49 protein-coding genes and 1 tRNA gene are annotated in these 56,493 nt (G+C 73.4%); 20 read left to right on the forward strand and 30 right to left on the reverse strand.

Annotation, left to right across the window (positions count from 1 at the left end):
- The first annotated feature begins 202 nt into the window (after positions 1 to 202).
- Complete coding sequence (locus tag ACFWXO_RS12660; protein WP_380523620.1) at positions 203 to 700, forward strand: DUF3592 domain-containing protein; 498 nt, start codon at positions 203 to 205, stop codon at positions 698 to 700.
- A gap of 435 nt (positions 701 to 1,135) precedes the next feature.
- Complete coding sequence (locus ACFWXO_RS12665; RefSeq protein ID WP_380523622.1) at positions 1,136 to 1,813, forward strand: hypothetical protein; 678 nt, start codon at positions 1,136 to 1,138, stop codon at positions 1,811 to 1,813.
- Positions 1,814 to 1,829: 16 nt separating this feature from the next.
- On the opposite strand, the gene ACFWXO_RS12670 is transcribed toward ACFWXO_RS12665, so the two are convergent.
- From ACFWXO_RS12670 to ACFWXO_RS12770, 21 genes are all read right to left on the reverse strand, one after another.
- Positions 1,830 to 3,503 carry a DUF885 domain-containing protein gene (locus ACFWXO_RS12670; RefSeq protein WP_380523624.1) on the reverse strand — a complete coding sequence of 558 codons (1,674 nt, stop codon included), beginning with the start codon at positions 3,501 to 3,503 and terminating at the stop codon, positions 1,830 to 1,832.
- An 86-nt stretch (positions 3,504 to 3,589) separates the two neighbouring features.
- Positions 3,590 to 5,272 (reverse strand): phospholipase, encoded by a 1,683-nt coding sequence (locus ACFWXO_RS12675; RefSeq protein WP_380523626.1) that lies wholly within the window; start codon positions 5,270 to 5,272, stop codon positions 3,590 to 3,592.
- Positions 5,273 to 5,490: 218 nt separating this feature from the next.
- Positions 5,491 to 5,907 (reverse strand): peptidase inhibitor family I36 protein, encoded by a 417-nt coding sequence (locus ACFWXO_RS12680; protein WP_380397735.1) that lies wholly within the window; start codon positions 5,905 to 5,907, stop codon positions 5,491 to 5,493.
- Positions 5,908 to 6,123: 216 nt separating this feature from the next.
- Positions 6,124 to 6,197 (reverse strand) — tRNA-Met (locus ACFWXO_RS12685).
- Between the two features lie 102 nt (positions 6,198 to 6,299).
- Positions 6,300 to 7,382, reverse strand: coding sequence for a hydrogenase expression/formation protein HypE (gene hypE, locus ACFWXO_RS12690; RefSeq protein WP_380523760.1), 1,083 nt, complete (start codon positions 7,380 to 7,382; stop codon positions 6,300 to 6,302).
- A gap of 13 nt (positions 7,383 to 7,395) precedes the next feature.
- Positions 7,396 to 8,538 (reverse strand): hydrogenase formation protein HypD, encoded by a 1,143-nt coding sequence (hypD, locus tag ACFWXO_RS12695; protein WP_380523629.1) that lies wholly within the window; start codon positions 8,536 to 8,538, stop codon positions 7,396 to 7,398.
- Positions 8,535 to 8,828 (reverse strand): HypC/HybG/HupF family hydrogenase formation chaperone, encoded by a 294-nt coding sequence (locus tag ACFWXO_RS12700; protein WP_380523632.1) that lies wholly within the window; start codon positions 8,826 to 8,828, stop codon positions 8,535 to 8,537. Before ACFWXO_RS12700 ends, hypD begins: the two co-directional genes overlap by 4 nt.
- 6 nt (positions 8,829 to 8,834) lie before the next feature.
- Positions 8,835 to 11,156: a carbamoyltransferase HypF gene (gene hypF, locus ACFWXO_RS12705; protein WP_380523634.1), complete on the reverse strand. Its 2,322-nt coding sequence runs from the start codon at positions 11,154 to 11,156 to the stop codon at positions 8,835 to 8,837.
- Positions 11,153 to 11,977 (reverse strand): hydrogenase nickel incorporation protein HypB, encoded by an 825-nt coding sequence (gene hypB / locus ACFWXO_RS12710; protein WP_380523636.1) that lies wholly within the window; start codon positions 11,975 to 11,977, stop codon positions 11,153 to 11,155. Before hypB ends, hypF begins: the two co-directional genes overlap by 4 nt.
- A 5-nt stretch (positions 11,978 to 11,982) precedes the next feature.
- A complete protein-coding gene (gene hypA / locus ACFWXO_RS12715; protein ID WP_380523639.1) occupies positions 11,983 to 12,363 on the reverse strand; it encodes a hydrogenase maturation nickel metallochaperone HypA in 381 nt (126 codons plus the stop codon).
- Between the two features lie 116 nt (positions 12,364 to 12,479).
- Positions 12,480 to 12,584, reverse strand: a complete 105-nt coding sequence (locus ACFWXO_RS12720; protein ID WP_380397724.1) for a DUF6893 family small protein — start codon at positions 12,582 to 12,584, stop codon at positions 12,480 to 12,482.
- Positions 12,578 to 13,120 (reverse strand): hydrogenase maturation protease, encoded by a 543-nt coding sequence (locus ACFWXO_RS12725; protein ID WP_380523641.1) that lies wholly within the window; start codon positions 13,118 to 13,120, stop codon positions 12,578 to 12,580. Before ACFWXO_RS12725 ends, ACFWXO_RS12720 begins: the two co-directional genes overlap by 7 nt.
- Positions 13,117 to 14,499 (reverse strand): hypothetical protein, encoded by a 1,383-nt coding sequence (locus ACFWXO_RS12730; protein ID WP_380523643.1) that lies wholly within the window; start codon positions 14,497 to 14,499, stop codon positions 13,117 to 13,119. Before ACFWXO_RS12730 ends, ACFWXO_RS12725 begins: the two co-directional genes overlap by 4 nt.
- A complete protein-coding gene (locus ACFWXO_RS12735) occupies positions 14,496 to 15,140 on the reverse strand; it encodes a DUF6084 family protein (protein WP_380523645.1) in 645 nt (214 codons plus the stop codon). The genes ACFWXO_RS12730 and ACFWXO_RS12735 overlap by 4 nt, the downstream gene beginning before the upstream one ends.
- Positions 15,137 to 15,784, reverse strand: a complete 648-nt coding sequence (locus ACFWXO_RS12740) for a DUF5947 family protein (RefSeq protein WP_380523647.1) — start codon at positions 15,782 to 15,784, stop codon at positions 15,137 to 15,139. Before ACFWXO_RS12740 ends, ACFWXO_RS12735 begins: the two co-directional genes overlap by 4 nt.
- Positions 15,781 to 16,248 carry a thioredoxin gene (locus ACFWXO_RS12745; protein ID WP_380523649.1) on the reverse strand — a complete coding sequence of 156 codons (468 nt, stop codon included), beginning with the start codon at positions 16,246 to 16,248 and terminating at the stop codon, positions 15,781 to 15,783. The genes ACFWXO_RS12740 and ACFWXO_RS12745 overlap by 4 nt, the downstream gene beginning before the upstream one ends.
- Positions 16,245 to 18,032, reverse strand: coding sequence for a nickel-dependent hydrogenase large subunit (locus tag ACFWXO_RS12750; RefSeq protein WP_380523651.1), 1,788 nt, complete (start codon positions 18,030 to 18,032; stop codon positions 16,245 to 16,247). The genes ACFWXO_RS12745 and ACFWXO_RS12750 overlap by 4 nt, the downstream gene beginning before the upstream one ends.
- A 116-nt stretch (positions 18,033 to 18,148) precedes the next feature.
- Entirely contained in the window at positions 18,149 to 19,195 is a 1,047-nt protein-coding gene (locus ACFWXO_RS12755; RefSeq protein WP_380523653.1) for a hydrogenase expression protein HypE, read from the reverse strand.
- A 134-nt stretch (positions 19,196 to 19,329) separates the two neighbouring features.
- Positions 19,330 to 21,021, reverse strand: coding sequence for an enoyl-CoA hydratase-related protein (locus ACFWXO_RS12760; protein WP_380523655.1), 1,692 nt, complete (start codon positions 21,019 to 21,021; stop codon positions 19,330 to 19,332).
- 137 nt (positions 21,022 to 21,158) lie between these two features.
- The gene (locus ACFWXO_RS12765; protein WP_380523657.1) at positions 21,159 to 21,608 is read right to left on the reverse strand and encodes a hypothetical protein; all 450 of its coding nucleotides are present in this window, start codon (positions 21,606 to 21,608) and stop codon (positions 21,159 to 21,161) included.
- 6 nt (positions 21,609 to 21,614) lie between these two features.
- Positions 21,615 to 22,091, reverse strand: coding sequence for a cupredoxin domain-containing protein (locus tag ACFWXO_RS12770; RefSeq protein ID WP_380523659.1), 477 nt, complete (start codon positions 22,089 to 22,091; stop codon positions 21,615 to 21,617).
- 282 nt (positions 22,092 to 22,373) lie between these two features.
- Between ACFWXO_RS12770 and ACFWXO_RS12775 the strand changes: the two genes are divergently transcribed.
- Both ACFWXO_RS12775 and ACFWXO_RS12780 read left to right on the forward strand, forming a co-directional pair.
- A complete protein-coding gene (locus ACFWXO_RS12775; protein WP_380523661.1) occupies positions 22,374 to 22,820 on the forward strand; it encodes an SsgA family sporulation/cell division regulator in 447 nt (148 codons plus the stop codon).
- Positions 22,821 to 22,868: 48 nt separating this feature from the next.
- Complete coding sequence (locus ACFWXO_RS12780; RefSeq protein WP_380523663.1) at positions 22,869 to 23,243, forward strand: cupin domain-containing protein; 375 nt, start codon at positions 22,869 to 22,871, stop codon at positions 23,241 to 23,243.
- A gap of 34 nt (positions 23,244 to 23,277) precedes the next feature.
- On the opposite strand, the gene ACFWXO_RS12785 is transcribed toward ACFWXO_RS12780, so the two are convergent.
- Positions 23,278 to 25,509, reverse strand: coding sequence for a germacradienol/geosmin synthase (locus ACFWXO_RS12785; RefSeq protein WP_380523665.1), 2,232 nt, complete (start codon positions 25,507 to 25,509; stop codon positions 23,278 to 23,280).
- Positions 25,510 to 25,743: 234 nt separating this feature from the next.
- Between ACFWXO_RS12785 and ACFWXO_RS12790 the strand changes: the two genes are divergently transcribed.
- Positions 25,744 to 26,511 (forward strand): maleylpyruvate isomerase family mycothiol-dependent enzyme, encoded by a 768-nt coding sequence (locus ACFWXO_RS12790; RefSeq protein ID WP_380523667.1) that lies wholly within the window; start codon positions 25,744 to 25,746, stop codon positions 26,509 to 26,511.
- 82 nt (positions 26,512 to 26,593) lie between these two features.
- Here ACFWXO_RS12790 and ACFWXO_RS12795 read toward each other — a convergent pair whose 3' ends face one another.
- Entirely contained in the window at positions 26,594 to 27,793 is a 1,200-nt protein-coding gene (locus ACFWXO_RS12795; protein ID WP_380523669.1) for a TIGR03364 family FAD-dependent oxidoreductase, read from the reverse strand.
- A 163-nt stretch (positions 27,794 to 27,956) separates the two neighbouring features.
- Between ACFWXO_RS12795 and ACFWXO_RS12800 the strand changes: the two genes are divergently transcribed.
- From ACFWXO_RS12800 to ACFWXO_RS12830, 7 genes are all read left to right on the forward strand, one after another.
- A complete protein-coding gene (locus tag ACFWXO_RS12800) occupies positions 27,957 to 28,718 on the forward strand; it encodes a GntR family transcriptional regulator (RefSeq protein ID WP_380523671.1) in 762 nt (253 codons plus the stop codon).
- A 5-nt stretch (positions 28,719 to 28,723) separates the two neighbouring features.
- Complete coding sequence (locus ACFWXO_RS12805) at positions 28,724 to 29,413, forward strand: phosphonatase-like hydrolase (protein ID WP_380397693.1); 690 nt, start codon at positions 28,724 to 28,726, stop codon at positions 29,411 to 29,413.
- 170 nt (positions 29,414 to 29,583) lie between these two features.
- A complete protein-coding gene (gene dnaE / locus ACFWXO_RS12810; protein WP_380523674.1) occupies positions 29,584 to 33,174 on the forward strand; it encodes a DNA polymerase III subunit alpha in 3,591 nt (1,196 codons plus the stop codon).
- 226 nt (positions 33,175 to 33,400) lie between these two features.
- The gene (locus ACFWXO_RS12815) at positions 33,401 to 34,186 is read left to right on the forward strand and encodes a class I SAM-dependent methyltransferase (protein ID WP_380523676.1); all 786 of its coding nucleotides are present in this window, start codon (positions 33,401 to 33,403) and stop codon (positions 34,184 to 34,186) included.
- A 208-nt stretch (positions 34,187 to 34,394) separates the two neighbouring features.
- On the forward strand, positions 34,395 to 35,900 hold the full coding sequence (locus ACFWXO_RS12820; protein WP_380523678.1) for a Y4yA family PLP-dependent enzyme: 1,506 nt from the start codon (positions 34,395 to 34,397) through the stop codon (positions 35,898 to 35,900).
- On the forward strand, positions 35,897 to 37,225 hold the full coding sequence (locus ACFWXO_RS12825) for a pyridoxal-phosphate dependent enzyme (protein ID WP_380523682.1): 1,329 nt from the start codon (positions 35,897 to 35,899) through the stop codon (positions 37,223 to 37,225). The genes ACFWXO_RS12820 and ACFWXO_RS12825 overlap by 4 nt, the downstream gene beginning before the upstream one ends.
- A gap of 13 nt (positions 37,226 to 37,238) precedes the next feature.
- Positions 37,239 to 38,426 (forward strand): aminotransferase class V-fold PLP-dependent enzyme, encoded by a 1,188-nt coding sequence (locus tag ACFWXO_RS12830; protein ID WP_380523684.1) that lies wholly within the window; start codon positions 37,239 to 37,241, stop codon positions 38,424 to 38,426.
- Between the two features lie 77 nt (positions 38,427 to 38,503).
- On the opposite strand, the gene ACFWXO_RS12835 is transcribed toward ACFWXO_RS12830, so the two are convergent.
- Positions 38,504 to 39,562, reverse strand: coding sequence for a hypothetical protein (locus ACFWXO_RS12835; RefSeq protein ID WP_380523686.1), 1,059 nt, complete (start codon positions 39,560 to 39,562; stop codon positions 38,504 to 38,506).
- A 175-nt stretch (positions 39,563 to 39,737) separates the two neighbouring features.
- Here ACFWXO_RS12835 and ACFWXO_RS12840 point away from each other — a divergent pair, with 175 nt between their 5' ends.
- Positions 39,738 to 40,205 carry a rhodanese-like domain-containing protein gene (locus tag ACFWXO_RS12840; protein WP_380523688.1) on the forward strand — a complete coding sequence of 156 codons (468 nt, stop codon included), beginning with the start codon at positions 39,738 to 39,740 and terminating at the stop codon, positions 40,203 to 40,205.
- Positions 40,199 to 40,705, forward strand: coding sequence for a GNAT family N-acetyltransferase (locus ACFWXO_RS12845; RefSeq protein WP_380523690.1), 507 nt, complete (start codon positions 40,199 to 40,201; stop codon positions 40,703 to 40,705). Before ACFWXO_RS12840 ends, ACFWXO_RS12845 begins: the two co-directional genes overlap by 7 nt.
- A gap of 68 nt (positions 40,706 to 40,773) precedes the next feature.
- Here the strand turns inward: ACFWXO_RS12845 and ACFWXO_RS12850 are convergent, their stop codons facing one another.
- Positions 40,774 to 43,224 (reverse strand): helicase C-terminal domain-containing protein, encoded by a 2,451-nt coding sequence (locus tag ACFWXO_RS12850; protein WP_380523692.1) that lies wholly within the window; start codon positions 43,222 to 43,224, stop codon positions 40,774 to 40,776.
- Positions 43,225 to 43,436: 212 nt separating this feature from the next.
- On the opposite strand from ACFWXO_RS12850, the gene ACFWXO_RS12855 reads away from it, so the two are divergent.
- Positions 43,437 to 44,432 (forward strand): hypothetical protein, encoded by a 996-nt coding sequence (locus tag ACFWXO_RS12855; RefSeq protein ID WP_380523694.1) that lies wholly within the window; start codon positions 43,437 to 43,439, stop codon positions 44,430 to 44,432.
- 100 nt (positions 44,433 to 44,532) lie between these two features.
- On the opposite strand, the gene ACFWXO_RS12860 is transcribed toward ACFWXO_RS12855, so the two are convergent.
- On the reverse strand, positions 44,533 to 45,189 hold the full coding sequence (locus ACFWXO_RS12860) for a TetR/AcrR family transcriptional regulator (RefSeq protein WP_380523696.1): 657 nt from the start codon (positions 45,187 to 45,189) through the stop codon (positions 44,533 to 44,535).
- Between the two features lie 80 nt (positions 45,190 to 45,269).
- Between ACFWXO_RS12860 and ACFWXO_RS12865 the strand changes: the two genes are divergently transcribed.
- Positions 45,270 to 46,163, forward strand: a complete 894-nt coding sequence (locus ACFWXO_RS12865; protein WP_380523763.1) for an NADP-dependent oxidoreductase — start codon at positions 45,270 to 45,272, stop codon at positions 46,161 to 46,163.
- Positions 46,164 to 46,230: 67 nt separating this feature from the next.
- On the opposite strand, the gene ACFWXO_RS12870 is transcribed toward ACFWXO_RS12865, so the two are convergent.
- The 3 genes from ACFWXO_RS12870 to ACFWXO_RS12880 form a co-directional block, all read right to left on the reverse strand.
- Positions 46,231 to 48,978: an alkaline phosphatase family protein gene (locus tag ACFWXO_RS12870; RefSeq protein WP_380523698.1), complete on the reverse strand. Its 2,748-nt coding sequence runs from the start codon at positions 48,976 to 48,978 to the stop codon at positions 46,231 to 46,233.
- Between the two features lie 118 nt (positions 48,979 to 49,096).
- Positions 49,097 to 50,473, reverse strand: a complete 1,377-nt coding sequence (locus tag ACFWXO_RS12875; protein WP_380523700.1) for an ABC transporter permease — start codon at positions 50,471 to 50,473, stop codon at positions 49,097 to 49,099.
- Positions 50,470 to 51,417: an ABC transporter ATP-binding protein gene (locus tag ACFWXO_RS12880; protein ID WP_380523702.1), complete on the reverse strand. Its 948-nt coding sequence runs from the start codon at positions 51,415 to 51,417 to the stop codon at positions 50,470 to 50,472. Before ACFWXO_RS12880 ends, ACFWXO_RS12875 begins: the two co-directional genes overlap by 4 nt.
- Positions 51,418 to 51,535: 118 nt before the next feature.
- Between ACFWXO_RS12880 and ACFWXO_RS12885 the strand changes: the two genes are divergently transcribed.
- Positions 51,536 to 52,057, forward strand: a complete 522-nt coding sequence (locus ACFWXO_RS12885) for a DUF5662 family protein (protein WP_380523704.1) — start codon at positions 51,536 to 51,538, stop codon at positions 52,055 to 52,057.
- Positions 52,058 to 52,199: 142 nt separating this feature from the next.
- Complete coding sequence (locus ACFWXO_RS12890) at positions 52,200 to 52,631, forward strand: Ohr family peroxiredoxin (protein WP_380523706.1); 432 nt, start codon at positions 52,200 to 52,202, stop codon at positions 52,629 to 52,631.
- Between the two features lie 116 nt (positions 52,632 to 52,747).
- On the opposite strand, the gene ACFWXO_RS12895 is transcribed toward ACFWXO_RS12890, so the two are convergent.
- Positions 52,748 to 53,299, reverse strand: coding sequence for a CGNR zinc finger domain-containing protein (locus ACFWXO_RS12895; protein WP_380523708.1), 552 nt, complete (start codon positions 53,297 to 53,299; stop codon positions 52,748 to 52,750).
- A 186-nt stretch (positions 53,300 to 53,485) separates the two neighbouring features.
- Between ACFWXO_RS12895 and ACFWXO_RS12900 the strand changes: the two genes are divergently transcribed.
- On the forward strand, positions 53,486 to 54,562 hold the full coding sequence (locus tag ACFWXO_RS12900; RefSeq protein ID WP_380523710.1) for an alpha/beta fold hydrolase: 1,077 nt from the start codon (positions 53,486 to 53,488) through the stop codon (positions 54,560 to 54,562).
- Between the two features lie 257 nt (positions 54,563 to 54,819).
- Positions 54,820 to 56,472 carry an ABC-F family ATP-binding cassette domain-containing protein gene (locus tag ACFWXO_RS12905; protein WP_380523712.1) on the forward strand — a complete coding sequence of 551 codons (1,653 nt, stop codon included), beginning with the start codon at positions 54,820 to 54,822 and terminating at the stop codon, positions 56,470 to 56,472.
- Positions 56,473 to 56,493 lie beyond the last annotated feature (21 nt).

The raw sequence follows: 56,493 nt of genomic DNA on the forward strand, positions 1-56,493 counted from the left end.
GCCGACCCCCCGCCCGCCCCCCCCCGCCCGCCCGCCGGCGCCCCCCCCCCCGCCCCACCCCCCCCGGCAGCACCACGACCCACCGCCCATGCCGGGCACACCACATGAGGGGCGACGAGCCGAAGCTCGCCGCGCCTCTCTGTCGGCGGGTGCGGCTAGCGTGAGCGCGTGTGGACAGTCGAGCCGAAATCCAGGGGGATCGATGGAGAACGAGCGGGACCACGGCCGGACCGTGCGGAACGCTTCGCTCGCGATGATCGGCCTGGGGGTCCTGCTGTTCGTCCTCAGTCTGGCCTATCTGATACCGCACGACATGGGTGTGACCTCGGATCTCCGCAGTCGAGGCCTCCACACCCTGGCGGTCGTCACCGAATGCGCCGAAGTGAGCAACCCCCAGGACAACCCGGCGGGCAACTCCCACTGCAGGGTACGGTTCACGACTCCCCAGGGGACATCCGTCGAGACCCAACTGGCCTACGTCACCGGCACCGTCAAGCCCAGTGACACCGTGACGGTGGTGTACGACCCTCAGCACACCGACGTCGCCGCCCTCGCGTCGAGCATCGGCTTCTGGAACTCACTGACCCGGAACGCGGTCGACGTGGTCGCACTGGTCGCCTCGGTCGTCATGACCCTCCTGGGCCTCGCGGTCCATCTCGCCTACCGCCGGGTGACCCGACCGTCGTCCAGCCCCAGGTGACCACCGCTCCCACCCGGGCCGAATTGATGCGTACCCGAACCGGGAATAGCCTGGAACCACCGCGAGTTGGCGGGCCGGACCTCCGCCCCGCCGACCGGCACACCGCATCCCTGCGCTGCGTCCATCCGCTGCGTCCATCCGCTGGGGGCGCCCGATGCCCACCCACCCGGCACGGGCCCTGGCCGTCTGTTCGCCAGGGCACGGCAGACTCCACCTCTGCGTCGGCGCGGACGACGGCACCGTACGGCACCGGGCCTTCGACGGCGGCTGGCACCCCTGGCGCACTATTTCCGGGCCGGCCTGAACCAGAACTCCCCGAAGTTCTACAACGACCCCCGGGACCGCCACGACCCGACGACCGGCAGCACGTACCCCTTCGGCTGGGACTACCAGTTCCACGGCCTGCTCAAGTACCTCCAGTACATCAACGACCCCTTGCTCACCAATCCGTCCGCCAAGGGCCTCGGCCTCCAGCTCGCGGCCTCGGGGCGGAACGTCGTGCTGGTCCTCCCGCTGATGCGGGCCGACGGCAACCCCTGCAACGAGATCGGCTCCTTCGCCGACGCAGCCTTCCTCCAGGAGTACCTGCCGGAGATCCAGGCCTTCATGTTCCGGCGCAGGGGCAACTTCCAGTTCGGAGCGATCGGCCGGCTCGGCATGGCCTCCTTCAGCAGCGGCCACGCGGCCCTGACCTGCTTCCTCGGCAACGCCGCCAACCAGGCCCACCCCCTCTACCTGGACACCCTCCAGGAGGCCTACCTCTTCGACCCGCACGCCGACCTGGTGTCCGCGACCCTCCCGCCGCTGACCCAGGTGGCCGCCTGGGCCGCGCGCGGCAGCTCCGGCACCAAGGTCGCCCGCCTCTACACCCAGAACGACCCCGCCCAACTCGCCCCGCTGCTCGCCCAGCTCGGTGTCACCGCCCCCGGCCCCGCCCCCTTCGACGCCGCCACCCCGGACGACCGCAACTCCCTCACCTCCCTCCCCCTCACCTCCTGGAAGGACCTGGCCACGAAGCAGGGCGGCAGCGTCCCGTACACCGTCTCCGAACAGGCGCACCACGTGATCTCGGCCCTCATGCTCACCGACGCCCTGCGCCGCAGCCAGTTCTGAGGCAGGGGCCGGCCCCCTACGCCTCGGCGAGGCGGGCCGCCAGGGCGTCCAGGCCGAGCGAGCCCTGGGCGAGGACGGTGCCGTGCCAGGCCCGGAGGTCGAAGGCGGCGCCCTGGCGGCGGCGGGCCTCCTCGCGGCCCCGCAGCCAGACGCGTTCGCCCAGCTTGTAGCCGATGGCCTGGCCGGGCCAGCCCAGGTAGCGGTCGATCTCGCTGCTGCGGCGCGGGAGTTCGCTGCCGTGGTGGGCGGCCATGAACGCGGTGGCGAGTTCCGGGGTCCAGCGTTCGCCGGGGTGGAAGCCGCTGTCGGCGGGGACGGCGAGTTCCAGGTGCATGCCCAGGTCCACGATCACGCGGATGATCCGGAGCATCTGCTTGTCCAGGTAGCCGAGCCGCCGGGCGGGGTCGGTGAGGAAGCCCAGTTCGTCCATCAGGCGCTCGGCGTACAGCGCCCAGCCCTCCTTGTCGGCGCTGACCGCGCCGAGGGTGATCTGGTAGCTGCTGAGCCGGTCGGCGCAGGCGGTCCAGCGGGCGGTCTGGAGGTGGTGGCCGGGGACGCCCTCGTGGTACCAGGTGCTGACGAGCTGCCAGGTCGGGAAGGTCCGCCGGCCGAGGGTGGGCAGGTAGGTGCGGCCGGGGCGGCGGAAGTCCAGGCTGGGGCCGTTGTAGTAGGGCGCGCCCGAGCTGCCGGGCGGCGCGATCCTGGTCTCGACCCGGCGCAGCGGGCCGGAGATGTCGAAGTGGGTGCCGTCGAGAGCGTCGATCGCCTCGTCGACGACCTGCTGGAGCCAGGCGCGGACGTTCTCCTCGCCCTCGACGGTGTGGCCGTGCCGGTTGAGGTGGTCCATGGCGGCCCGGGGGCCGGCTCCGGGGAGGATGCGGTCCGCCTCGGTGCGCATCTCGGCGACCGTGCGGTGGAACTCCTCCCAGGCCCAGGCGTACGCCTCGGCCGGGTCGATGTCGGCGCCGTTGGCCCAGCGGGCGGAGCGCAGGTAGCGCTCGCGGCCGACGGCGTCCGGGGTGCCGTCGGCGGCGGGCAGGTAGGTGCCGTGCAGCCAGTCGCGGAAGGCCGCGGTGGCGGCGGTGGCACGGTCGGCGGCGGCGTCCAGTTCGGGGCGCAGCCGGGCGGGCCCGGCCGCGGTGAAGCCGTTGAACCAGCTCCCGCCGCCGGAGCGGCCGGTCCAGGCGTCCAGTTGGGCGATGGTCGCGCGGGCCTGCCGGGGTGCGCTCAGCAGTCCCCGGGCGATGCCCTCGATCAGGGTGGCGCGGTAGCCGTCCAGCGCTCCGGGCACGTTGCGCAGCCGGCCGGCGACGGCCGCCCACTGCTCGTCGGTCTCGGTGGGCATCATCGTGAACACGCCCCGCACCTTGTGCAGCGGGGAGTTGACGTTGCGCAGTTGGCGGAGGTGGTCCCCGGCCTCGTGCACGGCGAGTTCGGCGGTGAGCCGCTCCCGCAGCAGCCGGGCGCAGTCCCGGTCGGCGGCTCCGTCCGGGGGCGCGGCGTCGTCGAGCGCGGCCAGCGTCCGCCGCCCGAGTTCGGCGAGCGCCTCGAAGCCCTCCGGCGACAGGTCCGGCTGCCGGTCGTCCTCCGGGTGCAGACCGAGTCTGGTCGAGGTCGCCGGGTCGAGTGCCGCGACCTGGGCGACGTACCTGTCGGCGATGCTGCGGGCGGACTCCGGCGTCTGGGGCATGCCCCCATGCTGGCGCAGCGGCCGAGCCGCCGTCCAGGGCGCCTGGGCAGGAGGCTCCGACGGCGGCTCGGCGAGGCGCTGCGGGCTCAGCCCTGGCAGAGACCGCGGCTGTAGTCGAAGGTCGCGGCGGCCTGCGAGTACTGCCACTGCGGGGCGAGCAGCTGCTGGTCCAGCTGCGCGGCGGCGGTGCGGTTCTCCACGACGTAGCCGAAGTCCTGGAGCCAGGCCGGGTAGAGGTTCTTGGAGCCGATGAAGAAGGCGGAGCCGTCGACCGAGACCAGCTTGTGGTGCAGCGCGTACGGGTGGCCGTCGGCCCAGGTCGGGGCGGAGGAGGCCCGGAACGGGGCGAGTTGGAGGTTGCGGCACATCGCGGTCCGGGCCTGCGCCGGGTCGCCGAGGCGGGCGGCGAGCCGGGCCGCGAGGGTGTCGCTGATCTCGTTCAGGGACTTGATCTGCGAGTAGCCGCCGCTGCCGACCGCGCCGCGGTTGCCGGGGTCGCTGACCACGATGCGGACCTTGACCCCGTCGGCGAGCTTGCCCGCGAGCAGGTCGAAGAGCCGGGCGTCGTAGCGGGGCATCGGCGGGCAGGTGCCGGTGACGTCCTGCTGGGAGATGTCGATCCGGCCGGTGGCGCCCGCGATCAGGGCGCGCAGCGCGTTCTCCTCGGGGTTGACCGTCTCGTAGTCGCGGTCGTCGTTGGTGCGGTCGGGCAGGCCGATCGGGCCGCACTTGACGTCGGCGGGCCGGGCCGTCCGGTCGGGGCGGTAGTCGGAGGCGGGGTCCTCGTCGGTGATCCCGACGCCGAGGCCGCCGATCGCGATCACCGGGACGTTTCCGGTGGCGGGCACCTGCCCGACCGCCGGGTTGCGGCGCTTCTCCAGGTCGGGGGTGCAGCTCGCGCCGTTGGTGGAGGCGTACCACGCGGCCGAGAGGACCCCGGTGTTGCGGCAGGTCCAGTCCCACAGGGTGTCCAGGTACGCACCGGCGGAGGCGGCGGCCGGGCCGCTGAGCGCGAGGTCGACGTCGGTGACCGGGTGGGCGGTGTCGAGGTAGTCGCCCTTCCAGTTGTTGATGCCGCCGGTGATGACGCTCTGCCCGTCCACCACCAGCAACTTGGAGTGGTTCCAGGAGAACGCGGTCTTCGCGGTGGTCATCGAGGCGACCTCGATGGTGACGCGGCCGGCGGCGCTGCCGAGCCGGGCCACCAGGTCGTCCCGGTACTTGGAGGGCAGCGCGGTGATGTTGAGCAGCGGCGCGGCGCCGGCGAGGACCCGCACGTGCGGGGTGTTCCCGGCGGCCACCGAGGCCTTGAGGCCGTCGGCGATGGCGTCCTGGAACGCACCGTCCGGGAACGGGGCGAGAGTTGATATGTCGACGGTCCGGGTGGCCCGTCCGATGTTCTCCCGCATCTTGTCGAGCAGCTGCTCGGTGCCGGTCCGCTCGGTGCAGGAGGCGTCGCCCCAGCAGCCCGGCGTCTGCAGCAGCCACCCGCCCGGGTTCCCGGCCGGTGCGTCGAGGCGGTTGCCGGCCGTCCGCTGCCAGACCGTTCCCTCCAGCCCGGGCGACACCTGACGCAGCGTCCGCTCCACCGCGTCCAGGTACGGAGTGGCATCGGCGGGCGAGGCCGGCACGGCCGGAACGGTCGACGTAGGCACCGGGGCCAGGTCGGCGAAGGCGGGAGCGACGGGCAGCGCACCGACGGCGGCGGCGAGGGCCAGCGCGGTGCCGGCCAGACGGCGGCCGGAGCGGCGGGAGTGAGGAGAGAGCACGTACGAGTCCTTCTTGCGAGGCCGGGGACGTTCACCCGGACGACACCCTTAAATTACCCTAAAGTAACCAAATCTGCTGTCAGGGTCCCATCAATGCCGGCAACTCGACCGCACACCAACCGACTTCACGCCACCTCACCCTGATGGCCACTCAGCCGCCGAAGGCAAAGAGGCCCCCGCACCGATCCGGTGCGGGGGCCTCCCGTGCCAAGGTCCGGTCAACTCCAGAGCTGGGCGTCCTTGTTGTAGGTGTAGTCGAGCACGTCGGAGTAGCCCGCCCGGTAGTAGTCCCAGGTCCCGTCGTCCGCGACCACGGCCACCGTCTGCCCGGTGTTGTTGACCAGCGAGGCGGCGTTGTCCGCCACGGTCTGCCCCCAGCCGGCGCCGTTGTTGCCCCAGTGGCCGAAGTGGGCGCTGCGCAGGTCGACGGTCTGCCCGACCGACCAGTTCTCCCACGCGCCCCAGCCGTACTGCGGCGAGTGGAAGTAGAGGCACACGTTCCCGCTCGGGCAGGCCTCCGCCCCGGTCGGCTGGGACGCGGCCGACGCACCCCCCGTCGCCATGCCCGTCGCTCCGAGCGTCAACGCCACCACGGCGGCGACCTCGGCCGTACGGCGTCCGATCCTGATCCGCATTGCGTCCCCCTGGAAGTCCACGGTGCCCGACGAACCGGCGGCCGACGGCCCTGAGCGGACCCCCGGCCGAACCCGCGCAAGGCTCGCACGATCGGCCCCGCCCCGCCAGAAGTGCCGACGCCTCCGCTTGTGTGGACTTCTCGGCCCGGCACCGCCCCCGGACGCAAAAAAGCCGGGGCCGACGCACCAAGTGCGCCGACCCCGGCTCCTACTGAGTAGCGGGGACAGGATTTGAACCTGCGACCTCTGGGTTATGAGCCCAGCGAGCTACCGAGCTGCTCCACCCCGCGTCGATGTCTCCACCATAGACCACGGCCGGGCGAAAACGGAAATCGGTTTCCCGAGGGGCCCGTCGCGCCGGCCGGACGCCGGTGGAGACACGACCGGCGCCGTCAGCAGATCCGCGGGAGCTGCTCGCCCAGCGGCAGGTCCACCACCCGGGTGCCGCCGAAGCCGGTGCGGGCGACGACCATCCCGGGGTGGTCCTCGACGCACTCGCCGATCACCACCGCCTCCGCGCCCAGCGGGTGGGCCCGCATCGCGGCGAGCACGGCGTCCGCCTCGGTGCGCGGGACGAAGGCCACCAACTTGCCCTCGTTGGCGATGTACATCGGGTCCAGGCCCAGGATCGCGCAGGCGTTGGCCACCGGGTCCGGAACGGGGACAGCGCGTTCGCTCACTACCACGCCCACCCCGGCCGCCGCCGCGATCTCGTTGAGCGCCGCCGCCAGCCCGCCCCGGGTGGGGTCCCGCAGCACGTGCAGGTCGAGGGTCGCCCCGAGCATGGCTTCCACCAGACCGCCGAGCGCCGCGCAGTCGCTGCGCACCTCGACCCCGAACTCCAGCCCCTCCCGGACGCTCATGATCGCCACCCCGTGCAGCCCGATCGGCCCGCTGACGATCACCACGTCGCCCGGGCGGGCCCGCTGCGGCCGGATGTCGACCCCGGCCGGGACGAGCCCGATGCCGGCGGTGTTCAGGTAGACGCCGTCGCCGTGCCCGGCCTCGACCACCTTGGTGTCGCCGGTGGCCACCTCCACCCCGGCGGTGCGGGCGGCCGCGCCGAGCGCCCGGGCCACCCGGTCCACCACGGCCAGCTCCACCCCCTCCTCCAGGATGAAGCCGCAGGACAGGTAGGCCGCCCGGGCCCCGCTCATGGCCAGGTCGTTGACGGTGCCGTTGACGGCGAGGTCGCCGATGCAGCCACCGGGGAAGAACAGCGGCCGCACCACGTAGGAGTCGGTGGAGAACGCCAGCCGGGCGCCGCCCAGTTCGAGCACGGCGGAGTCGCCGAGACCGGCCAGCGCCCGGCTGCCGTAGGCGGGGGCGAAGATGTTCTCCACCAGCTCGGCGGACATCGCCCCACCGCCGCCGTGCCCCATCACCACCCGGGGGTGGTCGCGCAGCGGCAGCGGGCAGCTCCAGCCGGAGAGGTCCGGCACACCGGCCGCACCGACGCCGCCGGACGCTTCGATGAGCAGGTCGGTGTCAGCCAACGGGGCTCGCCTCCTGGACGGGGCTCGGCGTGCTCGGCCCGGTCGGCGTGCTCAGCCGCCGGTAGAGGTAGTACGCGGCGCAGGCCCCCTCGCTGGAGACCATGGTGGCGCCGAGCGGGGTGCGCGGGGTGCAGACGGTGCCGAAGGCCTCGCACTCGTGGGGCTTGAGCAGCCCCTGGAGCACCTCGCCGGCCCGGCACGCGGCGGGTTCGCTGGTCCGGACGCCCCCGACGTCGAAGCGGAGCTCGGCGTCGTGGTCCCGGTAGCGCGGGGAGAGCCGCCAGCCGCTCTGCGGGATGACGCCGATGCCGCGCCAGGCCCGGTCGGTCACCTCGAAGACGTCCTCCAGCATGGCGCGGGCCGCCGGGTTGCCCTCGGGGCGGACGGCCCGCGGGTAGGCGTTGTCGACGGTGTGCTCGCCGCGCTCCAACTGCCGTACGGTGCGCCGGATCCCTTCCAGGATGTCGAGCGGCTCGAAGCCGGTGACGACGATCGGGACCCGGTGGCGCTCGGCCAGCTCGGGGTACTCCTCGGTGCCCATCACGCTGCACACGTGCCCGGCGGCCAGGAAGGCCTGGACCCGGCACTCCGGCGAATCCATGATCGCCTCGATCGCCGGGGGCACCCGGACGTGCGAGACCAGCATGCTGAAGTTGCGCAGGCCCTGCTTGCGGGCCAGGTGGACGGCCATCGCGTTCGGCGGGGCGGTGGTCTCGAAGCCGATGCCGAAGAAGACCACCTCCCGGTCCGGGTTCTCCCGGGCGATCCGCAGCGCGTCGAGCGGCGAGTACACCACCCGGACGTCGCCGCCCTCGCCCCGGACCCGGAACAGGTCGCGGTCGGTGCCGGGCACCCGCAGCATGTCGCCGAAGGAGCAGAAGATCACCCCGGGGCGGGCGGCGATGGCCAGCGCCCGGTCGATCACCTCCAGCGGGGTGACGCACACCGGGCACCCCGGCCCGTGGATCAACTCGACCTCTTCCGGAAGGAGTTGGTCGATGGCGTGCCGGATGATGCTGTGCGTCTGGCCGCCGCACACCTCCATCAGCGCCCACGGCCGGGTGACCGTCGCCCTGATGTCGGCGAGCAGGCCCTCGGCCAGCTCGGGGTTGCGGAACTCCTCCAGGTACTTCACCGTCCCGCCTCCTCGACCGCCGCGGGGTTGCCCGCAGCCTCCCACGGATCGCCGAACTCCTCCTGCAGCAGCCCGAGTTCCTCGAACAGCCCCAGGGTCCGCCGGGCCGACTCCTCGTCCAGGCGCTGCAACGCGAACCCCACGTGGACGATGGCGTACTCCCCCACCGCCAGGTCGGGCAGGTACTCCAGGCAGACGTCCTTGACCACCCCGCCGAAGTCCATCACCGCCATCCTGGTCCCGTCGCGTTCCTCGATCTCCGTCACCCTGCCGGGCACCGCCAGACACATCCGCTGTCACTCCTCCCGGGCGGCCGACGACCGGCCGGCCACCATCAGCTGGCCGAGCGCCAGCCCTCCGTCGTTGGGCGGCACCCGGCGGTGCCGCAGCACGGTGAAGCCGTCCTCCCCCAGGCCGCTCGCGCAGGCCGAGGAGAGCAGCGCGTTGGCGAAGACCCCGCCACTCAGCGCCACCGTCGAGATCCCGTACTCCCGGCGGACGTTCGCGCAGACCCGCCGGACGGCCCCGGCGACCGCGCGGTGGAAGCGGGCGGCGATCAGCCCGGTCGGCGCGCCCGCCGCCAGGTCCGCCAGCACCCCGGCCAGCACCGGCCCGGGTTCGACGGTCCAGCCGCCCGCGCGCTCCGCCAGCCCGAAGGCGTAGCCCGCCGCCGGGCCGGTCTCCGCTGGGCCGAACTCCACTGCGGCCGCCTCCAGTTCGATCGCCGCCTGGGCCTCGTACCCGGCCCGGTGGCAGACCCCGGCGAGCGAGGACACCGCGTCGAACAGCCGGCCCATGCTGGAGGTCGGCACGCAGTTCAGGCCGCGATCCAACTGCTGTTCCAGCAGCCGCAGTTCGTCCTCCGGGCAGGCCAGCACCGGCGGCAGCCCGGCCGCCCAGGGCAGCCCGGCGGCGCGCAGGTGGGCGAGCGCCGCCCGGTACGGGCGCTCGACCGCGGCATCGCCGCCCGGCAGCGGCACGTAGCCGAGGTGGGCGACCCGGCGGTACCCGTCGTAGTCGGCCAGCAGCACCTCACCGCCCCAGATCGCGCCGTCCTCGCCGTAGCCGGTCCCGTCGAAGGCGATGCCGAGGACCGGCCGCCCGCCGTCCCGGCCGTGTTCGGCCAGCACGGCGGCGACGTGGGCGTGGTGGTGCTGCACCCGGCGCACCGGCCGGCCGGCGGCGGTGCGCTCGGCGTGGTGCAGCGAGCGGTAGCCGGGGTGCCGGTCGGCGACCAGCAGTTCGGGCCGCACCCCGCTGACCAGGCCTAGTTGCCCCACCGCCCGGTCGAAGGCGCGCAGGGTGGCCAGGTCGTCCATGTCGCCGATGTGGCCGGACAGCCAGGCGTAGCCGTCGCGGGCGAGCGCGAAGGTGTTCTTGAGGTCGCCGCCGACCGCCAGCACCGGCCGGACGGGCACCGGCAGCGGGAGCGGAAGCGGGGCGTACCCGCGCGAGCGGCGCAGCGGCAGCAGCTCGCCGTCCACCACCCGTACCACCGAGTCCTCACAGGGCACGTGGATCGGCCGGTCGTGGCCGAGCCAGCCGTCGACCAGCGGGGCGAGCGCGCTCAGCGCGTGCCGGTCGTCGGTGACGATCGGCTCGCCGGAGAGGTTGGCACTGGTCATCACCAGCAGGTCGGGCCCGGGGGCGGCGAGCAGCAGGTGGTGCAGCGGGGTGTACGGGAGCATCACCCCGAGGTCGGGGCTGCCCGGGGCGACCGCCGGGAGCTGCGCCGCGAAGCCCCCGGGGCGGCGCAGCAGGACGATCGGCCGGACGGCGCCGGTGAGCAGTTCCCGTTCGACCGGCCCGACCGTGGTCAGCGCCTCGACGGTGGCGAGGTCGCGGGCCATCACCGCGAAGGGCTTGTCGCCGCGCCGCTTGCGCCGCCGCAGCAGGGCGACGGCCGCGGCGTCGCGCGCGTCGCAGGCCAGGTGGTAGCCGCCGATGCCCTTGACGGCGAGGACCGCCCCGTCGGCGAGCAGCCGCCGGGCCTCGCCGAGCGCGTCCTCACCGTCGAGGTCGGCGCGTCCGGGCACGGTGAGGGTGAGCCGCGGCCCGCAGGCGTGGCAGGCGACGGGCTGGGCGTGGAAGCGGCGGTCGGCCGGGTCGGTGTACTCCCGGGCGCAGTCCGCGCACATCGGGAAGCCCGCCATCGTGGTGTTGGCCCGGTCGTACGGCAGGCCGGTGACGATGGTGTGCCGGGGGCCGCAGTTGGTGCAGCTGATGAACGGGTGCCGGTGGCGCCGGTCGGCGGGGTCGGCGAGTTCGGCCAGGCAGTCGGCGCAGACGGCGACGTCGGGCGGGATCAGGGTGGCCCGGGGCCCGTCGGTGCGGGAGGGGGTGATGGCGAATCCGGTGGCGCCGGTGGCGGCGAGCGGCGCGTGCTCGACGGAGGCGACCTGGGCGAGCGGCGGGGCGTCGGCGGCGACCCGGCGGCAGAAGGCGTCCAGGGCGGCCGGGCTGCCCTCGACCTCGGCGAGGACGCCCTCCCCGGTGTTGGTGACGCTGCCGGCCAGGCCGAGTTCCCCGGCCAGCGCGAAGACGAAGGGCCGGAAGCCGACGCCCTGCACCAACCCCCGGACGGCGACCCGCCGTCGTTCGCGGTCGAGCGCCGTCACGGCGTCCCCGGCACGGCGTGCGAGTGCTCCGCGTGCGAGTGCCCGGCGTGGGAGTGCTCCGCGTGCGCCTGCCCCGCGTGGGCGTGCTCCGCGTGCGCCTGCCCCGCGTGGGCGTGCTCGCCCTGCCCGGCCGCCATCACCGGCCGGTGCGGCACGGCGCCGTCCAGCACCGCCAGCGCCCGGTCCAGCAGCGCCCCCACACCGTCCCCGGTCCGGGCCGAGGTGGGCACCACCTCCACCCCGGGGTTGACCCGCTGGACGTTCGCCAGGAACGCCGCCTCGTCGAACTCGGCCGCCGCGGCGAGGTCCGCCTTGGTCACCAGCACGAGGTTGGCCAGCCCGAACGCGGTCGGGTACTTGAGCGGCTTGTCCTCGCCCTCGGTGACCGAGGCGAGCACGACCCGCAGCGATTCCCCGAGGTCGTAGGAGGCCGGGCAGACCAGGTTGCCGACGTTCTCCACGAACAGCAGCCGGCAGTCCTGCGGCAGCCAGCCGTCCAGGTGCCCGGCGAGCATCCGCGCCTCCAGGTGGCAGAGCCCGTCGGTGAGCACCTGCTTCACCGGTGCGCCCGAACGGGCCAGCCGCAGCGCGTCGTTCTCGGTGGCGAGGTCGGCGGTGAGCGCGGCGACCGGGATCCCGCGCCGCCGGGCCAGCCCCAACTCGGCTTCCAGCAGGGCGGTCTTGCCGCTGCCGGGGCTGGAGAGCAGGTTGACGGCGACCGTCCCGCGGGCGGTCAGCGCGGCCCGCAGCTCGTGGGCGCTGTCGTCGTTGCGGGCGAGCACCGCCCGGCGGAGGTCGACCGTGTGGCCCGACTGGCACATCGGTTTCAGCCTTTCTGTTCGGCCGGGACGCCGGGGCCGGCGGCCCACTCGACGTCGAGGATCTGGAGCTCGCGCCCGGCGAGCAGCTCGACGCCCACGCCGGAGCGGCAGTCCGGGCAGCCGAGGTCCGGCGGCATGCCGACGGCCCATTCGACGGCGCAGGGCGAGCAGCGGGCGCGTGCCTCGACGGCCTCGGTGTCCAGCACCGCGCCCTCCACCAGCGTTCCGGCGCAGGCGAGTTCGAAGCAGAAGTCGAGGGCTTCGGGCACCACGCCCGCCAACTCGCCGACCTGGAGCCGGACCCGGGCCACGCCGGGGGCCCGGTGTTCGCGCGCGGCCGTGTCCACCTGCTCGACCACGGCGGCGGCGATCGACATCTCGTGCATCGGTCCCTTCCCACGGCGGGCGGCAACGCGCCCCATTACAGGGGGCGGTGGCGGCGACGGCTCGAAGCCGCGCCGCCACCCGGTCCGGGGCTGCACCGTTCGCAGCAATCCGCGGCTCACATCCGCGAGATCCTCAGGTACCGCTTGAGGTCCGGCAGGCTCTGCCAGACCAGTGCGCCGATCCCCGCCAGCAGGGCCGCGCAGAACAGTTTCCTCAGCATGGTGTTGTCCTCCTCTCGGACTCCGCACTCACCGGGTCCGGACTTGACGCATCCGCCCGCACCGCCTCCTCGACGGCCGCCAGCACCATCCGGACGGCCCCGTCCACGGCGGAGGCCACCGGCTCGCTCAGCCCGATGCCCTCCTCCAGCGAGGCCGGCTCGCACCCGACCACCAGCACCCGCCCGGGCGGTTCGGCCCCGGTGCCGGCGGCCAGCGTGGCGAGCAGCCCGAGCACGGCGTCCGGTCCCATCCGGTGCCCGTCCAGGGCGGGCGCCTCCAGCGGCTCGGCGGCCGCCTCGATGAGGTAGAGGGTGCCGGGCGGGCCGCCCCGGCAGGTGGCGTCCACCAGCACGGCCGTCCGGTAGCCGTCGAGCAGCCGGTACGCGAGGTCGACGCCGCGCACCCCGACGTCGACCGCCTCGACGCCGTCCGGCAGCTCGACGCCGGCCAGCCGCCGGACGGCCTCCACGCCGAACCCGTCGTCGCCGAGGAAGATGTTGCCGACCCCGGCGACCAGCACCGCGCCGCCGCTCACGACTCCTCCAGCGGGGTGACCTCGTCCGGCTGGAAGTAGCGGAACCGCCCCTGGGCCCGCCACAGGTCGGCGCCCGGGTCGTCCTCGACCGTGACGGCGAGGTGCACCGAGCCGTCGACGTCGTGCAGCACGGCTTCCACGAGGGCGGTGCGCCCGTCCAGGAAGAGGTCCTGGGCGTCGGTGCGCCGCCGCCCGGGCCGCAGCAGCACCCGGCTGCCCGCGCCGACCTGCCGGCCGTCGACCAGCACCTTGTCCCGCTCGGGGTCGACCGCCGGATCGTTGCCGGGGTCCCACCAGGGCTGTTCGGAGTCCGTCCCGGAGCCGGTGATCTCGCGCAGGCCGCGGACGGCGCCGTGCAGCCGTTCCAGCACTTCGGGCGGCATGGACTCGGCGAGGTCGATCACCGCCCCGGCCCGGTCGTCGGTGCCCCGGGCCTCGCGCTTCTCCTCCTCGGTCAGCGCCGCCGTGCGCAGGGCCAGGATCTCGTCGATCTCGGTGGCGTCGTAGAGGGTGCCGAGGCTCTCCGGGGCGATCCGCGGGTGGTCCTCCAGGATGATCGGCGAGGAGAGCATCACCTGGTACCCGCCGTCCGGTCCGGCCAGCACCGGCCAGGTGCGGTCGTTGCGGCACCGCTCGACGGCCGGGCGGGCCCACTCGGGCGGGTCGGTGACCGAGACGAAGCGGCCGTGCTCCAGCCCGAGCAGCAGGTGGGCGGAGACCAGCGAGCGCGCCAGCGCCTCCTCCCGCCCGGCCTTGCGGCGCGGTGTCCAGGCGGAGACGTTCTCCACCTCGGCGGTCAGCCGCTGCGCCCGGTACGGGCCGGGCAGTTCCTTCATCCGCAACCGGACCAGCCCGTCGACCTGTTCGCGCCGCCGCACCAGCCGGCCGACGGCGCTGCCGTGCTCGTGCACCAGCTCGGTGGAGCCGACGCCCGGCAGCCGGAAGTCGCGCTGCACCCCGGCACCGGTCAACTCCTCGACGGACACCAGCAGTTCGATCCGCTCTTCGACACCCTCGTCCCATTCGACCAGCACCCGGTCGGCCAGCTCCAGCCGTTCCACCGGCTCGAACCCGCTGCCGTCGGTGGCCCGTTCGACGGTGCGCCGCTGGACCCGCAGGAACCGCAGCTCGACCGCGAGCCGGTCGCCCTGCCGCGCCTCCGTGACGCACTCGGTGCGCTGGTGCGAGTGCTCGCCGCCCTGCCGGGTGTACTCGGGCGGCACCAGCACGCCGAACTGCCAGCGCAGTTGGTTCTTGGCGGCGGACGCGCGGTACGGGTAGAGCACGTAGCCCTCCAGCAGCACCGCGTCGGCGATCTGCCGGGCGCCCGCGAAGCCGCGCTCGATCCCCTCGGGGAGCTCGACCGTGAACCCGCTCACCGGACTCCCTCCCGCACCGCCGCGGTGGCGAGCAGGTCGCGCACCGTCGCCTCCCAGGAGGGCAGCGCCCGCCGGGAGCGGTGCGCGAGCAGCTCGTCCATCAGGTCCTCCGGCAGTCGCAGCCAGCCGCAGCCGGGGAAGTGCTGGTCGACGGCCTCCCGCCAGACCCGGACCGGCATCCGCACCCGGGCCTCCTGGTCCCAGGGCACCGGGGTGACCTGGAACCCGCCGGGGCCGGCGAAGGCGGTGCCGGAGAAGAGCAGCAGCAACGGCACCTCACCGCCCTCCAGGGCCCGGAAGTACCGGGCGCAGGCGACCTCCAGGTCGTAGCTGCACGGCACCACGAGGTCGGCCTCGGTCTCGCCGGTGAAGCCGGGCACCAGCAGCGGCACGGTGGCGAACTGGATCGGGTTGAGCGTGCTCCCCCAGCGCTCCCGCCCCCCGAACAGGTCGCCCAGCCGCTCCCCCTCGGCCTCGCCGTAGGGCCGGCGGGCGGGTTCGATCCGCAGCTGGCACTGCAGGGCCAGGGCGTGCACCCGGGTGTCGGCGGGCCCGGTGATCCGCAGCCGGAACACCAGCGTGGGCCCGGCCGCGTACGGGTCGGAGCGCACGCCGGTGCAGGCGAAGCCGAGCTTCGTCATGCCGTCACCGCCGCGGTCAACGGGCGGGCCCGGAGGGCCAACCGGCCGAAGAAGGCGTCGAGTTCGGCCCGGGCCTCGGCGCCGCCGTCGAAGCCGTGCCAGCACCGGCGGAGCCGGCCGACCAGCTCGTAGCAGACGTCGATCGGCACCAGGTAGCAGGCGACCCGGCCGTCGGTGCGGCGCAGCAGCAGCGCCTCGACGTCCGGTTCCAGGGCGGCGGCCAGCCGGCTGCTGCCGAGGGCGCGCTGCCAGGCCTCCTCGTCGACCTCGCTCTCGGTGGCGCCGGCCGGGCCGGGGTAGAAGGCGAGCAACCGGTCCAGCACGGCGTTGCGGAACAGGAAGACGGTGCCGACCGGGACGCCGAGCACCGACCAGACCCGCTCGTCCACCGCGCCGTCCGGATCGTGCAGGTAGCGGTCCGGCACCGTGCGGTAGCGGCCGCCGGCCGCGCCGTGCTGCTGGAACAGCAGGCCGCAGGCGGTGCAGGTGCAGGCCAGGGAGCGTTCCTCGACGTCCACCAGGTGGCGGTGGCCGGGCGGCAGGTCGTGGCCGCAGAGGCCGCACTGCTCGGGCCGCGGGGGCGCCGGCTCGCGCAGCCGGCGCAGCAGGGCGGTCCCGTCGCGGGAGACCCTCCGGGTGTTCATCGCGCCTCCGCGGGCTGGGGCGGGCGAGTGCCGATCTGGAGCAGCTGGGGGGCGCGCTCCAGGTCCAGGGCCGTCACCTCGGGGGCGTGGCAGGCGAGGGCGGCCTCCACCTCCTGCTCGCCGCAGCCGCACCCGGAGGCGGTGCGGCGCAGCCGCAGGGTGCCGGTCTCCGGGGCGAAGCCGAGCACCTCGATCCGCTCGGGCAGGTTGGCGAGCGCCCGGTCGATCCGGGCGGTGACGTCCTCGGGGTGGAGGTCGTGCAGGAGCAGCAGTCCGGCCACCGCCGGGTCGTCCAGCATCCGTTCCAGGGCGGGCGGGGGCAGCGCGGGGACCAGTCGGGCCAGGCCCTCGCCGTAGAAATCCATGAGCTCGCGGACGAGTTGCTCGCCGGCCTGTTCGGCGTCGCTGCCGGCCAGGGCGTCCAGGGCCTGCTGGATCCGCTGCCCGGTCTGCTCGGCCGTCATGCGGTGAGCCCGCTCAGGCCGGTGGGGACGTGCATGGTCTTGAGGGTGCGGCCGTTGCCGACGTACATGTGCACGCCGCAGGGCAGACAGGGGTCGAAGCTGCGCACGGCGCGCATGATGTCGATGCCCTTGAAGTTCTCCGGGGAGTTCTCCTCGAAGATCGGCGTGTTCTGCACCGCGTCCTCGTACGGGCCGGGGGTGCCGTAGCTGTCGCGCACGCTGGCGTTCCACGGGGTGGGCGGGTACGGGTGGTAGTTGGCGATCTTGCCGTCGCGGATCACCATGTGGTGCGAGAGCACGCCGCGCACGGCCTCGGTGAAGCCGCAGCCGATCGACTCGTCCGGCACCTCGAAGCGCTCCCAGGTCTGGGTGCGCCCGGCGCGGACCTCTTCGAGCGCCTTCTCGGCGAAGTGCAGGGCGGCGGCGGCCGCGTAGGCCTGGAAGTAGGTGCGGGCGCGGTTGCGCTCGATGGCGTTGCTCCACTGCGGGATCTTCCACTCGAAGGTGACCTCGGGCTTGGTCATCGAGCGGGGCAGGTTGATCCGGACGCTGTGGCCGGTGGCCTTGATGTAGCCGATGTCGACCAGGCCGGACAGCGCGGTGGACCACAGCCGGGCGATCGGGCCGCCGCCGGTGTCGAGGGCGAGGTGCTCCTTGCCGTCGAACCAGCGCGGGGACATCACCCAGCTGTACTTGTCGTCGAAGTTGCGCTTCTGCGGCTGCGGGATGGTGTGCTGGTTCCACGGGTGCCGGGGGTCGACGGGGTTGCCCAGCGGGTCGTGGGTGACGAACAGTTCCTTGCCCTGCCAGTCCTCGTAGTAGGAGCTGCCGAGCAGGATCCGGATGCCGAGGTTGATCTCGGTGAGGTCGTTGGTGACCAGCTTGCCGTCGACCACGACGCCGGGGGTGACGAACATCCGCCGCCCCCAGTCCGTCATGTTGCGGTACGTGAAGTCGCAGTGGTCCGGGTCGTTGAGGCTGCCCCAGCAGCCGAGCAGCACCCGGCGCCGGCCGACCTCCTCGTAGCCGGGCAGGGCCTGGTAGAAGAAGTCGAAGAGGTCGTCGTGCAGCGGCACGACCTTCTTCATGAACTCGACGTAGCGCATCAGCCGGGTCAGGTAGTCGGTGAACAGCTGCACGGTGGCGACGGTGCCGACGCCGCCCGGGTAGAGCGTGGAGGGGTGCACGTGGCGGCCCTCCATCAGGCAGAACATCTCCCGGGTGTAGCGGCTGACCTGGAGCGCCTCGCGGTAGAACTCGCCCTCGATCGGGTTGAGCGAGCGCATGATGTCGGCGATGGTCTTGTAGCCGTGGTCGCCGGCGTGCGGGGCCTCGGTGCGCTCGGCCAGTTCCAGGACGCCGGGGTTGGTCTCGCGGACCATCTTCTCGCAGTAGTCGACCCCGACCAGGTTCTCCTGGAAGATGTTGTGGTCGAACATGTACTCGGCCGCCTCGCCGAGGTTGATGATCCACTCCCCCAGGTGCGGGGGCTTCACGCCGTACGCCATGTTCTGGGCGTAGACCGAGCAGGTGGCGTGGTTGTCGCCGCAGATCCCGCAGATCCGGCTGGTGATGAAGTGGGCGTCGCGCGGGTCCTTGCCGCGCATGAAGACGCTGTAGCCGCGGAAGACCGACGAGGTGCTGTAGCACTCCGCGACCCGCTTCTGCTTGAAGTCGATCTTCGTGTGGATGCCCAGGCTGCCCACGATCCGGGTGATCGGGTCCCACGACATCTCGGTCAGGCCGCTGCCGTCGCCGGCCGCCCTGGTCATCGGTGTTGCCATCGTCTCTGGGTGTCCTTGTCTAGGGGTCTACGGGTTCGGCGGGGTCGGCGGGGTTCGACGGACCGGGCGGTGGCCGACGCGGGCCGCACACCGGGGGGGTGTGCGGCCCTCCCCCGTCACCAGGGCGGGCGGTAGCCCGTGGTCAGGTGACGCCCGGTGCGGCGCCACTTCGGTTCCTTGTCGACGGTCTTCTGGGTGATCGCGCGCAGCCGGCGGATCAGCGCGCCGTACGCGGCACTGGCACCCGTCGAGACGCGCGATCCGGGCGGCGGGTCCATGAAGGGCATGAACTTGTCGGGGAAGCCCGGCATGGTGCAGGCGATGCAGATGCCGCCGACGTTCGGGCAGCCGCCGACGCCGTTGATCCAGCCGCGCTTGGTGACGTTGCACTTGACGACGGGGCCCCAGCAGCCGAGCCGCACCAGGCACTCGGGGGTGCCGTAGTCGGTGGCGAACTGGCCCTGCTCGTAGTACCCGCCGCGGTCGCAGCCCTCGTGCACGGTGGCGCCGAACAGCCAGGCGGGCCGCAGCTTGTCGTCCAGCGGGATCATCGGCGCCGAGCCCGCCAGTTGGTACAGCAGGTAGGTGAGCGTCTCGGCGAAGTTGTCGGGCTGGATCGGGCAGCCCGGCACGCAGACGATCGGCAGCCCGGCCTTGGACTTCCAGTCCCAGCCGAGGTAGTCCGGCACGCCCATCGCGCCGGTCGGGTTGCCGGCCATCGCGTGGATGCCGCCGTACGTGGCGCAGGTCCCGATCGCCACCACGGCGGTCGCCTTGGAGGCGAGCCGGTCCAGCCACTCACTGGTGGTGATGGGCTGGCCGGTGGCGGGGTCGTCACCGAAGCCGCACCAGTAACCCTCCTTCTTGATCTTCTCGTTGGGGATCGACCCCTCGACGACCAGCACGAAGGGTTCGAGCTCGCCGCGGTCGGCCTTGAAGAACCACTCGACGAAGTTGTCGGCGCCCTGGACCGGCCCGCACTCGAAGTCGATCAGCGGCCAGTGCACCGCGATCTTCGGCAGACCGGGCAGCGCGCCGGTGACGATCTCCTCGATGCTCGGCTGCATCGCGGCGGTCAGCGAGACGGAGTCCCCGTCACAGCTGAGGCCGGCGTTGATCCAGAGAATGTGCACCACGTCGGTGTCGGTTGTTGCAGCACCCATGAGGATGCCTCCTCGGGGATGGGAGCCGGACGAAAATGGCTCGGACCCAGTCATAGCAACGCTTCGGGCCTTCCGCCGGTCCACCGACCCGGCGGGACCGCCCGGCACGCGCAAGCCGGGCGCGGCCGTTCGGGTCACGGCTCGGCGCGGAGCCCGGCGGGCACCGGCTGCTTGCGCACGAACGCGGACCGCAGCGCGTGGTACGGCGATTCGGGTGTGAAGAACTGCCGGCGCATCACCGCGAGCTCCTCCGCCCGGTACGCCGCCAGCGGCTTCCTCCGCTCGTCGGCCTCGCGCGCCGCCTTCTTCGCCGCGATCCGCCGGTGGACGGACGGCGAGGCGGCCAGCAGCCCCGCCAGCCGGGCCGTGTGCGCCCCGAACTCCTCCGGCCCGGCGTCGAGCAGCCGGTCGACCAGGCCGATCCGCTCGGCGGCCGCGGCGGACACCGGCAGGGCCCGCCCGGTCAGCCGCTCCGCCTGCGCCGCGCCCACCCGGCGCGGCAGGGTGTACGTCCAGTACTCCGAGCCGTGCAGCCCCATCAGCCGGTAGTGCGGGTTGAGCACCGAGCCGGCCCGGCACCACACCTCGTCGGCGGCCAGCGCCAGCATCACCCCGCCGGCCGCGGCGTTCCCGCCGACGGCCGCGACCACCAGCCGGTCGGTGGTGGTGAGCACCTCGGCCACCAGGTCGTCCATCGCGGTGATGTTCGCCCAGGACTCGGCGGCCGGGTCCGGCGCGGCCTCGATCACGTTGAGGTGGATGCCGTTGGAGAAGAAGTCCCGGCCGCCGCCGAGCACCAGCACCGTGGTCGGGCGGCCGAGCGCGAAGCGGTACGCGGCCAGCAGTCGGCGGCAGTGCTCGGCGGACATCGCCCCGCCGGGGAAGGAGAACCGCAGGAAGCCCACCGGGCCGTCCTCGTGGTAGCCCAGGTCCGACCAGCCCGGGTGCTCGCCCTCGTCCGCCGTCAGCGGCGCCGGGTGCTCCGGCAGGGGCGGCAGCAGGGCGCCGAGCGCCGTCACCGCCGGGAGCTTGATTGTCGCGGGCCCGCCCGGCGTGCGGCGGCGGCGCAGTTCGGGGAGCCACACTGCTCCGTCCGGGGTGGCCCGGCACACCGCGCCGGCCCGGGTGGCGAGCAGCTCGCCCGGGCGGCCGCGCAGCAGCGGCTCCCGGTGGCCGCCGTGCAGGTACCACTCGGCGCCGCACAGCACGTCCAGCACCCCGGGGCGGGAGTCCGCGGCGCGCAGCCGGCGCAGCACCTCCTCGGTGGGGTCGGCCGTCCAGTCGATCCGGCGCTCCGCCTGGCGCAGCGGCGGCCGGGTGCGCACCGTCCCGTGCCAGCCGGGGCCGTGCTGCGGCTGCGGGGCGTGGCTTCCGGAGGCGAAGCGTTCCACGGCGAGCAGCGCGGCCGTGACGGCGGCGTCGGCGACCTCGTTGCGGTAGAGGTCGCTCTTGCCGCGCTCCGGCAGCCGGCAGGGCGCCCAGGCCCAGACCGGTCCGGCGTCCATCTCCGCCTCGGCCTGGAGCACCGTGACGCCCCATGCGGTGCGGCCCTCCTGGACCGCCCGGTCCAGCGAGGACGGGCCGCGGTCGCCCGGCGGGCCGGGGTGGACGACCAGGCAGGTGAGCTGCTCCCAGAGCGTGCGCGGGATCGCGCTGCGGAGCATCGGCGCGAGCACCAGATCCGGCCGCAGCCGGGCCACCGTCGCCAGCAACTCCTCGTCGTCACACGCCAGTTGGACGTCGACGCGGTGGCCGCGGTCGCGCAGTTCGGCGTGCAGCCGCTGGCTGAGGCTGTTGAACGCGCTGGCGAGGAGCAGGATCCGCATGTCCGCCTCCGACGGTGAGGGCCCGGGGATTCCGGCGATCATCGCCTCCGCCCGATCCGCCTCCGGGCCCGTCGCCCCCGCCGCGCCGCCCGTTCACCCGAGCGGCGGGGGCACCGCCCGGGCGCGCCCGCTCCCGCTCAGGCGGGTTCCTGGCCTCGGCGGCGGCGCAGGCCGAGCAGCAGCAGGGCGGTGAGCGCCGCCGTGGCGATGCCCTCGGCCCAGGCGGCCAGGGTCTTGTCGGCGAACCAGATCGGCTCGTACATGTTCGGCAGCGGTCCGAGGGTGCCGACGTCGACGTAGCGGTAGAGCAGCAGGGCGCCGAGGCCGGAGGCCGCGACCAGCCAGCCGAACAGGACGGCGGACCGGCGGCGCCCGAGCAGCAGGAGCAGCGCGGCGAGGCTGGCGGCGGCGGCCTCGGCCCGGAACAGCGTGCCCTGGGTGATGCTGTCGCCGATGGCGTCGTACCGGTCGGCGAGCCGGGCGTGGACGGCCGCGTCCACGGCGAGCCCGGCGACGGCCACCAGGCACAGCAGGAGTTCGACGGGTCGGCGTCCGTCGCGGGGGCGGGCGTGCGTGCGGGGGGCCACGGCCGGTCAGCCGACGGTGAGGGTGCCGTGCATGAACGGGTGGATGGTGCAGATGTACGGGTGGTCGCCGGTCTGCTGCGGGGCGGTGAAGGTGGCACTGGCGCCGGGCTGGATCGTCCCGGTGTCGAAGGACTTGTCGGAGGCCGTCAGGGTGTGGGCGGTGGAGTCCTGGTTCATCACGGTGACGGTCTGGCCGGCCTTCACCGTCAGGGTCGCGGGGGAGAAGGCGAAGTTCTTGATGATGACCTGGAGGGCGCCGGTGCTGCCCTGCGCGGGAGTGGTCGCGGCACCGCTGCTCTGCGCCGGGCTGGTGGCGGCGCTGCTGACCTGCGCGGGGCTGGTGACCGCGGACGAGGGCGCGCCGTTCGAGGTGGTGCCGGTCGACGGGCTGCCGTTCGACGGGCTGCCGGAGCTGGAGCAGGCGGCGAGGGCGGCGGAGAGCAGCAGCGCGGCGGCTGCCTGGAGGGGCCGGGGGCTGGTCACGGACGGGCTCCGTTCGGGAGGGGTGCGGCGGCGGGAGCGGCGCGCTTCCCAGCCTCCGCCGCCACGGGCCGGTCGCGGCTACGCCGAGGACGCCGGACAGCCCACCGTTTCATCCGTGTGAGTGAATGCGAGGGCCCCGTACGGATGCCCGACGCCCCGGCGATGCGGGGGAATTGTGCAGATTCCTCCCCCGCCCGCTGCCGGCCGGCGCACCGGGTAGGCGCCCCCGGGTACGGCGGGCCGCCCCGGTCCGGCGGGTCGCGATCGCAGGAGGCCGAACCGATGCAGTTGTCCACCGTCCGCCCGGTGCCCGTCACCTTCCCCGACGGCCCGGCGCCCGACGTCCCGGTCGAGGCCGAGCTCCGCTTCGACGCGAGCCTCCCGTACGCGGCCTGCCTGGCGTTCCCGCTGACCCCGTGCCGGTGCACCGGCGACGCCGCCCGGGTGTGCTGGTACTTCAGCCGCGAACTGCTCAACGAGGGGCGGCTCGGCCCGGTCGGCAGCGGGGACGTGCGGATCCGCCCGGGGGCGGCGGGCGAGGTGCTGATCACCCTTCTGGGGCCGGTCGGCCGGGCCGTGGTGAGCGCCCCGGAGGACCTCGTCACGGCGTTCCTCTCGGACTGCTTCGCGCTGGTGCCCGCCGGGGCGGAGTCCCACCACCTGGACGTCGACACGGCCCTCGACCGGCTGCTCGCCGCCGACCGAGGGACGCCCGGTGATCCTCCGTAGAATCCACGGGCCGATCCCCTCACCCCCGCTCGCCCGCAGGAGACCGCGTTGACGTCCCACCCCGGACCAGGTGTGCTCACCCACCTGGAGTCCCTGCTGCACCGGGCCCCCGCCGACCGCGGCGGGGCGCTGTGGCGGTTGCAGGAGGAGGGCCGCCAGCTCGACGCCAACATCGTCCGCCTGCCGGCGAACGCCGAGGTCGCGGCCCATGTGGAGCCGGACCTCGACGTCCTCGTCCAGGTGCTCGACGGCAGCGGCCACCTGGAGACGGCCAACGGCCGGCAGTTGCTCTCCCCCGGCTGCACCGCTTGGCTGCCGCACGGCGCGCGGCGGGCGGTCGGTGCGGGCGAGGACGGCCTGGTCTACCTCACCGTCCACCGCCGCCGGCCCGGCCTCACCGTGCGTCCCGCACCGGCCGGGTAGCCGCGCCCGGCGCCCGGTGCGGGCGGCCGCCGGATCAGCGGGCCGGCAGCGGGAGCCGGGTGGCCGAGGTGCCGAGGCCGGTCGGCCCCCGCAGCTCGTGGCCGTGGTGGCGGCGCAGTTCGGCCTCCGTGAAGCGGCCGCTGCGGCCGTGCCAGTCCAGATTGCCGGCCAGGAAGGCCCGCAGGTGGCGGACGTGCTCGTCGACGGCCTGCCGGGCGGCGGCACCGAGCCGGAAGTCCTCGCAGAGGACGGGCAGTTCGGCGGCCACCAGGTGTTCGAACTGGTCCAGCCGGGCCTCCGCGAGGTCGGCGACGACGTGCGCCGCCTCCCGGTAGCCGCAGTCGAAGAAGTGCTCCGCGACCAGCGCGGAGTTGTGGAAGTCGCCCTCGAACTCGATCTCCCGCTGGTACGAGTACAGGTCGTTGACCAGGGCGGAGTGGTCGACCGCCGCGAGTTCCACGGCCCGCATCGTGCCGCTGGCCCGGACCTCGGGCGGGAGCGCCTCACCGCGCAGCAGGCCGGGGATCGTGGTGAAGAACTCCCCGCCGACGGTCTGCCGACGCACCTCCAGGAAGTCGACCGGGTCGGGGATGCGGTGGTGGGCCAGGTTGGCGACCTCCGTCACCCAGCCCTCCAGCAGGTCCGTCAGGACGCCTCGGACGGTGTCCTGCGCGGCGGGCGGCAGGTGCTCGGCGAGCCGGGACCAGAGGTCGGCGAGCCCGCGCTCCAGCGCGTCCGCGGGGGCGACGGGTGCGGCCTGGCCCGGTGCGGTGAGCGCCAGCAGGCGGGCGGCGGCCAGTTTGGCCCCGGCCAGGTCGCGCGGCTGCCCGTAGGCGGCGTCGAAGTGGTCGTCGCCGTAGCAGCCCCAGGTGATGAAGCCGACGGCGGCGGCCAGCTGCTCGGCGCCGAGGTCCGGCAGGGTGAGGGCGCCCAGCAGGCCGAAGTCGGCGCGGGCGAGGGTCCGTTCGCTCCAGACCGGCCGGCCGCCGGTGCGCGGTCCGGGGGCGAGCATGCCCATCCGTTCGGCCCACTCCAGCGACGCCTGTCGGGCCTGCGCCAGGTGCGGGCTGGCCCGTACCTCGCCCGGGGACCGGAGTGCGGGCACCAGGGACGGCCCGGTGCGCCGGTGCGGGACGAAGGAGAAGTTCCGTACGCGCTGCGCGCCGGTCGCGGCCCCCAGCCGCTCGAGGTCCATCGCCGAGGTGCCGAGGCCGCCCAGCGGGAGCACCGAACTCCCCTGCGGGCCGGAGCCGTTCACGCCCCCGCCGTTCATGCCCCCGCCGTTCATGTAGCGGCTGGACCGCAGGTGCCACTCGTGCCCGCCGGACTGCCAGTCCTGCAGTCCCTTGACGTACGCGAGCACCCGGGCCGCCTCCTCCGGGCCGAGGCCGTGGTCGGCGAACAGCGGGGGCAGTTCGGTGAGCGCGGTGTCCTCGAACTGCTGGAGCCGGGAGGTCAGCAGGTCGTTGACCCGGTCGGCCGCCTCCTGGGTGGAGATGTCGAGGAAGGTCTCCAGCACCAGGACGCCGTTGCTCAGTTCGCCCTCCTCCTCGGTCTCGCGCTGGTAGGAGAACAGGTCGTTGCGCAGGTGCACCGCGTCCGAGAAGGCGTCCCGGAGCACCCGCACCGGCCGGGTGCCGGCGACCGACGCCGGGACCTCGGCACCCGCCGCGTGCTCCACCAGCCCGGCGGACCAGGGCGCGCCGCCCACCTTGCGGCGCATCTCGATGTACTCGACCGGGTTGGGGATCCGGCCGATGTCGATGTTCGACAGCTCCCAGATCGACTCGTCGAGCAGGTGCTCGGTGCTCAGCGCGAAGCGTTCGCGCCACTCCCGCGAGGTGCCGGGGACGGTGCGCAGCCAGAGGTCGGCGAGGCCCGCCTCGACCGGGTTCCGCGGCTCGGGCATCGAGAAGGGGAGGTTCAGCGGCATGAAGGCGGGCAGCCGGTCCAGGTAGGCCTTGCCACCGGCCCGGTCCTGGGTGCGCTTGAAGGTCTCCAGGAAGTGGTCGTCGAAGAAGAACACCCAGACGTACCAGTCGGTGATCAGCGACAGTTCGGGCCCGTCGCAGTCCGGGTGGGTGTAGGCGCACAGCAGCGGGTAGTCGTGGGCGTCGAGGTCCCGCTGCTCCCAGATGCCCGAGCCCTCCAGCATGCCCATCTGCCGGGCCCACTGCCGGGAGTGCTCGCGCGCCTCCTCCAGCCGGGGGTTGAGGCGGGCGGGGTACGGCAGGTAGAAGGCGGGGAGTTCGAAGGGCTGGGGCACGTGGCTGCACGCTTTCTCGCGGGGACGTCCGGCCCCTGCTCAACGACCCCTGCCGGGCCCGGTCACCGCGGCGCTCCGGCCCCTCGGCGCCTCCGCAGAGTTACTTGACAAGCTCAACCTTTCAGGCCTAGCGTCGTGGCGATTGTTTCAGCTGGTGAAAAATTGACAGCGCAAGCCATCGGGCGCAGTCCGACCCGGGGCGCCGCGACATCCGTAGCACTGGAGACAGCCCTCATGACCCCGCAGGACCACGGCGCTGCCGTCGCCGCCGAGACCGCCCGCTTCGTCACCGCCGTCCAGGACGCCGACCCGGCCCTCCCGGTGCCCGGCTGCCCCGGCTGGACGCTCGCCGACCTCGTCCGCCACACCGGCAGCGTGCACCGCTGGTTCACCGTCCTGCTCCGGCAGCGGATCCAGGAGCCGCCGCGCAGCCGGGACGTCGACCTGCGGCTGCCCGAGGGCGTGGACCAGTACCCGGCCTGGCTGGCCGAGTCCGCCCGGGAGTCCGCCGCCGCCTTCGCCGAGGGCGGGCTCGACGAGCCGATGTGGGCCTGGGGCGCGGACCAGCACGCCCGGTTCTGGGTGCGGCGGATGCTCTTCGAGACCCTGGTCCACCGCGTCGACGCCGAGACCGCACTCGGCCTGGCGCCGGAGATCGACCCGGCCCTCGCCGCCGACGGCGTGGCCGAGTTCCTGACCAACCTGCCCTTCGCCACCCTCTTCGCCCCCGGGACGGCCGAGCTGCGCGCCGAGGACCGGACTATCCGCTTCACCCGCACCGACGGCGAGGGCGACTGGCTGGTCCGGCTGCGCCCCGACGGCTTCGGCCTGGCGGACGCCGACCCCGACGGCTCCGAGGCGGCCGCCGACGCCACCGTCCGGGCGGGCGCCGCCGAGCTGCTGCTGCTCCTGTACGGGCGCCTGGACCGCACCGCCGCCGGGATCGAGCTCGCCGGGGACGAGGAGCTGCTGGCGCACTGGTTCGCCCACTCGGCGTTCTGAGCCGCGCCGGGCACGCGCCCGGAGCACTCACCGGCCGGGCCCCTCAACGGGCCCGGCCGGACGGCCGTCCGGGCCCGTGGGCTCAGTCGGTCGCGGCCAGGGTGCCGTCGAAGGTGGCGGCTGCCAGACCGAAGGAGAGGGTCATCCCGACGCCCGAGGTGACGGTGATCGCCCGCACGCCCGGGGCCAGGTCGCGCACCAGCAGCGGGCCGCGCGCACTGCTGGCGTAGACGCCCTGCCAGCGCTCCAGGATCCGCAGGTCCGGCACGCCCAGCACCCGGGCGACGGCGGCGATCAGCAGCTCGTGGGTGCGCTCGTCGACGAACGGCGGGGTGATGGCGTCGTAGTGGTGCGAGTCGCCGACCAGCACGGTGCCGTCCGGCAGCCGGGTGAACATCACATTGGCGCCGATGCCCACCAGCTCCGCGCTGTGGCCGAGCACCTCCGCGCGCAGCGGGCCGGCCGACGGCTGGGCGGTGAAGGCGTCGTAGCGCAGCATCGAGGTGGCGGTCAGCACCGCCGCGTTGGTGCGGAACCCGGCCGGGGCCTCGGCCCGCGCCATGCTCAGGCGGCAGCGCTGGATCTCGTGGTCCTCGGCGATGTCGGGGAACAGGTAGTCGAGGTCGTGGCCGACGCAGACCAGGATCCGGTCGCCGCGCACCGGGCCGCGGGTGGTGTGCACGGCGCCGGACTCCACGCCGGTGACGGCGGTGCCCCACAGCACCCGGCCCCGCGGGTGCTCGGCGACCCAGCGGGCCAGGGCGGGCGCGGCCTCGCGCGGGTTGACCCGCAGGTCGGCGGGCAGCAGCGCGCCGCCGACCAGGTCGCCGGCCTCGCCGCCCGCGCGGCCGAGCGCCTCGGCCGTCTGCGCGGCGGTGCGCAGCCGTACGTCGTCGCCGCCGCGGTCGGCGTGCAGCTCGGCCAGCACGGCCGCCTCGGTCTCCGACCGGGCCACCACCAGGGCGCCGGCCTCCTCGGCCCAGAAGCCGGCCGCCGCGGCGGCGCGCAGCCAGCCGGAGCGGGAGCGCCGGGCCAGTCCGAGCAGTGCGCCGTCCTGAGCGGTGATGCAGCAGTGGCCGAAGTTGCGGACCGAGGCGCCGACCGGCTGCCGGTCGCGCTCCACGACGGTGACGGACAGCCCGTTGCGGAGCGCCTCGAAGGCGTGGGCCAGGCCGACGATGCCGGCGCCGACGATCACCACGTCGCTGGGGCCGGGCGCGCCGGCGGTGTCGCGCGATGGGGAGACGGCGGGGGTGGTTACGGATGCGGTGCTGCTGCTCATGGTCCCCAGCCAAGCGGCCGACGAGCGCCGGAGTCAAGAGATGTATGTACAAGTCACCCCCTGTTCACCCGGCGGACGATCTTCGGGCCCACTTGGATGAACAGGAGAATCCGCAGGTGGACCGGCCTTGAGAAGTTCCGGCCCCGGGTGTCATAGTCGACTTGTGAAGACAAGTGAGGACCTCCCCCTCCACCAACGGCTCGGCGCGGAGTTCCTGCGCCGCATCGAGTCCGGCGAGTGGCCCGAGGGCGAGCCGGTGCCCAGCGAGTCGCAGCTCTGCGCCGAGTTCGGCACCTCCCGCGGCCCGGTCCGCCAGGCCCTGGCCATGCTGCGGAGCGCGGGCAGCCTGGTCGGCGGACGCGGCAAACCGCCCGTCGCCCACCGCACCGCGCCCTCCCAGCCCTTCGGCACCTTCCTGTCCTTCACCCAGTGGGCCCGCAGCATCGGCCGCGAGCCCGGGCAGCACACCCTGGAGGTGGCCCGCCGCCGGGCCGCCCCGGAGGCGGCCGCCCGGCTCGGCCTCGCCGAGGGCGAGCCGGTGGTCGAACTCGTCCGGCTGCGCCTGCTGGACGGCGTCCCGGCCATGCTCGAACGCTCCACCTTCGTCCACGAGGTCGGCCGCATCCTGTTCGACTTCGACCCGGACACCGGCTCGGTCTACCAGGAGCTGCTGCGCCGCGAGGTCGACCTGCACCACGCCCGGCACACCATCGACGCCGTCGCCGCCGGGCCGCGCGACGCCGAGCTCCTCCGGATCGCCACCGGGGACCCGCTGCTGCGGGTGCGCCGGCTCACCACCTCCGGCCGGGGCGTCCCGCTGGAGGACGCCGACGACCGCTACCTGCCCGCGATGGCCACCTTCACCGTCGAGAACACCGTCGAAGGCCGAACCGTGATCGGCCGCTACCGCACCGAAGAGGACTGAACACCGTGATCGAGCTCGCCGCCCTGGACATGGCCGGTACCACCGTCAACGAGTCCGGCGCCGTGTACCGCGCGCTGCGCACCGCCGTCGAACGCAACGGGGTGGCGGTCGCCGACGCCGACCTCCAGACCTGGATGGGCACCGACAAGCGCGAGGCCATCGCCGCCCTGGTCCGCATCGGCGGCGGCACCCCCACCCCGGAGCTGGTCGAGGAGAGCTACGCGGCCTTCGCGGAGTTCCTGCGCGAGGCCTACCGCGCCAACCCCCCGCAGGCCATCGAGGGCGTCGAGGAGGCCCTGGCCGAGCTGCGCCGCCGCGGCATCAAGGTCGCGCTGACCACCGGGTTCAGCGACGACGTCGCCTACCCGCTGCTGGAGTCGCTCGGCTGGTCCACCGGCGAGGGCGGCAACCTGGACGCCGTCGTCACCTCCGACGAGGTCCCGCGCGGCCGCCCGGCCCCGCACATGATCCACCGGGCGATGGAGAAGACCGGGGTGATCGACACCCGCCGGGTGCTGACCGCCGGGGACACCGTGGTCGACGTCGAGGCCGGCCGCAACGCCGGGGCCGGCGTGGTCGTCGGGGTGCTGACCGGGGAGCTCACCCGGGCCGACTTCGACGGGCACCCGCACACCCACGTGCTGGCGAGCGTCACCGAGATCCCCGCCCTCCCCGAGGCCACCCCGACCGCCTGACCGCACGGCTTCCGCCGTCGGCGCACCCCGACGGCGGGAGCGGTTGTCAAGGCGGCGGGAGGATCTCGTCGGAGTCCGTCGGCCCAGACCCCGGAATGCCGCACTCCCCGGGGCGACCCGCTAACGTGGACCGCTTCCGTACCCCCCGGTCCACCGAGGAGCAAAGCGCCGTGTCCGACAGCTTCGCGCACCTGCACGTCCACACCGAGTACTCGATGCTGGACGGGGCGGCGAAGAACGGAAAGCTGTTCGCCGAGGCGGAGAGACAGGGCATGCCCGCCATCGCGATGAGCGACCACGGCAACATGTTCGGCGCGTACGAGTTCTTCCACTCCGCCGCCAAGACCGGGGTGAAGCCGATCATCGGCATCGAGGCCTACGTCGCCCCGGCGTCCCGCTTCCTCAAGAAGCAGGTGTTCTGGTCGCCCGGCGGCCAGCGTCCCACCGGCTCCGACGGCGAAGGCGGCAAGGACGTCTCCGGCGGCGGCCGCTACACCCACATGACCATGTGGGCGCAGAACGCCACCGGCCTGCGGAACCTCTTCAAGCTCTCCTCGCTCGCGTCGATGGAGGGCTACTACATGAAGCCCCGGATGGACCGCGAGCTGATCGCCGCCAACGCCACCGGCATCATCGCCACCACCGGCTGCCCCTCCGGTGAGGTGCAGACCCGGCTGCGGCTCGGGCAGTACGACGAGGCGGTCAAGGCGGCCGGCGCCTACCAGGACATCTTCGGCAAGGAGAACTACTTCCTGGAGCTGATGGACCACGGCCTCTCCATCGAGAAGGACGTCCGCGAGGACCTCCTGCGCCTGGCCAAGGACCTGAACATCCCGCTGCTGGCCACCAACGACTCCCACTACGTGACCGCCGACCAGGCGGACGCCCACGACAGCCTGCTCTGCGTCGGCGTGGGCAAGAACAAGGACGACCCGAACCGCTTCAAGTTCAACGGCTCGGGCTACTACGTGAAGACCGCCGAGGAGATGCGCGAGCTCTTCCGCGAGCTGCCGGAGGCCTGCGACAACACCCTCGCGATCGCCGAGCGGATCGAGTCGTACGACGAGGTCTTCACCTACGTCGACCGGATGCCCCAGTTCGACGTGCCCGAGGGCGAGACCCAGGCCTCCTTCCTGCGCAAGAAGATCGAGGTCGGGCTCCAGCACCGGTACGGCGACAGCCCGAGCCAGGAGGTACTGGACCGGATCGAGCTGGAGATGGGCGTCATCACCCCGATGGGGTTCGACGCCTACTTCCTCGTGGTCGCCGACATCTGCCAGTACGGCCGGGACAACGGCATCCCGGTCGGCCCGGGCCGTGGCTCGGCGGCCGGCTCGATGGTCGCCTACCTCACCGGCATCACCCAGCTGGACCCGCTGGAGCACGACCTGCTGTTCGAGCGCTTCCTCAACCCCGAGCGCATCAACCCCCCGGACGTCGACATCGACTTCGACGACCGCCAGCGCGACCAGATGGTCCGCTACGTGACCGAGAAGTACGGCGCCGCGTACACGGCCCAGGTGAACACCTTCGGCACCATCAAGGCCAAGGCGGCCGTGAAGGACGCCAACCGGATCCTCGGCTACCCCTTCGCGATGGGCGACCGGATCACCAAGGCGATGCCGCCGGACGTCATGGGCAAGGGCGTGCCGCTGGCCGACCTGTTCGACGAGAAGCACTCCCGGTACAACGAGGGCACCGAGATCCGGGCGCTGTACCAGAACGAGCCCGACGTCAAGAAGATCATCGACACCGGGCGCGGCATCGAGGGCCTGATCCGCGGCACCGGCGTGCACGCCGCGGCCGTCATCCTCTCCTCGACCCCGCTGCTCGACCTGATCCCGCTGCACATGCGGGACAAGGACGGCGTGATCATCACCGGCTTCGACTACCCGTCGTGCGAAGCCATGGGCCTGATCAAGATGGACTTCCTGGGTCTGCGGAACCTGGGCATCATCGACCACTGCATCAAGATCGTGAAGGCCAACCGGGGCGTCGACGTCGACATCGAGAAGATCCCGATCGACGACCCCACCACGTACCAGCTGCTCGCCCGCGGCGACACCCTGGGCGTGTTCCAGCTCGACGGCGGCCCCATGCGCGCCCTGCTCAAGCTGATGAAGCCCACCGAGTTCGCCGACATCTCCGCCGTCTCCGCGCTGTACCGGCCCGGCCCGATGGGCATGAACTCGCACACCAACTACGCGCTGCGCAAGAACGCCCAGCAGGAGATCATCCCGATCCACCCCGAGCTGGAGGAACCGCTCAAGGACGTCCTCGGCCCCACCTACGGCCTGATCGTCTACCAGGAGCAGGTGCAGCGAGCCGCCCAGGTGCTGGCCGGCTACTCGCTCGGACAGGCAGACCTGCTGCGCCGCGCGATGGGCAAGAAGAAGAAGGAGGTGCTGGAGAAGGAGTTCGTCCCCTTCCACGCGGGCTGCAAGGAGCGCGGCTACTCCGACGAGGCGATCCAGGCGGTGTGGGACGTCCTGGTCCCGTTCGCCGGCTACGCGTTCAACAAATCGCACTCCGCCGCGTACGGCCTGGTCTCGTACCAGACCGCCTACCTCAAGGCCAACTACCCGGCCGAGTACATGGCGGCGCTGCTCACCTCGGTCGCCGACGACAAGGACAAGATGGCCGTCTACCTGGCCGAGTGCCGGCAGATGGGCATCAAGATCCTCTCCCCCGACGTCAACGAGTCGGTGGTCGACTTCACCGCCGTCGGCAGCGACGTCCGCTTCGGCCTCAAGGCCGTGCGCAACGTCGGCGTGCCGGTGATCGAGTCCCTGGTCGGGACCCGCGACGAGAAGGGCAAGTACACCTCCTTCGCCGACTTCCTGGACAAGGTCGAGCTGGTGGTCTGCAACAAGCGCACCATCGACTCGCTGATCAAGGCCGGCGCCTTCGACTCGCTCGGGCACAGCCGGCTCTCGCTCAGCAGCGTCCACGAGAGCGCCATCGACGCCGTCACCGGGCTGAAGAAGCAGCAGGCCATCGGGCAGGACGACCTGTTCGGCGCCCTCGACACCGGTGACGGCGGCGGACCCGCCATCGGACTGGACTTCCAGCTCACCGAGAACGAGTGGCCCCGGCGCCAACTCCTCGCCCTGGAGCGCGAGATGCTCGGCCTGTACGTCTCCAGCCACCCGCTGGACGGCGCCGAGCACATCCTCTCCCAGAACCGCGACACCTCGATCGCCGAACTCCTCGGCTCCGGCCGCTCCGAGGGCGAGGTCCGGCTCTCCGGGCTGATCACCGGCGTGGACCGGCGGATCAACAAGGCGGGCAACGCCTGGGCGATCATCACCCTGTCCGACCGCGACGGCTCGGTCGAGGTGCTGTTCTTCCCGGCCACCTACAACCTGATGGCCGAGCAGATGATCGAGGACAACGTCATCTCGGTCCGCGGCCGCCTCAACGAGCGCGACGGCTCGCTGAGCATCTTCGGCCAGGAGATCGCCACCCTCGACGTCTCCTCCGCCGAGCTCGGCACCAAGCCGCCGGTCCAGATCACCGTCCCGGCCTCCCGGATCACGCCCGAGGTCGTCGCCGAGCTCAAGCTCGCCCTCCAGGCCCACCCCGGGGACGTCCCGATCCGGCTGCTCACCACCAACTGGGACAAGAACACCCTGTACGAGCTGGGCTTCCGGGTGAACCCCGACAACGGGCTCGCCTCGGACGTCAAGACGCTGCTCGGCAACCGCGCCTGGGCGGGCGCGGCCGTGCGCGCCGTCGCGGACCAGTCCGCCGGGCGGTAGACCCGCCGGAAGGGCCGGGGTGGGGCGCTGCTGCGCTCCGGCCCGGCCCGGCCCTGGTGCTTCGCGGATTCCCGTGGCGGGCCCGCCGCAGGCTCGCGGCAGGCCCGTGGCACGCCCCTCAGATGAAAACGGATATCATTACGGTGCGGGCAGTGGATCGCACCGGCCGGTTCCGTTGCCAATCCGTATGAACATGACACACATTGGCATCGCACGGGGAGCTCGAATGCGCACGGACACAGCGGGAGTCGGGATGCCGGTGGACGCGACCCTGGCCGGGGCCTGGCTGGAACGCTGGGAGCGCCAGCAGGAGCGGTACGCGGTGGAGCGCGAGGAGCGGTTCACCGTCATGGTCGACGTGGTGGAGCAGGTCGTCGGCCACCGCGCCCGTCCGCTGATCGCGGACCTCGGCAGCGGTCCCGGCTCGCTGTCCGCGCGGGTCGCCGAACGGCTGCCGCACGCCGAGGTCGTCGCCGTCGACATCGACCCGCTGCTGCTCGCGCTCGGCCGGGCCGGACACCCCCGGGTGACCCGCTGGGTGGAGACCCTGATCGGGCGCCCCGGCTGGATCGAGGACCTCGGACTCGACCGCCCGCTGGACGCCGTGCTCTCCTCCACCGCGCTGCACTACCCGCCGCCGGAGGCACTGCTCCGGATCTACCGCGACCTCGCGGGCACGCTGCGGCCCGGCGCCGTCCTGGTCAACGGCGACCACCTGATCCCCGAGGAGCCCTCCCTCGCCGAACTGGCGCTGGCGATCGGCCGGCGCCGCTCCCAGCGCCGGGGCGTGGGCGGCGCCGAGGACTGGTCGCAGTGGTGGGACGCCGCCCGCCGGATCCCGGAGTTCGCCGAACTGCTGGCGGCCCGCGAGCGGCAGCTGCCGCCCAGCGAGGGCGAGGGCAACGGCCTGTCCGCCGCCCAGCACGCCGCACTGCTGCGACTGGCGGGCTTCCGCCAGGCCGGGTCGGTCTGGCAGTACGGCGCCAGCTCCGTCCTGGTGGCGCTGCGCTGACCGGAATTGGTCCCTGACCCAACTTCCTTCTGTCACAAACGGATTGAGTACTTTCATCTGGGCACAGTCTTTGCTATGGCGTGACAGAAACCGCTGTTGATTCAAACTGAAAACAGTTACCGTTTGCCTCGGTCGTCGACCGGCCTGGGCAGCCCGTCGGCGAGCCGTGTGCCCCTCACCCCGGACCACCGACGGGAGGCTGACCACCATGCGGCCCTCACCGCTGTACCTGGAACCACGGCTGGAGCCCCGGCTCCGATCCCTCCTGGACACCACCGACCTCCTGCACACCCTGGTCGACGCACTCGGGTCACCGCTCAACCTGCTGCTGCCCGAACAGCTCGCCGACAACCTGGCCCGCTTCCGGTCCGTCTACCGCAAGCACCGGCTCACCGGGCGGATCCACTTCGCCCACAAGGCCAACCGCTCCAGCGCCCTCGTCCGGCGGCTCGCCGCCGCGGACGCCGCCGCCGACGCCGGGCTCGACGTCGCCTCGCTCGGCGAGCTCCAGCACGCCCTCGGCGCCGGCTGCGCCCCCGAGCGGATCCTGGCCACCGGCCCGAAGACCCGCGAGTTCCTCTGGCTGGCCGCCCGCACCGGCGCCACCGTCCACCTGGACACCCTGGCCGAACTCGACGAGCTGGCCGACCTGGTGCGCAAGCACGCCCTCCCCCGGGTGCCCGTCATGCCCCGGCTCTCCGGCTTCCACTCGCCCGGCGTCACCGTCCTCACCCGGCCGAGCCGCTTCGGCGTCCCGGCCGACGAGCTCGACGCACTGCTGGACGCCCTCGAACGCCACCGCGACACCGTCGAACTCACCGGCGTCGCCTACCACTTGGACACCACCGGTATCGGCGAGAAGGCCGTCGCCCTGGAAGCCTGCATCCGGATCATGGACGAGTGCCACCGCCGCGGCCTGCACCCCCGCACCATCGACATCGGCGGCGGCTTCGGCGTCAACTACCTGGCCGACGCCGCCCAGTGGGAGCGGTACACCACCGCACTGACCGACGCCGTCCTGGGCCGACGGCCCCCGCTCACCTGGCAGGGGCACGGCTACGGGCTCCGCAACGAGTCCGGCACCCTGCGCGGCACGCTGGGCCTGTACCCCGCGCACCGCCCGGTCGTCGCCGAGGCATACCTGGACGAACTGCTCTCCCACCCCGCACCCACCCTCGGCCGACCGCTGGCCACCCTGCTGCTGGAGAACATGTACGACCTGGCCGTCGAACCCGGCCGGGCCCTGGTCGACCAGTGCGGGGCCACCCTCGCCCGCGTCCTGGAGGTGCGACGGGGGCCGGGCGCCGAGCAGCTGGTGCGGCTGGAGATGAACGCCCGGGACGCCGGCCTGGAGGACCACGGGGTGCTGATGGACCCGGTGCTGATCCCGCGCTCCGGCGCCCCCGCCACCCCGGCCATCCCGGACGGGTCCGTCGGCGTCCACCTGCTCGGCAACCTCTGCCTGGAGGCCGACCTGATCACCCGTCGGGTGGTCCACCTCCCCCGCCTCCCCGCCCCCGGCGACCTGCTCGCCTTCGCCAACACCGCGGGCTACCTGATGGACTTCAACGCCGGCGGACCGATCCGGCAGCCCGTCGCGCGCAAGGTCGCCGCCTACCGCCAGGACGGCGCCTGGCACTGGCGCCTCGACGAGCAGTACTGGCCCCTCGACACCGCGGGGCCCGCGACACCCCAGGGGGACGGACGCGCATGAGGTACGACAGCATCACCGACGCGATCGGCGACACCCCGCTGGTCCGGATCGACCCGGCCGTGACCGGCCTGCGCAGCATCGACCTGTACGCCAAGCTCGAACTGCTCAACCCCTTCGGCTCGGTCAAGGACCGCGCCGCCTGGAACATGACCCGCGAGGCGCTCCCCGCCGCCGTCGCGCGCGGCGACACCGTCGTGGAACTCTCCAGCGGCAACACCGCCAAGGCGCTCGCGCTGATCGCCGGCATGCACGGCCTGCCGTTCAAGAGCGTCACCAACCGGATGAAGGTCCCCGAGGTCAAGGACCTCCTGCTGCTGCTCGGCGCCGAGATCGAGGAACTGCCCGGCCGGGCCGAGTGCCTCGACCCCACCGACGCCGACGACCCGCTCACCCGCATCCACCGGATGCTCTCCGCGGCCGAATCCGGCTACCTCCACACCGACCAGTACTTCAACCCGCTCAACCTCGACGCCCACCTCACCGGCACCGGTCCGGAGATCGTCCGCGACCTCGACGGCCGCGCCCCCGACGTCTTCATCGCCTGCGTCGGCACCGCCGGCTCCTCCACCGGCGTGGCGACCGTGCTGCGCGCCCACAACCCGGCGGTCGAGGTGCTCGGACTGGTCGCCCACAAGTCCGACTTCATCCCCGGCATCCGCACCATCGACGAGGTGCACGAGGTCGGCCTGTTCGACCCCGACACCTACGACAGCATCGCCTCGGTGACCGCCGAGCAGGCCATCGACGGCATGCTCACCCTGATCCGCCGCTGCGGCCTGCTGGCCGGCCCCACCGGCGGCGGCGCCTACTACGGCGCGCTGCGCCACCTCCGCTCCCTGGACGCCGAGTTGGCGGGCACCGAGGAGCGCCGGACGGCCGTGTTCATCGTCTGCGACCGGGTCGAGAGCTACCTCGGCTACGTCCGCGACCGCCGCCCCGAGCTGTTCCACCGGCCCGCCCGGCCGAACTCGGTGGGCACCCTGACCGAGGCCGAACTCGCCGCCGCCCGGGCCGTCGACGTGGACGCCGCCCGCGAGTGGATCGCCGAGGAGCACCCGCTGGTGGTCGACCTGCGCGGCCCCTTCGCCTACGCCGCGCTGCACATCGAGGGCTCGGTCAACATCGTCGACGAGCTGTTCGACGAACTCCTGCACGGGGGAATGCCGTTCGGCACCCGCCGGCCCGTCCTGCTGGCCTGTCCGGTCGGCGAGAAGTCGGTCCGGTACGCCGCACTGCTCACCCGGATGGGGCACCAGGACGCCCGCAGCCTGGCGGGCGGCATCATCGGCTGGCGCGACGCGGGCGCGCCGCTGGTCCGGGACTGAACGGAGGCCGCGCATGAGCACCCTCGACGAACTGGACGGCTGGCACCGGGAGTTGCGCAAGCAGTTCCCGATCATCACCGGCGCCCCCGAGCAGGCCTACCTGGACAGCGCGGCCACCGCCCAGAAGCCGCGGGCGGTGCTCGACGCCGTTCACCACTACCTGACCACCGCCAACGCCAACGCCGGGCGCGGCACCTACACCTGGGCCAACGCCACCACCACGCTGGTCGAACGCACCCGCACCCGGGTCGCCGCCTTCCTCGGCGACCCGGCACCCGGGCAGCCCTCCGGAGTGCACTTCGTCAGCGGCACCACCGAGGGCCTGCGCACGGTGGCCCGGGACTGGCTCCCCCGGCACCTGCGGGACGGCGACGAGATCATCGTGCCCTTCGCCGACCACCAGGCCAACGCCCTGCCCTGGCTGGAGGCGCAGCACCTGCTCGCCGACCGCGGCGTCCGCGTCCGGGTCCGCGAACTCCCGTACGACCCGGCCTCGCACGACTACGACCACCGGGCGCTGCCCGGACTCGTCACCGAGCGGACGGCCTTCGTCGCCGCCACCCACGTCCACCACGTGTACGGCGCCGACATGAACGTCCACCGGATCCGGGCCGCCGTCGGCCCCGAGGTACCGATCTGCCTGGACGCGGCGCAGAGCGTCGGCCACCTGCCGGTGGACGTCGGCCGCCTCGACGTCGACTTCGTGGTCTTCTCCGGCCACAAGGCACTCGCCCTGCCCGGCACCGGCGCCGTCTGGGCCCGCAACACCCGCGGCCCGGAGTTCCGCCCCGGCGGCTGGAGCGGCACCCCCAACACCTGCGGGATCGCCGGCCTGGAGGCCGCCCTGGACTGGCTCGACGCCGCCGGCACCGACCGCATCCGACGCTGGACCACCGCCCTGGCCACCCGCCTCACCGACGGCCTGAGCGGCTCCGACGCCTACCAGGTGCTCGGCTGCGGACAGAGCCTGGCCGCCGACTCCCCGGTGCAGCGCCGCGAGGCCATCGTCACCTTCCGACACCGCGCGATCCCCTCCAACGACCTCGGCTTCGTCCTCGCCAGCCACGGCCTGATGGTCCGCGCCGACGGCCACTGCCAGGCCCGCGCCGGCGAGACCGACACCTCGGTCCGGGTCAGCCTGCACGCCTACAACTCCCCCGAGGAGATCGACCGGCTGCTGGCCGCCCTGCCCGACGTCTAGGGCCCGCCTTCGGACTCCCGTCGTTCGCCCGGAGGGCGGGCGGGAGTCCGAAGACGGGCCCTGGCACCCGGGGGTGGTCAGCGACGCCAGCGGCGGTAGGCGTTCCACTCCTGGGTGAGCCAGGTGCCGTCGCCCAGGGGCAGCACGTAGTCGACCTCGGACATCGGGTACTCCAGGCGGCCGTGCAGGGCGCCGGTGGCGGGGTCGGCGAGCCAGTGGCTGTACTCGCGCCAGTCCTGCTCGCCGAAGAGGAGCACGGCGCCCTCGTCGTAGCGGTTGTGCAGGGTCACCAGCACGGTGGAGTCGTCCACGAAACCGGACAAGGAGGAGATGGACGGGTCGTTGTGGACCGAGCAGTCGCCGGTGCCGGGGGCCGGGAAGTCGCTCAGCCGGAGCGTGGCGGTGACCTCGTAGGAGGGCACGGCGTGCCAGCTGATGTCCCGGCCCCTCCGATCGACGGTCATGCAGCGGGTGTTGCCGGAGTCCGCGTCCAGGTAGTCGCGGTCCGCCGGGAGCCGGGGGACCGCGTCCTGCGGCAGCGGCTCGGCCAGGACGAGGGCGCCGGACTCCCGGCGGAGCCGGTGGCGGGTGGTCGGCCCGGAACCGCCCGAGACGTCCACCCCGATGACCTCGCCGTCGGCGTCCAGGAGCAGGTGGGCGTACCGCTCGTAGCCGCCGCACTCGAGCACGCTCCGGGCCAGCACCCGCCCCTCGGCGTCCAGGGTCAGGAAGAGGGTGGCGTCCGGCAGTCCGGAGGGCAGCCGCAGCCAGATCCGGAGCTCCCGGTCGGGACCGGTCACCGTGAACAGGACGTAGCCCCAGCGGTCCACCCGCCAGGTGCCGTACGGCTGCCGCCAGAGCTCCGTGCCGTCCTGGGCCGTCGCGACGTACCCGTCGCCGGTGCCGAAGACGGCGAAGGTGAGGTCGGGAGCCGTCCACACCGGCGCCCACCACTCGGGGCCCGGGGCCGGGAACTCGGCCTTCAGTTCGGCCTGCTCCCGCAGGTCGTAGAGGCGCAGCGAGGTGCCGTCGTGGACCTCCAGGCGGGGAACGGGGCCGGTCGGATCGACGGAGGAGCGGGAGTTGCTCCCGCTCGGGATCGGGTAGCTGGCCACCGGCGTGGGGGTGATCGTCATGTCGCCATCCTCTCCCGACGGGCCGACAGCACCTGGCGGGATCTTGACGACCTTCGGCGTTCACGCCACTCGTGGGGGTGGGCCCCGGGACCGGAGGATGGAGTCATCGCCGACCGGGGAACCCCGGAACGGCCCACCGAACCCCCGCCCCACCAGCAGGAACACGAGGTTTCCGATGTCCGCCAGCGCCGTCCTGACCGTGCCCGCCGCCACCCCGGCCGAGGCCGCCGCCCACTACGCCGCCCGGCTCGCCTTCGAGGCGGACGTCTCCGACGTCCACGCCGACCTGGCCTCCGGCGCACCCGGCGTGGTGGTGGTCGACACCCGCAGCGAGGTCGCCTGGAACCAGGGCCACATCCCCGGCGCCGTGCACATCCCCACCGCGCGGATCGCCGAGCTCGCACCGAAGTTGATCGACCCGGCCACCACGACCGTGGTCACCTACTGCTGGGGCCCCGGCTGCAACGGCGCCACCCGGGCGGCCCTGGCCTTCGCCCTCCTCGGCCACCCCGTCAAGGAGATGCTCGGCGGCTTCGAGTACTGGGTCCGCGAGGGCTTCGCGTACGACACCGCCACCGGCCCCGAGAGCCGCCCCGTCGACGACCTGACCGCCCCGCGCTCGGGCATCTCCTGCGCGTGCTGAGCGCCGACGCACGGCCGGGCGGCACGATCCGCCCGGCCACCCCGGCCGACCTGCCCGCGCTCGCCCGCCTGTGCGCCGACCACGCCGCCCACGAGCGCGCCGAGCCGGTGCCCGCGGACCTCGCCGCCCGGCTGGCGCCCGCACTGTTCGCCGCGCGGCCGAGGGCGTGGTGCCTGGTGGTCGACCACGGCGGCGAACTGACCGGCTACGCGAGCTTCTCCCGGGAGTTCTCCACCTGGCAGGCCGCCGACTACGTCCACCTGGACTGCCTGTTCGTCACCGAGGCCCACCGGGGCGGCGGGTGGGGCCGCGCCCTGCTCGACGCCGTACGGGACGCGGCCGCAGCACTGGGCGCCGCGCAGCTGCAGTGGCAGACACCCGCCTGGAACACCGACGCCATCCGCTTCTACCACCGGACGGGGGCCCTGAGCCGCCCCAAGGCCAGGTTCTCGCTCCCCACCCGCCCGACCGCTCAGCCGACCACCTCGTACGCGACGTAGTCCGGATGGGCCGCGCCGACCTGGCCCGAACGGCCAGACATGTACGGACAGGGGAACGGCGGCCCCGGCTACCCGGGCATCACGCCGTGGATGCGGGAGAGGGTGAACACGCGCTCGTCCTCGCGCAGGTGGCACCAGGCGTTCAGGTAGGGCGCGTCCAGGGCGAGGCGGCTGAGGGTGCGGACGGTCGTGTTGCCGGACGTGGCGACGTACTCGATCGTGACGGCCTGTCCGTGGTCGACGGCGTGGGCCAGTTGGCGGACGTCGGTGAAGGTCAGATGGCGCGCGTTCCGGGCGATGATCTCCTCGGTGTCGCCGGCGTAGGGGCGGCCGTCGTCCGGGGCGGGCTCCGCGCCGTCCTGCGGGGCGGCGCGGAGCCGGGCGGCGAGGGCGCGCAGGTCGGCGGGCTCGTCCTTGGTCGGGGTACGGGCGCCCGTGCGGGGCCTGCCGGGCCGACGCGGGGGCGGGGCCGGGCGCGCGGCGCGGGGGTGCGGGGGCCGTTCGATCCGGACGGTCCCGTCGGGGGTCTCGGCGACGGGGGCGTAGCCCGCGGCGCGCAGGGCCGCGAGGGTCTTGTCGGGCGGGGTCCGGCTGATCAGTACCGTCGGCGCGAGGTGCCGTAGGCCGAGCGGGGCGAGCTTGCGGTGGGCGGCGAGTTCGGCCAGGAGGGCGGGTTCCTGGCCGTGGATCACGCAGGCGGCGGCCGCGACGCGCACCCGGCCGTGGCTGCGCGCGGTGTCGTGGATCAGGTAGGAGAGCGGCTGGGGCAGCGGTTCGACGGCGACCGCCGCCAGGTCGGCGGTGAGGGCGTCGGGGGTGAGGCCCGCGTCGAGGGCCCGGCGGACGCTGCCCGGGCCGAACCGCCAGACGGAGGCCGCACCGGCGCTCTCCCGGTCCGCAGCGGAGTCCAGCAGTGCGTGGAGGTGCGCGGACGGGGTGCCGGCGACCACGGCGGTGAGGTCGCTGCCGAAGCGGGCGCTCGTGCTGGCGGCGGGCAGCAGCCGGTGGCAGGCGTCGACCAGCGCTTCGGCCTCGGCGTCGTCGCCGAGCGGGGCGGCCCCGAGCAGGGCGGCCCCGATCGGGGAGAGCGCCCCGAGGGCGAGGGCGCCGAGCAGTTCCGCCTCCCGGATCAGGGTGGCGAACGGCTCGGCGTCCTGCGGGAGTTCGTCGGCGAGCGGGCGCAGCCACCGGAGCAGTGCCCCCAGGTCCGCCGGTTTCGCCGCGCCTTCACCGGCCGGGAGCCGGGAGGCGGCGGTGAGCAGCCCGTGCCGGGCCTGGACGCAGCCCCCGCAGGGCGGCGCCCCGGCGAGCGCCGGCCGCGCCTTCCCGTCCTCGTCGCGGCTCCGGCCGGGGGTCAGGGGGAGCGACCACCAGGCCCGGAGCAGGACGGCGAGCCGCTCGGCCGGTTCCCGCCCCGCCCAGGTGTCGTAGGACGCGGTCGCGACGACCCGGTCGCCCTCCACGGCCAGGAGCCCGGCGGCGCTCGCCGCCTCCAGCACGAGGCGTAGCGGCAGTTCGCCGCACTGCGCGGCCCGGCCGATCCTGGCGAGCTCACGGGCGCCGATCCCGCCGGCCTTGAGCCGGACCGGCGGGGCGGCGGCGCACACGGCGAGGACGGACGTCGCGTCGGCGGCGAAGGCCATCGAGGCGGCCGCGGCCTCCCGTTCGACGTCCGTGGCGGTGGCGGGCGCCGTCGGCACGGCGGGCGGGAGGGGTGTGAACGGGGCGTGCCAGTCGGCACCGCGCAGGGCGAGGGCCACTTCGGCGGGCATGCGCGTGGGCCCGTAGTGGTAGCGGTCCCGGATCAGCAGTCCCCGCTCCACCGCCCACTGCTCGCCGGGTGCGGAGGCGGCAGGCGGCCCCCCGAACATGATGGCGCCCAGGTGCTCGGGAACCGTACGGGCCCGCCGTGCCAGGAGTTCCCGGGTGGCCTCCGGCGCCTTGGCCGCCAGCGCCGCGACCCGGGCAGGATCACTGTGGTGGTCGATCAGCGCCGCCAGCCGCCGCTCCTTCCTGTTGCCGTCCGGCTTGATCCCGGCCTTCGCCAGCATGCGGGCGAGATCGTCGGAGTTCGCGCCCGCGAGCAGGCGTGCGAGCGGTGCGTCGAGCCCCAGCGGCGCGCGCCACGCGCCCCCCAGTGGCGCCGCCATCCGCAACCGGCCGTCGCCGCCCGGCCACACCAGCGCGCGGTCCGCCAACTCCCCCAGGGCGGCGGCCAGTCCATGGGCACGTGCACCGCCCGTCGCGTCCAGGAGGCCTGCCAGCTCCTCCTGCGACGCGTTCCCCAGCGCGGCGAGGGCTTCCGCCGCCTGGAGGCACGGCAGCGTCAGCCGGGGCAGGGCCGAGGCCACCGACGCCGGGCGCTGCAGACGGTCCGCCAGTTCGCCGACCGAACGCGGTTCCGGGGGCGAGGCGGCGTCCGGGCGCGCTGCCAGGATCCGTTCCAGGGCCGCCGTGTCGAGGCCGCGCAGCCAGGCGACCAGCGCCGACCCGTTGTTCTTACCGATGGGACACCTCACCGCTCAGCAGGGCGGCCGTACTCGCCCGGGGGTACCAGGATGGCCCATCGGCAGCGGCGCGGTGCACCGCTCCCGGAATGCGACGTCCGGGACTCGACAGTCAAATGACTGATGCTGCGTGTGCGTCGGAGCGGGAAGCATCGGTGGCGGCGGTCGGAGGGTGCCCCACCCCCGGCCGTCGGTCCCCCGATGTTCTCTTCCAAGGAATTCCCATGAGCTCCCTTCGCGCCAAGTGGCGCATGGCCGCCGTCACCGCGACGACCGCCCTGGCCGTGCTGATGTTCTCCAACGCCCCCGCGTCCGCCGCCGTGTTCGGCGAGAGCAGCACCTGGGCCAGCGAGATCGAGGACAACGTCCCGGTCCGGGCGAACGGCTTCATGGGCGAGGCCCGGGCCGTCAACGGCGATCTCATCCAGGTGTGGCGCGGGTACGACAACCCCGGCATGTACCTCTCGCTCGACCACGGCCGGCCGGTCCGCCTCGCGGGGGCGACCAATGCCAGCCCGCAGGTGGTCTACATGGGCGGGGCCCAGTTCGTGCTGTTCCACACCGGCACCAACGGGTTCATCTTCTACTGCGTCCTGACCGTGAACCAGGCCAACAACGGCCAGCGGTACCTGAACTTCGGCAACTGGATCCAGGTCCCGAACGGCGCCCAGACGAACGACGGCCGCCCGGTGGCCATCGCCGCGCTGCCGCACAACAACATCTCGCTGGCGTTCCACGGCGCGAACAGCAACGAGATCTGGAGCATGATCTTCAACATCCCGAACAACCTCTGGGGCGACCCGGTGCGGGTCGCCGGCGCCACGAGCAACTCCTCCCCGGCGCTGGCGTTCAGCCCCGCCAACAACCTGCTGCTGATGGCCTACCGGGGGCTCGACAACCGGGTGAACGTCATCCGCACGTACTACCAGAACAACGGCTGGTACGGGCGGAGCATCCTGGACGGCGTGCAGACCGACTCGGAGCCGGCCATCGCCATGGCGGGCTCCGGCTGGGGGCAGGTCGCCGTCCGGCAGCAGGGCACGGGCGTGCTGTACCTGGAGGACGTCCAGGACACCGGCTCGCACGGCGACTGGACCCGCGAGGCCGTCGCCTTCGCCTCGGCGTACGGCCCGCGGCTCATCATGGACGCCTACCGCGCCTACCTGGTCGCCACCAACCTGAACGGGTACGTCATGTGGAAGCAGTCCCGCCAGTACTGAGCCCGTACTGAGCCCGAACCGGGCCCGACCGGCGACCTGACACTGCCCGGGGTGGGGCGGCCCTGAACACGGCCGCCCCACCCCGGGCTCCGGCGTCCGGTCAGGCGGGGTGCGGCGCCCAGGCGGCTTCGATCATCCCGAAGACCTCGTCCACCGTGGCCGCCGGGTCGGCCGCGTCGCGGGCCAGTGAGAAGGCGTCGATCACGAAGCGGGCGACGGCCCGGCAGGCGGTGGGGGTGCGGGTCTGCCCGGGCAGGGCGGTGACGGCCGCGGCGAGGGCCGCGGCGTGGCGCAGCCGCATCGACTCCTCGTAGGCGCGCAGGGCGGGCGAGGAGTCGATCAGGCGCCAGATCGTGGCGGCGCCGTCGGCGGTGCAGTGCCGCACCATGGCGTGGATCTCGCGGCGCAGGGCGGGGATCAGCGGGTCCTCGGGGGTCCGGTCGGTGACGGCCCGGACGAGGCGCTGTTCGAAGTCCTCGTCCTGCTCGAAGACCAGGGCCTCCTTGGCGGCGAAGTGGGAGAAGACCGTGGTGACGGCGACGTCGGCCTCGGCGGCCACCTCGCGGATGCCCACGGCGTCGTAGCCGCGCTCCAGGAAGAGCCGCAGGGCGGTGTCGGCGATCTTCCGGCGGGTCGCGGCCTTCTTGCGCTCGCGGCGGCCGGTCGGCTCGGTCGCGGCGCCGGCCCCGGTGGTCCCGGTCGCGGCGATGGTCCCGGTGGTCCCGGTCGGCTCGATGGTCCCGGTCGGCTCGGTCATGCCCGTGATGCTATCAGCCATGAAAACGGAACAGTTCCAAAACCCTAACCGTTAGTGCTACGGTCGGCCGCATGGAGACCATGAAGAAGGTGCGCTACACCGAGTTCGGCGGCCCGGAGGTCCTGCGCCTGGTGGACGCCGCGCGGCCCGAGGCGGGCCCCGGCCGCATTCGGATCGCCGTACGGGCGGCGGGCGTGAACCCCGTGGACTGGCGGCTCCGGGAGGGCCAGGTGCTGGGGGCCCATCCGCTCCGACTGCCCGCCGGGGTCGGGCTGGACGCCGCCGGGGTGGTGGACCAGGTCGGGGCGGGGGTCGAGGGGGTCGAGGTCGGCGACCACGTGTTCGGCGAAGGGGTCGACACCTACGCCGAGTTCGCGGTGCTGACCGCCTGGGCGAGGATGCCCGAGGGGCTGGGCTTCGAGGAGGCGGCGGGGTACCCCTCCGTGGTGGAGACCGCGCTGCGCATCCTCCGCGAGGTCGGTGTGCAACCGGGGCAGACGCTGCTGGTCAGCGGTGCGGCCGGGGGCGTCGGTTCGGCGGTGCTGCAGATCGCCCGCGACCGCGGCATCACGGTGATCGGCACGGCCGGCGCCGCGAACCAGGACTACCTGCGCGGCCTGGGTGCGCTGGCCACCACGTACGGCGAGGGCTGGATGGAGCGGGTGCGCGGGCTCGGCCGGGTCGACGCCGCCCTGGACCTCGCCGGCAACGGTGTGATCCGCGAACTCGTCGAACTGACCGGGGATCCGAGGCGGGTGGTGTCCATCGCCGACCTCGACGCGCCCGGGCTCGGGGTCCGGTTCTCCGGCACGGCCGGAAGCGTCCCGGCGGCGCTCGCCGAGGCCGCCGACCTGATCGCCCGGGGCCGGCTGCACATCCCCGTCGACACCTCGTACCCGCTGGCCTCGGCTGCGGCGGCGCACGCCGACAGCCGGGCCGGGCACACCCGCGGGCGCCGGGTCATCGTGGTGTGAGAGCGGGCTGACGCCCCGGACCGGACCGAGCAGTGCCGGTCCGGGGCCCCGCTCGGGCCGGGGCGGGTCAGCCGTCGTTCTCCGCGGAGGGGATGTAGGCGCCGGGGACGTCGTTCGGGGCGTGGATCGCGTCCTCGCCCGGGTACGGGGTCCGCCAGTTGTGCGTCTGGTACCAGGTCAGGTGGTTCATCTGGGCCGGGTTGGCCCGGTCCGGCGCCGCGTTCGGGCCGGTCAGCTGCTGCTTGGACTTCCAGTCCTCCCACTGGGCCGCGACCTGCCGCTCGGCCGCCGGCGGGGCGACGGTCACCGGCGCCGCCGCGCCCGCGTCCGGGGCCCCGGGTACGTCGACGCCGCAGGACGGCGGGGTCTTGAGGCCGTCGGTCAGCGAGGTGCGGTTGGGCACCGCGGTGAACGGGGTGAGGTCCGGCTTGTCGGTGAAGGCGGTGGTCATCGGGCTGGCCGCGCTGTCCTTCTGGTTCATCGGGTGGATCCCGAGGATCTGCTCGATGGTGCGGACCATGGTGATCTGCGAGTAGTAGCGACTGTCGACGGCGCCGTGCTGCGCCCAGGGGCTGATGATCTGGATCGGGGCGCGGTGGCCGTCGACGTGGTCGAGGCCGGCCTGGGAGTCGTCCTCGACCACGAAGATCGCGGTGTCCTTCCAGTACTCGCTGTGCGAGATCTCCTGGACGATCCTGCCGACCGCGAGGTCGTTGTCGGCGACCTGCGCGGCCGGACTGGCCGGACCGCCGGTGTGGTCGCTGGACAGCCACAGCATGTTGAGGGCCGCCGGACCGTTCTGCTCGAAGTCCTGCTTCCAGATCTGGTAGCGGTAGAGGTCCGGCACATCGGTGTCGAACTTCGGGAAGCCGGGCACCGACACGTCGTTGAGCGAGGGGATCGGCGAGGAGGAGTTGAGCGGGTAGGCGGTGTCGTCGCCCGTCGCGTCCATGTTCTTCGAGTCGCAGTACAGGTTCTGCCAGCTCGCGCCGTCGGGCTTGGTGAGGAACTGGTGGAACTCGCCGAAGTCGCGCACGTCCTGGCCGGCCGCCTGGGCACCGGTCCACAGGAAGCCCGAGCGCTGGTGGCCCAGGGCGTCGTCCTCGGTGTCGTAGCTGCGCTCGTACTCCCCGGCCGAGGACTCGGTGTACTCCGGATTGTCCGCCTGCATCAGCCAGTTGTGGCCCTCGGCGGAGTTGGTGCCGATGTCGTAGGTGTTGTCGTAGAGCCCGAACTGCTTGGCCAGCGCCTGCTGGTTGGGCGTGACGTTGGCACCGAACTGGGCCAGCTTCGGGTCGCCGTTGCCCTTGCCGATGTCGCCGAAGACCTGGTCGTAGGTCCGGTTCTCCTTGACGATCAGGAAGACGTGCTTGATCGTCGACGGGTCGCCGATCCGGGCCGGCACCGCGACGGGCTTCGCCTTGTGCCCGTCCGCCGTCCGGACGGCGCCCTTGGTCCAGCCGTTCTGCCGGAAGACCTGGTCCGTCCGGGAGCGGATCTCCTGGTCGGACGGCAGGGTGAACTGCGTCAGGCTGGAGGTGGTGTCGTGGGTGTTGTGGGCGCCGGTGGAGTTGGGGCGGCGCGCGTCGATGCCGCGGGTGTTGGAGACGACCACCTTGGAGCCGACGGTGGTGACCTCCGCCGGGAAGTAGTCGGTGGGCAGCAGGCCGACGTAGCTCACCGGCTCCTGGGCGCCCGCGAAGCGGTAGACGGCCACCGCGTCGGCCCGGCCGAGGGTGACCAGCAGGCGTCCGTCGTCGGTGAGCGTGATCGCGGTGGGCTCGTAGCCCACCGAGGCCTCCGGCCAGGGCTTGGTGGAGATCCGCTGCACCACCTTGCCCCGTGCCGCGTCGATCACGGACACCTGGTCGGAGGAGGTGTCCGCGACGAAGACCGTCCCGCCCTTGGCGTACACGGCCGTCGGGTGCAGGCCCACCTCGATGGACCCGACGGCGGCGGAGCGGTCCGCCAGGTCGATCACACTGACGGTGCCCGTGGTGGTGGCGCCGGTGTCCGGGTCGGCCGGCACCTGGGTGCCGTAGGAGTTCAGCGTGTCGTCGTCGCCGGTGGCGGCGCGGCCGCCCTCGTTGCTGACGTACAGCTTGTACCCGACCTGGACGATGCCGCGCGGTGCGTTGCCGGTCGTCCAGCTCTGCCCGAGCGCGCCGGTGGCCGCGTTGATCTCGACCACCCGGTTCTGGCCGTTGACGGCCGCGTACACCGTCGAGCCGTCGGCCGAGAACACCAGGCCCGAGGCCAGCGCGTGCTTGGTGCCGTCGGCCGGGATGGCGACCTTCACCGGGTTCGCCAGGGAGCCGTCCGCGTTCACGGTGAACCTGGTGTAGCCGTCGAGCTGGCCGAGCCAGAGCTGCTTGCCGTCTGGTGAGTAGACCGGGGCCTCCTGGCCGACCGAGCCGTCGGTCAGGTGCAGGTCGGCGGTCTTGGCCTTGCCGGCGCGCTGCTGCACCTTGCCGGTCCTGAGGTCGACCACGACCAGCGAGGCGTCGCCGTCGGCCAGCGAGGCGGCCAGATGGGTGCCGTCCGGGCTGACCCGGGAGCCCATCAGCTTGCCGTTGTCGATGACCAGGCGGTCGCCGTACGGGGCGATGTACTGGTCGCTGGAGATCACCTGGCCGTCGGCGGTGACCTGGCCGACCTGGTCGGTGCCGAACTGGTGGGTGGTGGCGAAAGCGGTGCCCGTGGCCACGGCCACCGCCGTGATGCACGCCGTGGCCAGGGTGGCCCGGCGGCCGACCTTGCGGCCGAGGAGCACCGGGTGCTCCTTCTGGACTCGTCGACGACGCGTTACCTGCATGGCGTCAGCCCTTCGTGGTGAGTGCGCTGCGTTGATTCCGGTGTCTTCGCTGCGGGTGGTGCTTGTGGTGCACGTGGTGCCGGTGATGCGAGTGGTGCGGGTCATGCGCTCAGTGCGCTCAGTCCGTCGAGGAGTCGAGCAGGTCGATCTGGCCGTCGAACTGCCAGAGCGGGTTCGGCGCGTCCCCGGTGCCGGTGTGGACCAGGAAGTAGCCGTTGACCTCCTTCGGCCCGTCGCCGTCGGCCATCACCCGGCCGTCCGAGGCGACGTCGAGCTGGTAGACCGCCGTACCGGGGGCCTCGGTGCCGGGCAGGTGCCAGGTGACCACGCAGCGCCAGTCGTTGCCCGGGCCCTCCGGTTCGACCTGGCCGTCGCCCCGGTTGCAGTCCGCGGCCACCCGCAGGTCGGCCTCGGTCACGGCGGGGCGGTGCAACTGCTCGGTCTGCAGCCGGTACAGGTGGGCGAACACGGTGGAGACCGTCCGCTGGACCTTCGCCCGGCTGATCCCCGAGCCCGTCGAGGGCGCGGCCACCGCGACCACCCCGGTGGTCAGCGCGAGCAGCCCGGCCAGCGGCAGCACCCCGTGGGTGAGCGCGCGGCGCTTCTCGCCGTCCTCGCTGCCGTTGGTGAAGTCCCGCCGGACGAACAGCCGGTAGGCCGCCGCGGTCGCCACCACGGCCCAGACCAGGCTGACCGCGACCGCGATCAGCAGCTCCGGCAGCCGGTTCGGCTCGGCGAACAGCCCGTTCCAGGAGACGAAGGCGTAGCCGGGCAGGGCCAGCCGCAGCGGCACCGGGAGCGGCAGCGTCTGGGCGAGCTGCATCGCGACCGCGGACAGCGCGGGGACGAGCAGGCCCATCGGGGAGCGGCCCAGCACGACCGAGCCGAGCAGGCCGAGCGAGGCCAGCGCCATCGTCGGCGCCAGCGCGGCGGCCCAGGCCAGCAGGACGCCCACGGCCGCGTCGGACGGCGCCAACAGGTGCCCGTCGACGCCCACCAGCGGCTGGTTCCCCACCGCGGCGAGCCCGCCCGCCGTACCGGACGCAACCAGTCCGGCCACCAGCAGGACGATCACGGTGGCGCTCGCCAGGGTCTTGGCGAGGAAGATCCGGCGCGGCGAACGGACCGCCACCAGCAGGTGCCGCCAGGTGCCGAGCCGGTCCTCGGCGGCGAACACGTCGCCCGCGACCACCGAGGTCAGCAACGGCAGCGCCCAGGAGCCCGCGAAGCCCAGCAGCACCAGCGGGCCGGCCCACGCCGTGGCGTGCATCCAGCGGCCGAACAGGGTGTCGGAGGGCAGCGTGCCCTGCTGGGCGACGGCGGCCACGAACAGCCCGGGCAGCGCCCAACAGGCCAGCACCAGCAGGCGGATCCGCCACTGCGAGACCAGCTTCACCAGCTCGAAGCGGTACACCCGGCCCACCGGCACCCGGCGCGCCCCGGCCCCTGCCGCCGCACCACCGGCCGTCGTCTCCCCGGCCGTGACCGTGCTCATCGTCCGTCCTCCTGCTGCTCCTCGGTGAGGGCCAGGTACGCGGCCTCCAGCGGCGACACCACGGGGGCGACCTCGCGCACCCGGACGCCCTCCTGCACCAGTCCGTCCACCAGCCGCTCCACGGCCGGCCCGGTGGCGCGCACCACCAGCGCCTCCGTACCGCGCCACGCCCCGGCCCCGTCCAGCACCGTCACCCCGGCCGTCCCGACGGCCACCCGCCGCGCGGCGCCCAGGTCGGAGGTGAGCAGCCGGTGGTCGAGCGCGCGGGTGTCGGCGGCCAACCCGCCCAGCGGGCCGGAGAACCGGACCCGCCCGGTGGCGAGGATCGTCACCTCGGAGCAGAGCGACTCCAGGTCGTCCATCCGGTGGCTGGACAGCACGACGGTCACGCCGTCCTCGGCGAGCCGGCGCAGCGCCCCGTGGACGTGCTGCTGGCCCGCCGGATCCAGGCCGTTGGAGGGTTCGTCGAGCACCAGCAGCCGCGGCCGGGTGAGCAGCGCGGCCGCCAGGCCGAGCCGCTGGCGCATGCCCAGGGAGAAGCCGCGCACCCGGTCGTCGGCGACGTCCCGCAGCCCGACCTCGTACAGCACCTCGTCGATCCGGCCCGCGCCGGCGTCCTCCCCGCGCAGGGCCGCCAGCGCGGCCAGGTTCCGCCGCGCGGTCAGCGAGGGGTAGAGGCCGGGACCGTCGACGAAGCCGGCCACGCCGTCCGGTGCCGCGAGCGCCCGGCCGACCGGTCTGCCCAGCACCTCCAGCTCGCCGCCGTCGGCGACGGCCAGCCCGAGCAGCAGCCCGAGCAGGGTGGTCTTCCCCGCGCCGTTCGGCCCGGCGAGCCCGTGGATCCGCCCGGGGAGCAGCTCCAGCCCGACCCCGTCGAGCGCCACGACGTCACCGAAGCACTTCGTCAATCTCCGTGCCCGTACGGCAGGTTGCGTGTCTTCCATGGCTCCTTCTCGCAGTCCCCCAGGGAAGGTAGGGGGTTGACGTTGTGGCGTCAGGAGCGCGCGGTTGAACTCCGGGGGAACAGCAGTCCGAGGGGCCTACACGAAGGGGCACATCACCATGTCGTACGACTCCACGCCGGACACCCTCCGGCACAGCCTGCGGGTCGCCGAGCTGATGGGCGAGCTGATCAAGGAGCTGCTCGACCGCTCCGTCCGGCACGACCTGAGCAAGACCCGCGAACCGGAACGGCCGGTCTACGACGCGGTGGTGCCGCGACTGCGCGCCGCGGCCTACGGCAGCGAGGAGTACCGGGCCCTGGTCGACACGATGGGCGAGGGGCTGCGGCACCACTACGCGCACAACCGCCACCACCCGGAGCACTTCGCCGACGGGATCAACGGCATGACCCTGGTCGACCTGCTCGAAATGCTGGCGGACTGGAAGGCGGCCACCGAACGCACCCCGCACGGCGACCTCGTGGAGAGCCTGGCGATCAACCGCGAACGGTTCGGCATCGCACCGCAGCTGATGGACGTCCTGACGAACACGGCCGGCCACTTCGGGTGGCTGACCGCAGAGCCCGATCCATCCATAACCGGTCAAGGAGGTTACAACATCGAGCCGAATGACTGTGAATGATCCGGATTATCCGTGACAAACCAGGGCAGTTGAGCACCAGCGCCTTGACTGCCACGACGGCCTCGCTCAATACTCGTCACCAGTTGAACCGGTGACGCAGAGAGCAGGCGCACCGGACGGACACTCACCAGGAGGCACAGTCATGGCAGTCAGCTACACCGGAACGGTCATCGTGACGGGCGAGGGCCGCAACGGCGGGCACGTCGCCTCCAGCGACGGCAGCCTCACCACCTCGCTCGCCGTCCCGAAGGAGCTGGGCGGCGCCGGCGGCGCCACCAACCCCGAGCAGCTGTTCGCCGCCGGCTGGGGCGCCTGTCTCCTGGGCGCCGTCCGGCGCGCCGCCGCCGACCGCAAGGTCCGGCTGACCAGCACCTCCATCGCGGTCGGGACCACGCTGACCCACGGGGACGACGGGGAGTTCGGCCTGAGCGCCGTCCTCACCCTCGAACTCGGCGGCGTGGACCAGGAGACGGCCACCGAGCTGGCCCACGCGGCACACCGGATCTGCCCGTACTCCAAGGCGACCCGGGGCAACATCCCGGTGACCGTGCAGGCGACCGCGGTGACCGGCTGACGCCACCGGCACGGGTCGCGTCCGGGCCCCGACCGGACGCGCAAACGCCGAACCCCCGCCCGGTGGCCGCAGCAGCGGCCGGGGCGGGGGCGGAGGACCAGCCCTGCGGCGGGGCGTCAGTCGTCGGCACCGCCGTGCTGGCGGGCCCGGTAGGACGCGGCCTTGACCCGGTTGCCGCAGGTCCGCATGGCACACCACTCACGCCGGTGGCCGCGGGAGCGGTCCAGGTAGACCTGGGTGCACTCTGGCCGGGCACACTCCCGCAGCAGTGCGGCGTCGTCGCCGCCGAGGATCTCGACGGCCTCCCGGGCCAGGGCCGCGAGGCCCTGGGAGACGGATCCGCTCCTGGTCGCCCCGGTGGCGTGCAGGCGCAGCGTCACCGGCAGTCCGGCCGCGTGCCGGTTCAGCTCGGCGATCGCCCGGGCCGGCATCGGCTGCCCGTCCAGCCGGGCGGCCACCAGGGCGTAGATCGACTCGCGCAGGTCGACCGCGATGTCGAGGTCGGTCTCGTCGGCACCGGCGCCGCCGTCGAACATCCCGGACTCCACGAACCAGGCGTCGAGTTGCTCGGGGGCGGCCAGCTTCTCCAGCGGCGCGGCGTTGCGCCGGGCGCGCAGCGTGCCGACGAAGTCGAGGGGCAGGGTCCCGCAGGGGAAGGCGTGCATCACGTCACCATACTGACCAGTCACCGCCCCGAACGCAATGCCCGGAGCACTCCCCTGAGCCTTCCCGGGTCTCCGGGGGACTTCCCGACGGCGATGCGCCGCGTCGCCCGCTCCATCACTGTCCAGACCAGTAACGTTCCGCCCGGGTCCGGTTCCCGTACCGGCCCCGCAGCTTCCGGAGGGCAACTCATGATCGACAGGCGCAGCTTCCACAGGACCGTCGGACTCGGCGCCGGCGCGGCCGCCCTCGCGCTGGCCGGCCTGCCGGGCACGGCCGGCGCCGCCCCCGCCCCCGCACCCACCCGCGGCCGCTCCGGCCCGGCCCCGGTGGTGCCGACGATCGCCCCCGGCACCCACACCACCTTCCCGGTGCTGCGCCAGGCCACCGCCGGCGTGCTCGACGTCGGCTACGCCGAACTCGGGCCCGCCGACGGGCCGGTGGTGCTCTGCCTGCACGGCTGGCCCTACGACATCCACAGCTACCTGGACGTCGCCCCGCTGCTCGCCGACCTCGGCTACCGCGTGATCGTCCCCTACCTGCGCGGCCACGGCAGCACCCGCTTCCGCTCCGCGCGCACCGTCCGCAACGGCCAGCAGTCGGCCATCGCCCGGGACATCATCGCGCTGCTGGACGCGCTCCGGATCGACCGCGCCGTGGTCGCGGGCTTCGACTGGGGCGCACGGACCGCCGACATCCTGGCGGCCCTGTGGCCCGAGCGGGTCAAGGCCCTGGTGTCGGTGACCGGTTACCTCATCACCAACCGCGACGCCCAGCGGAACCCGATCGCACCGGTCACCGAGCACGCCTTCTGGTACCAGTACTACTTCGCCACCGACCGCGGCGAACGCGCCATGCAGGACCCGAAGCTGCGGCACGACCTCGCCCGGGAGGTCTGGCGGACCGCCTCCCCCACCTGGAACTTCGACGACGCCACCTTCGAGCGCACCGCGGCCGCCTTCGAGAACCCCGACTACGCCGCGATCGTGGTCCACAACTACCGCTGGCGGCTGAGCCTGGCCGACGGCGAGCGCCGCTACGACCACGACGAGCACCTGCTGGCCCGCAAGCCGACCATCCAGGTGCCGACCGTCACCCTCGACCCCGCGCTGGACCCGTTCACCCCCGCCCCCGGCGACGGCTCCTCGTACCGGTCCATGTTCACCGGCCCGTACGAGCACCGGACGCTGCCCGGCATCGGCCACAACCTCCCCCAGGAGGCGCCGACGGCCTTCGCCCAGGCCGTCGTCGACGCCGACCGGCTCTGACGCCGAGTCCCGCGCCTCGCGCCGGAAAAACGAACGGCGCGGGGCGAAGCGGACTGCTACGCTGGCGAACGACCTACCCCCCTACGAGGAGTGCAGCAGACATGGCGGGTGACGACGACATCTCCGGGTGAGTCCCGGGCTTCTTGACCGTTGCGGGCGCAGGGCGCCCAGTGCAGCGGTCGGAATCGTCGTACCCAGTCCCCCTGTCTCATCCGGGCCGGACTCGTCTCCGCCCGCTCACTTCCAGGTAGTCCTCCATGTCTTCTGCGTCCTCTGCGTCCTCCGCGTCCGTCGTCGGCTCCCAGCTGTCCTTCTCCTGGCCGGACGACACCCCCGTGTTCCACGACCTCTCCTTCTCCGTCGGCACCGGCCGCACCGGCCTGGTCGCGCCCAACGGCTCGGGCAAGAGCACCCTGCTCAAGCTGATCGCCGGTCAACTGCGCCCCTCCAGCGGGTCGGTGACGATCAACGGCACGGCCGCCTACCTCCCGCAGGACCTCCCGCTCACGGCCGGCCTCACGGTCGCCGAAGTGCTCGGCGTGGCCGGGGTGATCCGGGCCATCGACGCGGTGGAGTCCGGGGACGTCGCCGAGGAGCACTTCACCACCATCGGTGACGACTGGGACATCGAGGAGCGCTCCCTCGCCCAGCTCGAACGCCTCGGCCTCGGCGCGCTGCCGCTGGACCGCCGACTGGGCACCCTCAGCGGCGGCCAGGTCGTCCGACTCGGCCTCGCCGCCCAGCTGTTGAAGCGACCGGACGTCCTGCTGCTCGACGAGCCCACCAACAACCTCGACCTCGGTGCCCGGCACCGCCTGTACGACGCGCTGGAGGACTTCAACGGCTGCCTGCTGCTGGTCAGCCACGACCGCGCCCTGCTCGACCGGATGCACCGCATCGCCGAACTCGACTCGCACGAACTGCGCCTCTACGGAGGCGACTTCACCGCGTACGAGGAGGCGGTCCAGGCCGAGCGGGAGGTCGCCGAGAAGAACGTCCGCAACGCCGAGCAGGACCTCAAGCGCGAGAAGCGCGAGATGCAGCAGGCCCGGGAGCGCGCCGAACGCCGGGCCGGCAACGCCGCGCGCAACCTCAAGAACGCCGGGCTGCCCCGGATCTTCGCCGGGAACATGAAGCGCGGCGCCCAGGAGTCGGCCGGGCGCTCCGGCCAGGTGCACTCCGCCCGGGTCGACGAGGCCAAGGCCCGGCTGGACGAGGCCGGGCGCGCCGTGCGCGAGGAGCAGCGGCTCACCCTCGACCTCTCCGGGACCAGGGTGCCCAGCGGGCGCGACCTCTTCATCGGCGAGCAGCTCCAGGTCCGGCGCGACGGCAGCCCGCTGTTCGCGGACGGCGGGATCGACCTGACCGTCCGCGGCCCGGAGCGGATCGCCCTCTTCGGCGCCAACGGCGCGGGGAAGACGACCCTGCTGCGCCTGCTCGTCGGGGACCTCGCCCCGGACGAGGGCCAGGTCAAGCGCGCCGACGGCCGGGTCGCCTACCTCTCCCAGCGGCTGGACCTGCTGGACCAGGACCGCACCGTGGCGGAGAACTTCGCCGCCGCGGCGCCGGAGCGCCCCGAGGCCGAGCGGATGAACATCCTCGCCCGCTTCCTGTTCCGCGGCGCCCGCGCCCACCTGCCGGTGCGGGCGCTGTCCGGCGGCGAGCGGCTGCGCGCCACCCTGGCCTGCGTGCTGTGCGCCGAGCCCGCACCGCAGCTGCTGCTGCTCGACGAGCCGACCAACAACCTCGACCTGGTCAGCGTCGGGCAGCTGGAGGGCGCCCTCAACTCCTACCAGGGGGCGTTCCTGGTGGTGAGCCACGACGAACGCTTCCTGGCCGGCATCGGCGTCGACCGCTGGCTGCGGCTGGCGGACGGCACGCTGACCGAGACCGGCGCCCCGACCGCCTGAGGCCCGCTCCCCCGCGGCGGG

It is taken from the genome of Kitasatospora sp. NPDC059088 (assembly GCF_042738155.1).
Classification (GTDB): domain Bacteria; phylum Actinomycetota; class Actinomycetes; order Streptomycetales; family Streptomycetaceae; genus Kitasatospora.

Excerpts from the sequence above, each read along its gene's own strand:
- ACFWXO_RS12815 (WP_380523676.1), top strand. The coding sequence starts at position 33,401 with ATGCGCACGGACACAGCGGGAGTCGGGATGCCGGTGGACGCGACCCTG.
- ACFWXO_RS12880 (WP_380523702.1), bottom strand. The coding sequence starts at position 51,417 with ATGGAAGACACGCAACCTGCCGTACGGGCACGGAGATTGACGAAGTGC.
- ACFWXO_RS12860 (WP_380523696.1), bottom strand. The coding sequence starts at position 45,189 with ATGACCGAGCCGACCGGGACCATCGAGCCGACCGGGACCACCGGGACC.
- ACFWXO_RS12820 (WP_380523678.1), top strand. The coding sequence starts at position 34,395 with ATGCGGCCCTCACCGCTGTACCTGGAACCACGGCTGGAGCCCCGGCTC.
- ACFWXO_RS12760 (WP_380523655.1), bottom strand. The coding sequence starts at position 21,021 with ATGCGGATCCTGCTCCTCGCCAGCGCGTTCAACAGCCTCAGCCAGCGG.
- ACFWXO_RS12865 (WP_380523763.1), top strand. The coding sequence starts at position 45,270 with ATGAAGAAGGTGCGCTACACCGAGTTCGGCGGCCCGGAGGTCCTGCGC.
- ACFWXO_RS12870 (WP_380523698.1), bottom strand. The coding sequence starts at position 48,978 with ATGCAGGTAACGCGTCGTCGACGAGTCCAGAAGGAGCACCCGGTGCTC.
- ACFWXO_RS12720 (WP_380397724.1), bottom strand. The coding sequence starts at position 12,584 with ATGCTGAGGAAACTGTTCTGCGCGGCCCTGCTGGCGGGGATCGGCGCA.
- ACFWXO_RS12905 (WP_380523712.1), top strand. The coding sequence starts at position 54,820 with ATGTCTTCTGCGTCCTCTGCGTCCTCCGCGTCCGTCGTCGGCTCCCAG.
- ACFWXO_RS12855 (WP_380523694.1), top strand. The coding sequence starts at position 43,437 with ATGAGCTCCCTTCGCGCCAAGTGGCGCATGGCCGCCGTCACCGCGACG.
- hypA (WP_380523639.1), bottom strand. The coding sequence starts at position 12,363 with ATGCACGAGATGTCGATCGCCGCCGCCGTGGTCGAGCAGGTGGACACG.
- ACFWXO_RS12830 (WP_380523684.1), top strand. The coding sequence starts at position 37,239 with ATGAGCACCCTCGACGAACTGGACGGCTGGCACCGGGAGTTGCGCAAG.
- ACFWXO_RS12680 (WP_380397735.1), bottom strand. The coding sequence starts at position 5,907 with ATGCGGATCAGGATCGGACGCCGTACGGCCGAGGTCGCCGCCGTGGTG.
- ACFWXO_RS12890 (WP_380523706.1), top strand. The coding sequence starts at position 52,200 with ATGGCAGTCAGCTACACCGGAACGGTCATCGTGACGGGCGAGGGCCGC.
- ACFWXO_RS12670 (WP_380523624.1), bottom strand. The coding sequence starts at position 3,503 with ATGCCCCAGACGCCGGAGTCCGCCCGCAGCATCGCCGACAGGTACGTC.
- ACFWXO_RS12885 (WP_380523704.1), top strand. The coding sequence starts at position 51,536 with ATGTCGTACGACTCCACGCCGGACACCCTCCGGCACAGCCTGCGGGTC.
- ACFWXO_RS12740 (WP_380523647.1), bottom strand. The coding sequence starts at position 15,784 with ATGAACACCCGGAGGGTCTCCCGCGACGGGACCGCCCTGCTGCGCCGG.
- ACFWXO_RS12750 (WP_380523651.1), bottom strand. The coding sequence starts at position 18,032 with ATGGCAACACCGATGACCAGGGCGGCCGGCGACGGCAGCGGCCTGACC.
- ACFWXO_RS12700 (WP_380523632.1), bottom strand. The coding sequence starts at position 8,828 with ATGTGTCTGGCGGTGCCCGGCAGGGTGACGGAGATCGAGGAACGCGAC.
- ACFWXO_RS12660 (WP_380523620.1), top strand. The coding sequence starts at position 203 with ATGGAGAACGAGCGGGACCACGGCCGGACCGTGCGGAACGCTTCGCTC.
- ACFWXO_RS12745 (WP_380523649.1), bottom strand. The coding sequence starts at position 16,248 with ATGACGGCCGAGCAGACCGGGCAGCGGATCCAGCAGGCCCTGGACGCC.
- ACFWXO_RS12735 (WP_380523645.1), bottom strand. The coding sequence starts at position 15,140 with ATGACGAAGCTCGGCTTCGCCTGCACCGGCGTGCGCTCCGACCCGTAC.
- hypB (WP_380523636.1), bottom strand. The coding sequence starts at position 11,977 with ATGTGCCAGTCGGGCCACACGGTCGACCTCCGCCGGGCGGTGCTCGCC.
- ACFWXO_RS12790 (WP_380523667.1), top strand. The coding sequence starts at position 25,744 with ATGACCCCGCAGGACCACGGCGCTGCCGTCGCCGCCGAGACCGCCCGC.
- ACFWXO_RS12795 (WP_380523669.1), bottom strand. The coding sequence starts at position 27,793 with ATGAGCAGCAGCACCGCATCCGTAACCACCCCCGCCGTCTCCCCATCG.
- ACFWXO_RS12755 (WP_380523653.1), bottom strand. The coding sequence starts at position 19,195 with ATGGGTGCTGCAACAACCGACACCGACGTGGTGCACATTCTCTGGATC.
- ACFWXO_RS12775 (WP_380523661.1), top strand. The coding sequence starts at position 22,374 with ATGCAGTTGTCCACCGTCCGCCCGGTGCCCGTCACCTTCCCCGACGGC.
- ACFWXO_RS12900 (WP_380523710.1), top strand. The coding sequence starts at position 53,486 with ATGATCGACAGGCGCAGCTTCCACAGGACCGTCGGACTCGGCGCCGGC.
- ACFWXO_RS12875 (WP_380523700.1), bottom strand. The coding sequence starts at position 50,473 with ATGAGCACGGTCACGGCCGGGGAGACGACGGCCGGTGGTGCGGCGGCA.
- ACFWXO_RS12825 (WP_380523682.1), top strand. The coding sequence starts at position 35,897 with ATGAGGTACGACAGCATCACCGACGCGATCGGCGACACCCCGCTGGTC.
- ACFWXO_RS12840 (WP_380523688.1), top strand. The coding sequence starts at position 39,738 with ATGTCCGCCAGCGCCGTCCTGACCGTGCCCGCCGCCACCCCGGCCGAG.
- ACFWXO_RS12835 (WP_380523686.1), bottom strand. The coding sequence starts at position 39,562 with ATGACGATCACCCCCACGCCGGTGGCCAGCTACCCGATCCCGAGCGGG.